Source organism: Microvirga sp. BSC39, assembly GCF_000739015.1.
Taxonomy (GTDB): domain Bacteria; phylum Pseudomonadota; class Alphaproteobacteria; order Rhizobiales; family Beijerinckiaceae; genus Microvirga.
Genome location: NZ_JPUG01000053.1, coordinates 111,738 through 169,408, shown reverse-complemented (window position 1 = coordinate 169,408; position 57,671 = coordinate 111,738). Strand labels below are relative to the sequence as shown.

The window sequence follows — 57,671 nt, the reverse complement described above, 5'->3', positions numbered from 1 at the left end:
TCGACTGAGCATCTTCAAATTCTTGGCGCAAAGACATCATTTCATCGTGAGCACGTCGAAGTGAAGCCTCGCACTCAGCTAGGCCAGCTTCAATCAACGCTGGTCCTGTCTCGGGGCTATCGCACTCTGCTTCGGCACTCTGCACTTTAGAAACGCTGGTCTCAACCGTGCCATGCCCGCTCGTGTTGTTAATCCGCATTGGATCCTGATGCCCCTTCATCCCGTGGTCAGCCTGAATGCATTATACTCTGCCTCTTGGCTGGCGCTCTGATGGTATCAATAGAGCCGTCGAGAGTTCATCCAAATCATCTCAGGCATCAATCCTGACAGACATGGCCAAAAGCCAACTATCCCTCCCTAGCCGATGGCGGATCTGGCCTCTTGACATGTAATACTTCATCTGAGCGCTTTTTATAATGGGGGCAAGGCGACGCACAAGCCTGAATATTAGCCTATCGCGCTTATCAAGTGCTTGTCCAGAGGAGGATGACTTGCTTACCCTTGTCCGTGAGTTTCCAAACGAATTCTGAGCCGAACTCGGCAATCAATTCCTAGAACTACTTACCAAGCCGTACGCGCAAGCGCTGGAAATCGTAAGGGGAGTCGTCGATCCGTCGGCACTTCTCAAGTTTTAGAAGTCCTGACCCGCAAACAACAACTGCCTTCCCATGATCGAGCGCCCAAATCTTGCCAGGCTGCCGAAATTCGAAGACTAGATCCTCTACCTCCGATGCCTCATCGATAATTACGACTTCCCCGGCGACTATCGTACGGGCGCCTGAATAAGGATATCCAACAGCATCAATCATTCGCAGGATCTGGCGAGACGGCTGATCCCAGTCAATTTCGTAGTCCGCTTCGTTGCGCCAGAGGCTGTATGTGGCCTTCGTATGGTCCTGCTCATAAGTGGCGAGAGAACCAGATAGCCACTGATCATAGATCTGCTTCGTCAGTGACACCATCAACTCGGCTTGGATCTCAAGCGCTGCCCTAACCTTAATGGGATAGCTAATCTGGGCAGAGATCTGGCCAATGATGGGCCCCTCATCAACGCCTGCTGTTGGGCTCAATGCCGAAACTCCGATCACTTCCTCCCCCTTAATGAGAGCAGCTACCGTAGGGGCGAACCCTCTATATTTAGGCAGTAGAGAGTCATGATAGACGACCGAAAATTTCGTCACTTTCTTTATGATGAATTGCCAACCGACAATTAGATTGAGATCTCCCTCGTTTAATTCTGGATGCTTGTTGACGATGAAAGAGCTTGATACGGATCTCGCCAGTGCTTCTATTTCATCAAAGCTGCCTGATTTATCATCTGATTGTCGATACGAATAGATGATAGAGGGCTTGATTCCTTGAGCTAGGAGGCCTGCGATAAACCTACCCCCCTTCAGGCCAGTTGTACAGACAACCACTCTTCTCCGGATACCATCAGTGGTGGCACTCACTCCGCAGCCCCTCGCAGGATTGTGTCAACTATGAACGTTGGCCTGCCTTTGGCTTCAATTAGAATGCGCCCGATATAGAGGCCAGTGAGCCCTAAACCAAAAAGTATCGAGCCGGCTAGGAACCAGATGGACAGGATGAGGCTCGCCCACCCCTGTGCAGTGAATTCCCCAAACAAGCTGGCGATTAGCACCAGCAGAATAAGCCCGAACGAACACACCGCCATGACCAAGCCGAGGAGCATCAATAGTTTCAGGGGTCTGTCGGAGAAGCCCACGACTACATTAAGCCCCAAACGGAAAAGCCGACGGAAATTGTAGCTTGAATTCCCTGCGAAGCGGGCTCCATGAGAAACAGGTATAGCCGTCTGCGAAAATCCTACCCATTCTATGATAGCTGGGAAGTACTTCGACTCCTCCTGCCAAGAGTTAATGGCATCGATTACTCGCCTGCGGTAGAGTCCAAAATTTGCAATTTCGGGGCTCTGGTGTGTGTTAGTTAGGAAACTGAAAGAGCTATAGAACAGCTTCGATAGAAGTTTTCGATGGAGTGGGTCCTGTCGGATTCCGCGCCTCGCTCGCACAACGTCGTATGGCCCCGACTTCGCAACCTCAAGCATTGATGGAAGTTCTTCCGGCTGATCTTGTAGGTCGCAATCCATGACGACCACCCACTCACCCTGGACCCGAAGCAGTCCTGCATTTATTGCAGCATGCTGTCCGAAGTTGCGCGTTAGCCGTATTCCGATGACATGTGAGTCCTGCTCAACAACCCGTTCAATGACTGCCCAGGAGCCACGTGGGCAGCGGTCGTCAACCAATATAACTTCGTGCGACATACCAAGTGAGCGGCACACGTTTGCCACCCTCTCGCAGAGGAGCGGCAAGCTCTCAGGAGAGCCATAGACCGGCACCACGAAAGAAATGTCCGGATCTTTGGAGATTGGCTTACTAATGCCTGCAGAAATGCTTTCGACTGAGTCCATAAAGATCAATCCTGATAAGGAAAATACAAGCTTGTTGACTTACTCGCGTCGAATCTAGCGGAAATCTTAGAGAAGTTGATCCAAATGATAGGTCACGCGCTCGATGGCATGATCCAACTGAGCGCCCATCTGTGGGAAGAGCGGCAAACGAAGCAACCTCTGGCTCAGTTGCTCTGTATTGGAGAGCTCTCCGCTTGTTCTTGCAAACTGGCGCCCCGCAGGTGCGCTATGCAGCGGCACGTAATGGAAAGGCGCATTGATCCCATCCATCTTGAGACGTGAGATCAGAGCCTGTCTGAGCTCAAGGGTAGGAAGGATGATGTGGTAAAGATGGGCGTTGTGCGTTGATTTCGGAGGGATGGACGGTCTCTGAACGCCGCGATTGTGAAAAATCTCTAGGGCATCATGATACCGGCTCCAGGATGTCATTCGATCATTCTGGATTTCATCCAACTTCTCCAACTGTCCGTAGAGGAAGGCAGCGATAAGCTCTCCGGGCAGGAATGAGGACCCAACGTCGACCCACGTATATTTATCAACTTGGCCGCGGAAGAATCTTTTTCGGTTTGTCCCCTTCTCTCGGATGATCTCCGCTCGCTCGATGAGAGCGGCGTCATTGATGGCGAGCGCTCCGCCCTCTCCTGAAATGATATTTTTCGTCTCATGGAAGCTAAACGCCGCAAGGTGCCCGAACGAACCAGCCGCCTTGCCCTTGTAGGTAGAGCCAAGCGCCTGGGCCGCATCTTCAACAACGTACAGATTGTGCCGCCTCGCGATCTCGCTAATGCGATCCATCTCGGCAGTAACTCCCGCATAATGGATCGGAAAGATTGCTTTTGTACGGGAGGTGATAGCTGCCTCAATCAGGTTTTCATCGATGTTCATCGTGTCTGGGCGAATATCGACGAAAACCGGCACTCCCCCTCTCAAAACGACGGCATTGGCCGTTGAGACGAAGGTATATGATGGCATGATCACTTCATCGCCATGCTGCAGATCAATTAGGATCGCCGCCATCTCAAGTGCAGCCGTGCAGGAATGCGTGAGGAGGACAGCTTCAGAACCGATCTTCGCCGCAAGACTTGCTTGGCATCTTTCCGTGAACTTTCCATCTCCGGCAAGCTGCCCAAGGGAGACAGCTTCACGGATGAAGTCAAGCTCCTTTCCGGCGAGAGCGGGGCGATTGAATGGCACCTTCATTTTGCGCACCTCGAACAGCTTTCTATGAATCCGGAAGGCTTTGAATATAAGACTAAAATTTGCTAGCCGAGACCTTATTCCCGCTGAGCCAAAACAATGCGGCTTCCGCCGACTGGCCACTTAACACCTGCTCGCGTCAACTGAACTTCGACCCCTAAGATCATCATCAGCGCTCGATTCAGCCAATCCGGCATCTTGAACTCCGAGAGAGGATCCGACTTCGTTCCTCTACGCTGATTCCACAGCATTTTCTGACGACTCAGAATCATCAGGGGCAGGAGGAGAGAGTTGAAAGACGTGGTGTGCAAAATTGTAAAACCAACTTCCTCAAGCTTTCTTTCGAGCTCGCCTCGCTCATACCGCCTCTGATGGAAGGCCGCATCATCGGCCGGACTCCAGAGAGCAGGATGCTGAGGCACTGCAATCATCACGCCTCCTCCGGGCCGAAGCGCAGAATGGATCTCGCGCAGGACAGCGACATCTTCAGGAATATGTTCAATAACATCAAAGGCGCCAATAACATCGAATTTACCAGTCGCTGGGATGTCACGAGCATCCATCTGTAGGAGAGTCACCTGATCCCCCAGTCGCCCCCTAGCGTAAGCAAGACCATGCGGGTGCAACTCACTACCAGTCAGCCGCATCTGCGGGAAGCGTTGTTGGAGAGCACGAAGAACGGAGCCAGTTCCACAGCCGATTTCCAAGAAATCTCGGGGACTCGGAAAATATTGGTCGAGAAGTGTCGTCAGCAGACGCGCCCGCATGACAAACCAGAAACTCGTTGTTTCGAATTTCACAAGGGTGTCGAACAACTTGGGATCGAACCCCGTCATTGTATCGATCAATTCAGGCGCAAAGCATGGGATGCCATCCTGCACAGGAACAGCATGGCCACAAGAAACACAACTCCATTCGGTGCCAAGCAAACCGCCCTCAGCGATCGAGCCTTCCTCCTGACACTTTGGGCAATTCCACATCAATATTCGCCTATTTTCTCTTGGTAACCAGCTGCGGCCCACTTTCGCTTTCCGCGAAGACCCAATACCTCTGCAACATAAAAAAGCCAACAGTTGCAACCCCCAATCCAAACAGCACCATCCAGTAGTGGGGCAGTCCGAGCGCATCAACGCCGATCCTGAGGATGATCCACTGCACAGCGAAACTTCCGAGATAACCCAGACTGTATTTTGCGAATGGAGAAACGACACTACCACTATAACGGAAGGACCAAATACGCTGCAGCGCGTATGAGACGACAAAACCCATGCCGCTTGCGACCGTCAATGCAGACGTCGGGTAAAATTCCTCAACCAGAGTTGCGTAATAATAGATCGACAGAACAAAGAAATTACCTCCTATACCAACGCATAAGTATCTCGCAACTTGGCCGAACATGGCAAACCTCTCAGGATTTTTCATTTTTGCTGTGACCAGTCGCTATAAAATCAGATTTTTAGGCATAAACATCATAAACTTGAGATACCTGTATGTTGGGATATCCCGCTCACATATCAGGAAGCAGGAAGCAAACTTTCAATCTTGAAAGCCCTGCTATCACGTTCCATTATGAAGCAAAATCAAGCAACATCTGAGGGTAGAGGCAACTAGCACCCTAAGGCATTTCGAACAATCTCTTGCCTTAATACCCGCGATGGAACCTAGCGTGAAGCACCCCGAGCTCTGAGCGAGCCCATTCGGCGCTGAGGCGGTCGCGGGGCTTTATCTGGAGGGGACGAACGGCTTCAGTCGCCCCGGTAAGCCTGACGCATCCTGATCTGCGTCCCGACGCCGCTGACGAAACACCGGGAGCCGGACCTTTCTTATGTAGAAAGCACCGCCCATGAGATTGGGGCCCTTCTATAAGGGCATTGGTCTAGACCGCATACCTCCGGAAAGCGCCATAGTGCCGCGCCTGCCGTGAGGGAAGACGTCTCCGGGCAAGTAAGCCTGACCAGAAGTCTTCGGCGCCGCTATACCGCTTTGGCCATTCCCCAGCAACCCTGTACCGGAGCTGGTCCTTATTCAGCCAAGTGTCGGTCGATGCCCCCCTCCCCGTCGTTTACAGCCGCGGCAAGCATCCGAAGCTTGGACATAATATCGGACTTATAGCCACTCACTCCTGAGGCACCCTGCTGCTTGCTCAGACCCAGGGATCACCCTACTAGGGCAGGCTGATCCTGGGGAACATTGATGCGAATCTTGGCAGTCGCGGTTACGTACAATCCGGACATTGGGTTGCTGGCCCGTGTCCTTGAATCCGTTTCCCCGCAAGTTCATAGCGTTGCCGTGGTCGATAATGGGTCGGCAAATGCGGAGGCCATCCGACAACTGGCTTCAAGGTCTCGATGCCAAGTTCTTGAGAACAGAACGAATTTGGGGATCGCCGCAGCACAGAACCAAGGCCTCGCTTTAGCCAGAACGGGCGATTTCACGCACATCCTGCTGCTCGATCAGGACACAGTTCTGGCACCCGGGATGGTAGCCGACTTGACGAAAGATCTCGGGGTTCTTGGGGGAGGACAGGCTGAGGTAGCCGCCATCGGACCGGCCTATTACGAGCTTAACAGTCAACGGCAGACGAGAGCCTACCGGGCCCATGGCCTCCGGCTGTCCAGGGTTCCCCTGGAGCGCGAGAAGCAGCCGGTGGTCAGCGATTTCGTCATTGCGTCCGGCTCTCTAATCTCCTTGACTGTCCTGGAGAAGGTTGGCGGGTTCAAGGAGGACCTCTTCATCGACCTTGTCGATGTGGAATGGTGCTTTCGAGCCCGAGCGGCCGGCTACAAAAGTTTTCTGTCACCCACAGCTGCGGTCGACCACCGTCTCGGCAGCGGGACGGTCAAGCTTGGTCGCCGCCAGATTGCCGTCCACGTTCCGATACGGAATTACTATTGGGTCAGGAATGCCCTCTGGTTGGCGCGCCAACCTTACACTTCCTTGGCTTGGCGGCTCTACTTCATCAGCCGATGCCTGGCATTTCTTGGAACCTATACGGCTCTCGCTGACAGGAAAGCTCTCCGCCTAAGGCTCATGACCCGTGGAATCCGCGATGGGTTGGCAAGCCGCCTTGGCCCAATCGGCCCATAGACCTCACAGTCAACCCACCTGCCGCTCCGCTTCCCTCAGACCCCATTCCAGAAGCCGCTCCGCGCGATCTTGCGCAGCCGCCTCCACATAGACCCGCAGCTCCGGCGCATTGCCCGAGGCCCGGAAATGCACGACTTCGCCGTTTCTGGCCATCAGGCGCACGCCGTCCTGCCCGTCGAGCGCCGCAACACCTCCTAGGGATCCCATCAGGTCCTCGCGAAAAGCCTCGTCCTGCTGCAGTCGCTTCAGGAAGGCGCCACTTCTCTCGCCTGGCACGTTCTTGAGACGATTGCTCGCCGCTGCCTTGAAGGCAAAATCGGCTCCGATGGCGGCCAGCGGCCTGCCCTGCGCCTTAGTCTGCCCGAGGGCGCACAGGATCGGCAGCATGGCGTCGCGGGTGGGGAGTGCCGCAAGGGCTCGCCCATGCCGCTCGATGCCCGAACCCAGGAGAACGCCCCCATTGGCCTCGAACCCAACGACGGCCCTGGCGCCGGCGCGTACCGCCCCGGCCATGCCCTCGATCACGTAGGGTGATCCGACCCTGGTGCGAATCACTCGTCCGAAGGCCCCAGAGGCCTCCAGGGCGGAGTTGGAGGTCACCGGCGTGACGATCACATCAGCTCCTAGAGCCTTGGCCGTGATGGCGCCGACTAGGTCACCGCGGAGGAAGGAGCCAGCCCCATCGGAAATCAGGGGGCGGTCCGCGTCCCCGTCGGTAGACACAATGGCATCGAGCGCCTGCTCGCCTGCCCACTGGCGAGCGAGGATCTCATCCTCCTCCCGCAGGGCCTCGGTATCGACTGGGATGAAGCTCGTGGCCCGCCCGAGCGGCACGGCCTTGGCCCCCAGGCTCTCGAGCATCTGGACGATCACGTCCCGAGCCACGGAGGAATGCTGATACACACCGACAGTCAGCCCAGCCAGAGCTCCTGCCCCGAAGAAATCCCGGTAGCGCTCCTGATAGGCGGCGGTCAGGTCGGTCTCGGGCTTCTCAGACCGAAACGTGCGGGCACTGTCGGGGACGGACGTGACACTCAACTTAGCATGCCAGTCGAGAATGGCAGCCTCGTCCTTTTTGTCGATCTCGCCCTCAGCCCGGTAGAACTTCAGCCCGTTGCGATCCTCCGGGATATGGCTTCCGGTCACCATGATCGCCGGGATGCCGAACCGCATGCCATGGTAGGCAAGCGCAGGCGTCGGAAGAGCCCCGCAATCGAGCGGCGAGAGGCCCGCATCCTTCAAGGCGGCGCAGCAGAGCTGGGCAATGCTGGGGCTGCTCTCCCGCAAGTCCCGCCCAACCAATACGCGGCCTCCTGAGGCCGCTGCAGAGCCATCCGCCTTCAGCATCTCGGCGAAGGCGCGGGTGTAGGCGAAGGCGGGAACACCATCGAGCTCCACCACGAGCCCTCGCAGGCCGCTTGTCCCGAACTTCAGGGAAGACGATGCCACTGTCGGAATGAAGTCCATGCCAAATGCCTCTAGGTTCTCTTGCTCATCCGCCATTTCACAGGCGAGCTTTCGCAGGAAGACAGGATTGGCATGAGTGTCGGCTTGCCAGACCTGAAGTCAACGCATCCACACGGTGGACATCCGTCCTCCTCATGGGGCATCCGTCAATTCGGATTACCACGAAAGACTTCATCGGGCAGTCACCCCGCCTCACAAGCACAAATAGAACCTAGCACAGAGCCCTCATCTCTATCGCCCGGCGATATCCTCCCATGCAGCCGTTTCCGCGGACCGCCGGATGGCATCGAGGATCCGCATGTTCATGAGCGCATCCTGCAATCCGTAGTCGAGGGCCGCCTCGCCTCTGATCGCACGGCTGAAGGCAGCGCCCTGCTGTTCATACTGGTCAATCACCGGGAACTCGATGGCTTTCGCCGAGAGGCCGCCATGGGCGCTTCCATCGTCAATGAGGATGCGGGTTGGACGGTCCGGAGGGGCATTGAAGGGGATCTCGATCTCAACCCGCCCCTTGCTCCCAAGCAGCTGAATCCGCTGGAACGGCACGGACTGGGTCGAGACGGTGAAGATCAGCTGCCGGCCCTTGCCGAAGTCAAGAAGAGCACTCGTGGTGCGATCCACGCGGGAAGTCGGATCGCGGTCCATGAGCGCAGTCGTGCGGGTCGGCTCGGCGTCGAAGAAGTAGCGCCCGGCCACAACCGCATAGCAGCCGATGTCGAGGAGCCCTCCCCCGCCGATATCGGCCCTGTTGCGGATATCGGCGGGATTGACGTTGAAATAGGAGAATATCACCTGGATGGAGCGCAGTTCTCCAATCTCGCCGCCACGAATGATCTCGCGGGCGCGCTGCCATTGCGGGTGGTAGCGGACCATGAAGGCTTCGGCGATCAGCACCTGCGATGAGGCCTGTTTCAACGCCTCCGCCTCGTCGGCCGTGATGGCGATCGGTTTCTCGCACAGCACGTGCTTGCCGGCGGCGGCTGCCGCCAGGGTCATCGGCACATGCAGGTGATTGGGCAACGGATTGTAGATTGCATCGATGTCAGGATCAGCAAGCAGCGCCCCGTAGGAGCCGTATGCTCGCTCAATCCCGAGTTCCGCAGCCATTGCGCGAGCTGCTTCCTCGTTTCTCGAAGCGACGGCGACAACTTGGCAGAGCGGACTCTTCATCATGCCGGGAACGGCCTTCGTCCGGCCGATCTTGGCTGTGCTCAAAATGCCCCAACGAACCGTCTGCATGGCTGTCTCCTCAGATTGTGTATTGGTATATGCTTTTCAGACCTTTGAGCGGCGTAAGGACTTGTAGTCCTTGTGCAGGACCGGCCCCGTCGTTTCGCGCTCCAGAAGCGTCACGGGCAATCGTATGCTCCAGTCTTCCGGCTTCATCTGGTTGTGAATCAGCTTCAGGAGAACATCGGCCCCGACACACCCCAGTTCATGCAACGGTTGCCGAAACGTGGTGAGGGTGGGCTCCGTGTAATCTGCATATTCGATCCCGTCGAAGCCGATGACGGAAACGTCCTGCGGCACACGGATTCGCTCGGTGCGAACGCGCTTGATGAAGCCGATCGCGCTCTCGTCGCAGGCGGCGAAAATGCCCGTGGGACGATCCTTCATCTGCAGAAATGCTTCAGCCGCCGCCACTCCGGTCGAGAACACAAAAGATCCCTCCCAGCGCACGAAATCCTCCTGGCTGAAACCGGCTGCGGCGATCCCCTCCTGGAAGCCCGCGAACCGCTCGACCTCAATGATGGAGCTCACCGTGCCCGAGATGTAGCCGAACTTGCGGTGCCCGAGGCGAGCCAGGTATTCCACAGCCTTCCGGGTGGCCTCACGATCCTGAACGACGACATTGGGGATGCCGTCTTCATGAATGGCAGCGCACATCGCAACGATGGGAAGGCCTGAATCCCGCATGCTGCGCGCGCCGTTCTCCGGGATGTAGCCGGTCAGCAGGAGAACGCCGTCCACCTGGCGCGACAGGGCCAGATCGACATAGCGGGCCTCCCGCTCTCTGCGATTGTCCAGATTACCGATGATGATGCCGTATCCGGACTGGGTCAGTTCGTCGTCGACCCCGCGCAGGATCTCGGCGAAGACCGGATTGGTGAGTCTCGGGGCGATCACCAGCACGTTCATGGTACGGCGCGTGCGCAGCTTCTGTGCGGTGCTGTTGGGGATATAGCCGCTGCGCCGCACCGCCTCCATCACGAGATCGTGAGTTTTCTGCCTCACCTTATCCGGGTCGGACAGGACCCGGCTGACGGTTGCTGTGGATACCCCGGCAAGTCGAGCGACGTCGGCGATGCGTATCTCCTTCACGGCCCGCCATCTTTTCCGACTCATGCAGGTTACCTCCAGGCGGCTGGCAAGATATGTTACCCTCTTTCAGGGTCGATAACTTGCCTTAACTTGTCTCTTGACTAATCTTAAAAGCACCTACAACCTATAACACAAGATGTAATCGATTACAAAAATCGATAAAACGCTTCTGGGAGGAAGCCATGAGCATGAAGACACGCGTTTCCGCGTATACCCTTTCTGTTGCCCTGATCTGGAGCTCCGGAGCACTCGCTCAGCAGAAGGCAGAGGTCCTCCATTGGTGGACGTCTGCCGGCGAGTCTGCATCCGTGAAGGTGTTCGCAGATCAGTTCACCAAGGCCGGCGGCACCTGGGTCGACAACGCCATCGCCGGCGGCGCCAATGCCCGCACGGCCGGCATCAACCGCATGGTGGGCGGCAATCCCCCGACCATGATGCAGTTCAACACCGGCAAGCAGTTCGACGAGCTCGTCAGCAACGATCTGGTGCGCGACGTCGATGCACAGGCAAAAGCGGGCAAGTGGCGGGAGATCATGCCGAAGCCGATCGTCGACGCGACGGTCCGTGAAGGAAAGTTCTTCGCTGTTCCGGTCAATATTCACGGCCAGAACTGGATGTTCTACAATACGAAGATCTTCGCCGATGCTGACCTCGAGCCCCCGAAGACCTTCCCAGAGCTGGTGGAATCCGGCGAGAAGCTGAAGGCCAAGGGCATTATTCCGATCGCTCTCGGCGGCCAGCCGAACTGGGAGCACAACCTCTTCCGTGCCGTGGTCGTCGGCCATGGCGGAGCCGACATGTTCCGCCAGCTCTATGGCACCCGCAAGCCGGACGTCCTGAAGAGCCCCAAGTTCAAGGAAACCGTGGAGCTCTTCGGCAAGATGCGCGGCCTCGTCGACCCGGGCAGCCCGGGCCGCAACTGGAACGACGCCACGGCCCTCGTGATCACCAACAAGGCGGCCATGCACTTCAACGGCGACTGGGCCAAGGGTGAGTTCCTCGCGGCGGGTCAATCCGCCGGCAAGGAGTATGGCTGCACGGTCGTCGGACAGGAGCCCAAGCTCGTGATCGGCGGTGACGTCTTCGTTCTCCCCGCCACGAAGGACAAGGCGGCGCTCGCCACACAGGACAAGCTCGTCGAGGTTCTCCTCGATCCGGCCAGCCAGCTCGAGTTCAACAAGAAGAAGGGCTCGATTCCGGTGCGCATGGATGTGGACGTATCCTCCATGGACGTCTGCGCCCAGAAGTCCCACGCCATCCTGAAGGATCCGGCCAACCAGGTGGAAAGCATGGAAATCCTGAGCCCGCCGAACTTCTCGGGTGCCATGCAGGATGCGGTTACCCAATACTGGAACAACCCGAACATGTCGGCGGATGCCTTCATCGAGAAGATCACCAGCGCCATGCGCGACGCAGGCTAAAACCATTCGGCTCGCCCCTAAGGGGCTGGGGCGAGCCGTTCATCGTTGAAGCTTGACCTCTCTCGATGGGATCTTCCGAATGGATACCATTTCGATCCGCGCTCCTAGCATGCCTTCGGGCGGCACGAAAACCCAACGGCGTGTGAAAACGCGTCTGCCGGCGGCCGTCGCCCTCCTACCCACCGCGCTTATCGTTCTCGTCGTCTATATCGGCTGCATGCTCTGGACCGTGCGGCTCTCGTTTACGAGTTCGACCCTTCTGCCCAAGCTCGATTGGGTCGGCCTCGCGCAATACAGCCGCCTCTTCGCCAACGACCGCTTTCTGACATCAGCCTCCAACATCGTCATCTTCGGCGCTCTGTTCATCTCGGGCTGCCTTGTCATCGGCTTTCTGCTTGCCGTGTTCATCGACCAGAACATCCGCGGCGAAGGTCTTTTCCGCACTGTCTTTCTCTATCCTTATTCCATGTCCTTCGTCGTCACGGGCGTTGCCTGGCAATGGTTTCTCAACCCGGGGCTCGGACTGCAGAAGCTCGTGCGGGACATGGGCTTCGAGAGCTTCACCTTCGATTGGCTCGTGAACCAGAGGATGGCGATCTACACCATCGTGGTCGCGGGCCTCTGGCACGGCGCCGGATTGACCATGGCGATCCTGCTCGCGGGCCTGCGCGGCGTCGACAAGGATCTCTGGAAGGCCGCCAAGGTCGACGGGATCCCGACGTGGCGCGTCTACACCTCCGTGGTTCTGCCCCTCCTCCGCCCCATGGTTGTGACTGCCGTCGTGCTTCTCACGACCGGCGTCGTGAAGCTCTACGACCTCGTGGTCGCGATGACCCTGGGCGGTCCCGGCATTGCCACCGAAGTGCCCGCCAAATTCGTCATGGACCACCTGTTCGAGCGCAACAACATCGGCCTCGGAACGGCTGCCGCGACGATCATGCTGATCACCGTCGTGAGCATTCTGGCTCCCTGGGTCTATATCCGCTACGTCCGTCCGCAAGGGAGGCATGCATGAGTGCCGCCGTGCCGCAAGGCCGACGTCCCCGCCACCTCACCATCGGCCGCATCGGTGTTTATGCCTTTCTGGTAACCGCAGCCCTGTTCTTCATGCTGCCGCTCTGGATCATGGTCGTGACATCGCTCAAGCCCATGGAGGAGATCCGGCTCGGCAACATTCTCGCCCTGCCCGCCGCCATGACCTTCGAGGCCTGGACCAAGGCCTGGTCCTCCGCCTGCACCGGGCTCGAATGCAACGGCATCAGCGTCGGGTTCTGGAACTCGGTGCGCATCCTGATCCCGTCCGTGATCCTTTCGATCATCGCCGGCGCCATCAACGGCTATGCGCTGTCGTTCTGGCGGGTCAAAGGCGCCAACGTCATGTTCGGCGTCCTGCTGCTCGGCGCCTTCATTCCGTATCAGGTCTTTCTCTATCCGCTGGTCCGCATCTTCTCGCTGACGGGCATCTACAACTCGCTCACCTGCATCGTGCTCGTGCACGTGATCTTCGGCCTGCCGACCATGACGCTCCTGTTCCGCAACTACTATGCGGGGCTACCCATCGAGCTGTTCAAGGCGGCGCGCATCGACGGCGGCGGCTTCTGGTCGATCTTCTTCCGGGTCATCCTGCCCATGTCGACACCGATCCTGGTGGTCGCCACCATCCTGCAGGTCACAGGCATCTGGAACGACTTCATCTTCGGCCTGACCTTCGCGGGCCGGGAGAACCTGCCCATGACCGTGCAGCTCAACAACATCGTCAATTCAACGCAGGGCGAGCGCGCCTACAACGTCGACATGGCCGCCACCATGCTCGCGGCGCTCGTTCCGCTCGTCGTCTACTTCGTGTCGGGGCGCTGGTTCGTCCGCGGCATCGCCGCCGGCGCTGTGAAGGGGTAAGCCATGTCGACCGTTTCCGTTCGTGATGTGACCGTCGCCTTTGAAGCCGTGCAGGTCTTCGACGGCTTGTCCCTCGACATCCAGGAGGGCGAGTTCATCGTGCTGCTCGGTCCCTCGGGTTGCGGCAAGTCCACCCTGCTCAACGCCATCGCTGGGCTGCTCGACGTGGCCGAGGGACAGATCTGGATCAACGGGAAGAACGTCACCTGGGAGGAGCCGAAGGACCGAGGCATCGCCATGGTGTTCCAGTCCTATGCTCTCTACCCGCGCATGAACGTCCGCGAGAACATGTCGTTCGGCCTGAAGATGGCGAAGACACCGAAGCCCGAGATCGAAAAGCGCGTCGCCAAGGCGGCCGAACTCCTGCAGATCACCCCGCTTCTCGACCGTCGGCCGGACCAGCTCTCAGGCGGTCAGCGCCAGCGCGTGGCGATCGGCCGGGCTCTGGTGCGCGATGCTGCCGTGTTCCTCTTCGACGAGCCCCTCTCCAACCTCGACGCGAAGCTGCGCAACGAGTTGCGTGTGGAGATCAAGCGGCTGCACGCGCGGCTCGGCAAGACCACGATGGTCTACGTCACGCACGACCAGATCGAGGCCATGACGCTGGCCGACCGCATCGTGGTGATGAAGGAGCAGAAGATCCAGCAGATCGGAACGCCGGACGAGATCTATCACCGCCCCGCCAACCTGTTCGTGGCCGGCTTCGTCGGCTCGCCGCAGATGAATTTCGTCAAGGGCCGCCTTGAGAATACCGGAGAGGGCCTGAGCTTCCTCGCCGGCGATCGCCGCCTTTCACTCTCCGGTTACCCGTTCATCACGGCTCCATCGTCCGGTCAGGACGTGGTGCTCGGCGTGCGCCCGGAACACCTGGAGATTTCAAGCACCGGAATCTGGCCAGGGTTCACGGTCGACATCGTCGAGCCCATGGGCGCCGACACGGTGATCTGGTGCAGCGACACGGTCGGCTCGGTTCAGGTGCGCACCTCCGGCTCCCGCCGTGCGACACCGGGCGAGAGCATGACGCTCCATGTCGATCCGACCCAGGTCTCGCTGTTCGCCGCGGAGTCCGGCGAGCGCCTTTGAACGACACCGACATTGCGGCAGGACTTGTACACGACCTGTCGCGCCCGCTTTCCTGAACCCTGAGGACCCTATGAGCGTCACGGATAGGCTATCCATCCAACTCTATACTTTGCGATCCCTTGAGGATCTGGACCTGATCCTGGATACGGTTGCCGACGCCGGCTATCGCAACGTCGAGACGGTCGGATCGCATCTCGACAAGGCTGCCGAGGTTCGCGCGAAGCTCGATGCGCGCGGCCTGAAAGCATCCTCCAGCCATGTCAGCATGGCGGCCCTGCGCGAGAAGCCCGATGCCATCGTCGAGGCCTGTCGCACCCTGGGTCTCACGCACCTCTACATGCCGGCCGTTCCGCCGGAAGAACGCGACATGGCCGCTGACGGCTGGCGTGCACTCGGCAAGGAACTCGGGCAGATTGCGGAGCGGTTTCAAGCCCAGGGCATCCGCCTCGGCTACCACAACCACCATTGGGAGCTGAAGCCGAAGGATGGCGCCAAGACGGCACTCGAACTGATCTTCGAGGCCGCAGGCTCCAGCCCCCTCGCCTGGCAGGTCGACGTGGCCTGGCTCGTGCGCGGCGAAGCGGATCCCAAGGAATGGATCAGCCGCTACCGCAGCAAGGTCACGGCCGCTCACGTGAAGGATATCGCACCTGCGGGCCAGAACGAGGACCAGGACGGCTGGGCCGATGTGGGCTCCGGCGTTCTGAACTGGCGCGACCTGTGGCGCGTGTGCCGCGAGGCCGGAGCCGAGTGGATGGTGGTCGAGCACGACAAGCCGGCCGACCCGGCTCAGACCGCCCGCGCCAGCTTCAATTTCCTGCGCTCCATCGAGGATTAACGATCATGAATTCGCTGAATGTCGGCATCGTCGGATGCGGCAACATCTCAGGCATCTATCTCCAGAACATCCCGGCCTATCGCGGCCTCACCTTGCGCGCCTGCGCGGACATGAGGCCGGAGGTCGCTCAGGCACAGGCGGGCCGTCACGGCATCGAGGCTCTTACGGTCGATCAACTCCTGGCCCGCGACGACATCGATCTCGTGGTCAATCTCACCGTGCCGGCAGCCCATTTCGGCGTCTCGCTTGCAGCGCTTAGTGCCGGCAAGCACGTGTTCTCCGAGAAGCCGCTCGCGGTGGATTTCGAACAAGGCCGCAAGCTCGTCGACGAGGCGGAGGCCCGCGGCCTTCACCTCGGCAGCGCTCCCGACACTTTCCTGGGCGCCGGCGGGCGACTTGCCCGCAAGCTCGTCGACGACGGCGCCATCGGCCGCATCCTGTCGGGAACGGCTTTCCTGATGTCCCACGGCATGGAGCACTGGCATCCGGATCCGGAGTTCTTCTTCAAGCCCGGCGGCGGCCCCATCCTCGACATGGCGCCGTATTATCTCAGCACCCTCGTCAACCTGATCGGCCCGGTGCAGCGCGTCGTCGCCATGTCGAGCATCGGTTTTCCCGAGCGCGTCGTGACGGCGGAGTCGCCCCGAAAGGGCCACAGCATCACGGTCGAGACACCGACCCACGTGACGGCGCTGCTCGAATTCGCCTCAGGCGCGCAGGTGACCTTCTGCATGAGTTGGGACGTGTGGAAGCACAGTCATCCGGCCATCGAGATCTACGGCTCTGAGGGATCGTTGCGCGTGCCGGATCCGAACTTCTTCGGCGGCCATGTGGAGGTCACCGAGCGTGGCGGAGACTGGCGCGCGGTCGACTCGAGCGAGATGCCGCTGGGCGTTCCCAACTGGCGCTCGCCCAACTGGGCGCCGGATGTGCCGAACAAGGCCAATTACCGGGCGCTCGGTCTGGCCGACCTTGCGAGCGCGGTTCTGAACGGCACGCCTCATCGCTCCAGCGGCCGCCTTGGCCTGCACGTTCTCGAGGTCATGCACAGCATTCTCGAAGGCGCGGCGACCGGTCAGCCCAGGGCGATCACCACCACGCTCGAACGTCCGGCGCCTCTGGAGGACGCGGACGCCTCGATCCTTTGGAAAGGCCTTCCTCAGACGGCAACCGCCGCCTGAGGCATCCGAAGCTTAAGGGAAGATCGGAACGATGCGAGAAGCACTGATCGTGTGGGGCGGCTGGCATGGGCACGAGCCGGAGCAATGCGCCGGGATCGTCGCCGGAATGCTGCAGGACGAAGGCTTCAGGGTGCACCTGGAGAATTCGACCAATGCCTTCGCCAGCCCTCGGCTCTCCACGATGAGCCTTATCGTTCCGATCTTCACCATGTCGAAAATCGAGAAGGACGAGGTCGCCAATCTCTCGCTGGCCGTCCGCGAGGGAACCGGCCTCGCCGGCTTCCATGGCGGCATGGGCGATGCGTTCCGCGACGCGGTCGAGTACCAATTCATGTGCGGGGGCCAGTGGGTGGCCCACCCTGGCAACATCATCGATTACCGGGTGAACATCACCCGGTCCGACGACCCGGTGATGGAGGGCATCCGCGACTTCGACTACCGGTCCGAGCAGTACTACATGCATGTGGACCCGTCGAACGAGGTTCTCGCGACCACCACCTTCTCCGGCGAGCACGCGCCTTGGATCGAAGGCGTGGTGATGCCGGTCGTCTGGAAGCGTCGGCACGGTCAGGGACGCGTGTTCTACAGCTCCCTTGGACATGTGGCGAAGGAGTTCGAGGTGCCTGAAATGCGCACGATCCTGAGACGCGGAATGATATGGGCAGCGCACACCTGAACGCTCTGCACCCGCTGCGATCAGCGTGCGTTCAGGCCTGACGCGGCCGCAACGGCAGCACGTTCGATGCGTTGCCGGCCTGTGAGATCATCAGGCGCAATTCCCGCTCCAGCTCTGAAGAACGATAGGGCTTGCTCAGAATCGGGAAGCCCTCCCCGACCGCACGCTCGACGGAGTCGCTGTAGCCGGTTGCCAGCAGGATCGGAATGGCAGGCCAGCGCTCCCGGACGATCCGGGCCAGATCCAAGCCGTCCATGCCTCCGGGCATGACGAGATCGGAGAAGATGGCGTCGAACCGCGCATCCCGCTCCAGGAACTGGAGCGCATCGGGAGCGGACGCGCAATGCTCCACCTGATGTCCCTGCTCGCGCAGCAAGGCCATGGCGGACTCAGCGACCTGTGCGTTGTCTTCGACCACCAGGATACGTGATGCCCGAACGGAGACTCCGGGAGAGGTTTCCTTTTCGGGAAGATCCTCGCTCAAATCCTTGTCCGTCCGCTTGAGCAGCAGGGTCACAGTCGTTCCGCGCCCCACTTCGCTCTTGATGTCGATCAGGCCACCCGACTGCTGAACGAAGCCGTAGACCTGGGCCAACCCCAGCCCTGTCCCGCGACCGACAGGCTTTGTCGTAAAAAACGGCTCAAAGACCTTCTGCAGGGATTCGGGCGGTATCCCTATTCCCGTATCGCTCACCTCGACGGATACGAGTTCGACTGGTCCGTCATTGTAGGAAATGGTATTCCGGACACCAACCGTGAACTTGCCGCCTTTCGGCATCGCGTCACGGGCGTTGGCCGCAAGATTGATGAGAACGGCCTGCAGCTGCGCCGGATCGACCTCGACGGGCCACAAGTCCTCGGCGAAATCAATCTCCAGCGTAATGTCCCCACGGAGGGATTGCGCCAGCATATCCCCCATCCCGCCAATCAAGTTCTTCAGGTCGACGACTTCCGGTTTCAGAGGCTGGCGTCGCGAGAAGGCGAGAAGCTGCGAGGTCAGTTTGCGCCCGTGTTCGACGGCATTGATCGCATTGTCGATCAGGCGCGGAGCACGATCGGACTTCGCGCGTCTCAACATGTCGAGATTGCCCATCACGACTGTCAGCAGGTTGTTGAAGTCGTGCGCAATGCCTCCCGTGAGCTGACCCACCGCCTCAAGGCGGTGCGCCTGGCGCAGTTGCTCCTCCATGCGGCGCTGCTCCGTGAGATCGATGGAAGTCACGAAGATCTTCGTCACCTGACCCTGTCCATCGAGCAGCGGAACGAGAACGGTCCGGCGGGTGACCTCGCCGATCGGCACCTTCCCCGTCACTTCGAAATCCATGATCGACTTCGTCACGACGCAGGTCCGATAATGCTTGGAAACATGCTTTGCCGTCTCGGGGGCGAATATCTCCTGGGGCATTCTGCCGACGAAATCGTCGTGGGCGAAGCCTAAGGATTTCAACAGCGCCGTGTTGGCATCCTCATAGACGAAGCGATCATTCGGGTAGACGCCGATGACTGCGAGATTGAATGGAGAATGCTCAAAGAGCGTGCTGTACTTGTCACGGCTCTGCCGAAGCTCGACCTCGGTTTCCTTCTCGTGCGTAATGTCGCGCAGGGATCCCAGCACCCGCAAAACCGGTTCACTCCCTTCCCGAATGGGAACGAGCGTTGTCATCCACATGCCTTTGCGCGCAGGGAACGCGTAACTCTGCTCGTAGACCATCAGGTGGCCGGATGTCAGGCACTCGCGCACACGCGCCTCAAGGATCGGCCATTGGTCTGGAGGCAGAATCTCACTCAAGGGCCGTCCGGCCATGTCGACGGAAGGTTTGCCGGTCAGGTGCTCCACCACGGGGTTGCAGGCCTCGGCTACGATGCTCCCATGTGGCGACAGCCTGAAGACGAAGATTCCATCCGCGCTAAACCTGAAGACACCGGCATAGAGCGCCTCCCGCTCGGCAAGTGCACCCTGGCTTTCGCGAAGGCTCGCGTTGACCGTTTCGAGCTCCCGCGTCCGCTCCTCGACCCGCAGCGCCAGGCTTTCCTTGACCTCTCTGAGATGGCCGAAAGCCTCGTCGCGCTCAGCTCTCTGCTGGCGCAGGACCTCTCGCGTGCTTTCGAGCGCATGGCGGAGCACGGCGGTTTCCTTGAATTCCACACCGGTCGAATGCAGGGACGTCTCAAAGCTGCCGTCCTGAAGCGCCAGCGCATCCTTTGCCAGAGCCTCGACCGGACGGGTGATGCGCCGGGTGACATGGAATGCAAGAGCGGCCGCGAGGGCAAGAAGCATGCTGCCTGCTGCCGCGAGAGCAAGAGCGAGATCGCGTGCGCCGGCATCGAACTCCGCGTTCGGAAGGGCCACGATCGTCGACCAACCTGAGGATGGGGATCGGGCCAGGGCAAGCACCATGGCCTCTCCATCGAGAGATTTGCCTTCGAACACCCCCTGCTCCAGACCGGACTGGATACGCTGCACATTTTCCGTGGTTGCAGGCTTGCCGATGAACGGCTCCGGATTACGGGACCGTGCCACCATCGTGCCGTTCCGGTCTACGATCGCGCCGACCCAAGTCGGCGGCAGGCGCTGATCGGAGAGAATGCGCCCGACGACCGCGGCCGGCATGATGACGGCAATGAATCGCGGCGAGCCGTCGTTGAGGATAACAAGCGTGTCGATGCTGACGGTCGGCTGCCTGGCGACCACTCCCGTGAAGAGGTTGCTGACTCTCACCTGTCCGGGTGCAATGCCTTTCCAGTGATCCTGCACCGGCAGTTCGGGCAGGGTTGCGCCGGGCGGCAATCGGGTGTTGACCACCTGTCGCCCCGGCTCCTCGACGACGATCCAAGCTTCCGGCAGGCGCGTCGCCCGGCGTGCGAGGGCGTCAAAAGCCACGTAATCCTTAGTTTGGAGGATGGGCGAGGCGGCCAAAGCCCATAAAAGCGCCTCCGCCTGTCCGAACTGGCGATCCAGGACCAGCGACAGCGCGCGCCCCGTCTCCAACAGGTGCTTTTGGATTTCCTGGCGATCGCGGTAGTAGCCGGTGTAGAGCGCCAAGGCGGCAGCGGCGAAAGCCGGTATCAGCAGGGCAAAGACGATAAGGAGCAGCCGCACCCTCAAGGATGGCAGGCGGGGCTTTCTTCCCGGCGGCTTGAGCCTCGGCGTCCAATCCTGCCCGTGAACCACACCCGCCCCAACAACAATATTTCAATTTGAACTTATCTTTAGGGCAATATGCCTTGTGGGTCGAGCCAGTTAAATGCCCAGCAGGCAACAAACGGAGCCGGTGCCGAGCCAATCTGCGGGACAGATCATATTTTAAACGACTGGAAAACGAGGATGGCTGGGGCGCCAGTATTCTAAGCTGAGCCGTAATAGTCCGCTAAGTCATTGAAACCGCCTGCCTTCGTGCTGCACGGGATGAGCGTGTGTAGCACCTTTTTGTGCCCCCCAAGGGCAACGCTTAGAGCTCCTCCGGCTTGGTAGAGCCTCATGTTCCATATCCGAAGGGTGTGATCTCAGCCGCTTCTGACGAGCCCGCGTTTAACCAAGGGTGATCATAAAACGGCCGCGGATGTCGTTGATGGCGTTGCGCCTCATATCCAGCCCGACAGGGAGGCAGAGACTTTGAGCGCCGGCTTCATCACCACCGCGATCATCCTGGTCGTCGGGTATGTCATCCTCTCCAAGGTTATTGGCCTTGCCATTCGCCTCGTCATTCCCGTGGTCCTGATCCTGGTTTTGGTTGGCGCCACCCTCTCGGGCCTCCTGCCGGATCACACACCGGAGCGTTATCCGGCAGATCAACCAGTGCCGTATACCCGAGCGCAGGAGCGTCCCGCCGACATTGGCGACCTCCGCCTGCGTGACCTTGCCGACATCACAGTGGGTGCTGCCCGATCCGTCCTGCAGGGGATGTTGGCCCTCCTCGATGGTAACGCCGGGCATCGGGCCAAGCCGGAACCGCGTTGGATCGACCAGCGGCAGCCCCGGCAGGGCGAGGTTCATGAGGCTCCGACCGATTTCGACGATGTCCCGCACCACGGGGGAAGACGGCAGGGCTGGTAGGTATCTTCCTGATAAGCCTCCTCTCTGACCAAACCTTGACCGGACGGCTAGAAAGGTGCGGTGGGTGGATTAGGCACCCGGTTTAAGTGGGGTCCCTTCATAGGCCGTCTCGAGGATCGCCCGGTAATCCGCCTCGCCGGCGCGACGAGGATTGGTCGCGGAGGAGTGATCCTCAGTCGCGCTTTTTGCGATCAGGGCAAAGCTGTCCCGCGGCACCCCCATCTCAGCCAGCGTTGCCGGCATGCCGAGCCGCAGGTTGAGACTGCGGACGTAATCCGCCAGATCAACGCAGTCATTGAGGCCCAACCGTTGGCGAATCGTAGCGTATTTTGCCTCGGCATGGCTCCTGTTGAACTCAAGCACGTAGAGCAGCAGCACCGCATTGAGTGTCCCATGATGCAGCGACACCTGCTTCAGACCTCCGAGAGGATGCGAGAGGGCATGGACGGCGCCCAGGCCCTTCTGAAACGTCAGACCTCCCTCAAGCGCGGCCATCATCATCTCATGCCGGGCTGTGCGATCTGACCCCTGGTCCACCGCCCGTTCGATATTGCCGACGGCACGAACCAGACCGTCGAGCGCGATGGCCTCTGCCGGTGGGTTGAAGCGTGGGCTGAGGAAGGTCTCGATGCAATGGGTGATCGCATCCATTCCGGTCGCCGCCGTCAATGCCGGGGGCAGCCCGAGCGTGAGATCCGGGTCGCAGATGGCGCGCTTCGGGATGAGATGGGGAGAGATAAATCCGAGCTTTCGGCCATCCTCCAAGGTGATCAGGGCCGCCCGGCCGACCTCGCTGCCTGTCCCGGCCGTGATTGGAATGGCGATGAGCGGGGCCACGGCCGCTGAGATCTTAGGAATTCCGCCAAGAATCGCCGCATACTGCTCCAAAGGTCCATCGTGGGTCGACAGAAGAGCCACACCCTTGGCCAGATCGATCGGGGAGCCGCCCCCGATGGCAATCAGGCCGCCGCAGCCATGGGAACGGTAGAGATCCAGCGCAGCCATCACTGCGCTCTCCGTGGGGTTCGTGGGCGTACCGGCGAAGACCGGAATGTGCTGCCCTGCAGAGAGAACACCTATCAGGCGATCGACCAAGCCGACGCGCGAGATTCCCGCATCGGTAACGATGAGGGGCATTCTGATTCCAAGCTCCCGCAAATCGTTGCCGACGTCCGACAGGGCGCCGGCTTGGAACCGAATGGTGGTCAAATAGGAGATCAAAGACATCCCTGCTCCTCCGTTCCGGTTGCGTTGGGAGCGTCCGCAGGCAACATTCTGCCGCAGCGCGCCCCTGCTTCAGGTCCAGCATCACGCGAAAGCGCCCATCAGATCAATCCACTTTGATTCGAGGTAACATCTGATGTGGAGCGACTTGAAATCCTCCCTCGCGATGTCCGAGCATCGGCGTTACGTTGCACCTGTATCTGCGGGCCGAACACCACGACCACTCCGGCAATTCTCCATGTGAGTTGCCTGACGCCCTCGGCAATGGCCAATGCCCCCTGGTAGAGTTTACTTGGCTACACCTATTCAAGCACTATGTTTCGAACCTAGCCGAGCATCTGACCAATATCCTGGAGAGAACAGCGGCATGCCGATCACTGATGCTTTTGCCCCTCGTCTGTTCAACGGCCAAACCGTTCTGATCACGGGCGGCACAAGCGGAATCGGCCTTGCCTGCGCTAGGGCCTTCCGAGACTTGGGCGCCGATGTCACGGCGACAGGAGCGAGCGAACCCGAGCGGATGCGAGCGGCGGACGACGAGACCAATGCAGGGATCTCGTTTACGGCTCTCGACGTCCGTGATGGTCGGTCAATCGACCACCTGCTCACGCAGTTCAACCGCTTGGATGTCCTAGTCAATGCCGCAGGCGTAATCCGCCGTGACATGGAGCACGAACCGGAGGTCTTTGCAGACGTCATCTCAGTCAACCTGACTGGTGCCATGCGGGTCTGCTCCGCGGCGAAAGCAAAGCTGCTCGAAACCAAGGGCTCGGTGGTCAACGTCGCGTCCATGCTCACCTTCTTCGGCGGTCCCCGGGTTCCTGCCTACAGCGCCTCGAAAGGCGGCGTCGGCCAGCTGACCAAGAGCCTCGCCGCCGCATGGGCGGCCGACGGCATCCGCGTCAATGCCGTCGCACCGGGCTGGATCGCGACGCCTCTCACGCAGGCACTCCAGGACGATCCCGAGCGCAGCCGCCCAATCCTCTCCCGCACGCCTATGGGCCGCTGGGGCACCCCGGAGGAAGTGGCTGGCGGCGCCGTCTTCCTGGCCTCGCCCGCGGCTCGGTTCGTGACGGGAGCCATCCTGGCCATCGATGGCGGTTATCTGACCATGTAAATACAGCAGAGCCCACAGGAGCAGATCGGATGTCCAGCTCAGAGACCACCTCCCCCGTTGCACCGGTAAACGACAAGTGGGTGCCCTACCGGCATCCGCAGCCGAAGGACTCCCCGCCGGAGCTCGTAGTCCCGAACGCCATTCCGACAGACGAACGGATCTGGGTTCCTGTAGAGGAGAACGTGTGGTTCCGCCCGCTGCTCCTTGCAGCTTCGCGCGGATACTGGATGAACCTTCTGCGCGTACGAAAGTCAGGCGTGCTCTCGCGCCACCGCCATCCGCAACCGGTGCATGCGTTCGTGTTGAAGGGAGAATGGCGGTATCTCGAGCATGACTGGGTTGCGACCGAGGGCTCCTATGCCTACGAGGCTCCCGGTGAGACGCATACGCTCGTCGTCGATCCGCACGTCGAGGAGATGATCACCCTGTTCCAGGTGAACGGCGCCATGATCTATGTCGATCCGGATGGCAATGCGACCGGCTTCGACGACGCCTTCACCCGCATCGAGAAGTGCCGGGCACATTATGCGAAGAACGGCCTCGGCGCCGACTACATCGATCAGTTCATTCGCTGAGATCGAGCTTATTCCCATTCATCGGAGGCGTCAGCCCTCCCGCGGAATGGCGGCCTGCCGGGAGCGCAGCGCCGCCAGCAGCACCGGCACGAACCAGACGAGCAGCGTGGCCACTCCGAGCCCGGCCGCGATGGGCCGCTCGAAGAACGCCAGGAAGCTCCCATCCGACTTGATCATGGAGGTCACGAAGTTTTCCTCAAGCATCGGGCCGAGCACAATGCCAAGGATGCAGGGAGCGACCGGAATGTCGTTCTCCTCCATCAGGAAGCCGAGCACGCCGAAAACCAGCATCACGGCCACGCCGAAGGCGGAGTTGTTGATGGCGAAGGCGCCCACGATGCAGAACATGAGGATGCACGGCATCAGGATCTCGCGCGGGATGCGCAGGATGGTCCGGGCCCCTTTGATGGCGGCCCAGCCCAGGGGCAGCATCACGAGATTGGCAAGAATGAAGATGATGAACACCGCGTAGATGTACTGCGGGTTCTCCAGGAAGATCGTCGGTCCCGGGTTCATGTTCTTCAGATAGAGCACGCCGATGACGACGGCGGTGATGCTGTCGCCCGGGATGCCGAAGACAAGCGCCGGTACCCAAGCGCCCGCCAGGGCCGCATTGTTCGCCGACGTGCTCTCGACGATGCCTTCCACGTGTCCTTTCCCGAACTTTTCGGGTGTTCGGGACAGCTTCTTGCTGACGGCATAGCTCACCCAGGCCGCGATATCAGCGCCTGCGCCCGGCAAGGCGCCGATGATCGTGCCCAGCACGTTTCCGCGCACCTGCTGGCGCCAGTACTGCACGATCATCCGGCCCCAGCCCCGGAAGAGATTGCCTACGACGGCCTGCGGCGTGGCTTGCACGCTGCGCGAGATCACGAACCGGAACACCTCGGACACGGCGAAAAGGCCGATCATCGCGGCGATAAAGTTTACACCTCCGGTGAGCTCGGTGTTTCCGAAGGTGAAACGGGGCACGCCGGCAGGATTGTTCAGCCCGATGGTCGAGACGAAGAGGCCAATAAACAGGCTGACGAAGCCTTTGACCGGCGACGCCGTGCCGATGAACACGGCGCAGGTGAGCCCGAGCAGGGCCAACCAGAAATACTCGAAGGAACTGAACTGCAGGGCGACTTCGGCGAGAGCCGGAGCGGACAGGATCAGCACGACTGTCCCAAACAATCCACCGATAACGGAGAAAAGCAGGTTTGCGCCAAGCGCGATCTCTCCTTCCCCGTTGCGGGTCATCGTGTAGGCCTCGTCGGTGTAGGCCGCCGAGGCGGGGGTTCCCGGAATGCGCAGCAGCGTACCCGGAATATCTCCGGCGAAAATCGCCATGGCGGAACAGGTCACCATGGCCCCCACCGCGGGGACGGGATCCATGAAGAAGGTCACCGGAACGAGCAGCGCAATTGCCATCGTCGCGGTCAGGCCCGGAATCGCGCCGACGACGAGCCCGAATATGGCCGCGAGCAGGATGGTCACCAGCACGGACGGCTGGAACACGAGGCCGAAAGCGGTCGTGATCGCACTCATGGCATCACCGGGTCAGGGCCCAAGGAGCCCGAGTGGCAGGGGAACCCGCAGCAGGCCGCCGAAAGTCTGCTGGATCAGCATCGTTGTAGCGATCGCAGCCGCTGCGGCGATCCACCAGCGCACTCTCATCATCATCAGAAAGATGAGGAGGACAAGGATCGAAACCGGGACGAAACCAATCGTTGACGCGGTCAGGATGTAGGTCATGACCAGACCGACGACGACTGCCAGCTTCGTCCAGGAATGGTGCGTGCGCGCCCAATCGCTCCAGACCACCGCGCCCTGCCAGTGCCGCAGTCCCGAAGCGACAAGCAGGACGCCGCACCCGCCAAGGCCCACGGCAATGAGCATGGGGAAGACAGCTGCGCCGTATTCCTGTCCCGGAATGGCCGGAAGCGTCCTCGCATAAGCGAATGTCACAATCGCAAAGGCGAGGAGCAGGATCCCGATTACCGCATCATTGACGCGCATCGGAACGACCTCTACTTGGCGAGTCCGACCTTCTTCATCACGGCTCCGAGATCCTCGTCGCTCTTCCTCCAGAATTGCAGGAACTCGTCGCCGGCCGCGAACTTCACACCAAAGCCCCGCTGGCTCATGAAGTCGTTGTACTCTTTGCTCTTGTAGATCTTGTCCAGCGCTTCGGTGAGCCGTTTCGTAACGTCCTCGGGCATGCCCTTCGGCCCGACGATGCCGCGCCAGGCGCCGATAGCCCACTTGCTGCCGGTCTCCTCCTCCAGCGTCGGAACATTCGGGAAGGCCGGGTTACGCTCGGGGTTCATGATGGCAAGGCTCTTGACGCGACCGGCATCGATGAGTGAGCGCGCCTCCGGCAGGGAGCTGGGGACGATCTCGACGCCGCCCGCAACCAGATCCTGCAGCCCGGGCGCAGCACCCTGGCTCGGCACCCACCGTACCGTGCTGGGATCAATGTTGAGACTATCGAGCATACCGGCAATACCGAGATGCCAGATGCCGCCCTGCCCCGTGCCCGAGGCTTTGAACTTGCCCGGGTTCTTTTTGATGTCCTCGACCAGATCCTTCACGGTCTTGTAGGGCGCATCAGCGCGTACCTGCACGCCGGCGGGATCGAGGTTCATCAGCGCAATCGGCGTATAGTCCTTGTAGCCGCGCTCGGTGAGCCCCTGCCAATGCAGCATCCCGATTTCCACCGTAGCCAGCCCCAAGGTATAGCCGTCCGGAGCCGCTGCCGCGATCGCCTCGTGCCCGACGACGCCGCTGCCGCCGGTCCGGTTGACGACATTGACTGGTTGACCGAGCTCCTTCTCGAGCAGCGAGCCGATGATACGGGCTGTCGCATCCGTCCCGCCTCCAGCGGCCCAGGGCACAATGATGGTGATCGGCCGTTCAGGATAAGCTGCCCAGGCGGACCCGGCAGCAGCAGCGAGCGAAAGGGCAGCAGCAGCGAATGTCTTCAGGAAATTACGGCGTAGCATTCTTTCCTCCCAATATGCCGGCTCCTTGTTCTGGTGGAGTCGGTCTTTGACTGACGTTGAGTCACAGAATGATTATTGACCAATCTGACTTGTTTTCCACCTCCTGTCGCCTGGTGTTGAACCAGATCCTGAACGTGCCGTCCTAACGGATGAGCAGGGCGCTCCCGTAGAGCCCAAGTCCGAAAACCACATGGCCTGCGATGTTGATGGCCCTGACCTGTCGGGCGTTGGGACGCTTGGATGCCGCGATGCCGGCGCCCATGCCGGGCTGCAGCAGAAACCAGCCGGCTCCCACGGTGACGAGGCCCAATGCCAATGCGGGCGCCAGGCTCGGTGCCGCAGGCCAGTCCGGGCGGGCGAGGGCCAGGAGCAAACCCGCATAGACGATGCCAACCGCATAATGGCCCAGCCAGCCAACCGCGTGCTCATGAGGAAAGGGGGGCGCGAGCGCGATATCGTCGTGAAAGACCTTGCCTTCCGCAATGTGACAGAACCAGCGCCCCACCAGTTTCCAGTTCGGCGCGGGAATACTGAAGAACCGCTGCAGGAAGAGCGCCCACATGTCGAGTAAGGCAGTTGCGCCAATTCCGATGAGAACTGTGCGATAGAAAAATTCGATCATCTGTCAGCACCTGCTCCTATCCCCTCGCGGGGCGCATCTACGGCATGTACTGCCCGCCATTCACCTCCATGATCTGGCCGGTGACATACCCACTGAGGCGGTCCGAGGCGAGGTAAAGGAAGGCGCCGACGCAATCCTCCGCAGTGCCGAGTCGATCCATGGGAATGGTGGCCTGCATTGCGGCCAACTGCTCTGGAGTCGAATAGCGTTCATGGAAGGGGGTCATGATGACGCCCGGAGAAACCGCGTTCACGCGGACGCCATCCTTGACGAGTTCCTTCGCCCAGCCCCGCGTTGCTACCGAGATGAAGCCTTTCGCCGCCGCGTAGATGACCGAGCCTGGTCCGCCGCCATGACGGGCCGCAATCGACGAGACATTGATGATGGAGCCGCTGCGCTGCGCCCGCATATGGGATGCCCCCTCTCGCACGAAGCGCACGACCTGATTGACATTCAGCGCGAGCACCGCATCGACATACTCGTCCGTATAATCCTGGACCGGCGTTCGTTTAACCAGGCCGCCGGCGTTGTTGATGAGGACATCCAGGCGGCCAAAGTGTTCAACGGTATCGGCCACAACCCGTGTGGCCGCCTCGGGCTCGGTCACATCGGCTTGGATCAGAAATGCCTCCCCGCCGGCGGCCTGAACCTCTTCGGCGACTTGCCGTGCCGGGGTCTCGCTCGCGTTGTAGTGAATCGCCACGTGTGCCTTGCTGCGCCCGAACGCAATGGCTGCCGCCGCTCCGATGCCGGTGCTCGCGCCGCTGATGAGGACGACCTTCCCAGCAAGGTCTGGAATGCTGGGATAAACCTCGGATGATGTCATTGCAGGAACTCTGGTGAGATGAGGCTTGGAAGGAAAAGAACAAGGTCAGGCCACAGGATGATCAACACGAGCACCAGGAGCATTGGCACCAACATGATGAGAACATCCTTCAGGACGTCGTAGAGACGCATCTCAGCGATCGAGCACGCGATGAGCAGGCAGAGGCCATAGGGTGGCGTGATGAGGCCGAAAGCCAGCGAGACAATCCCGATCATCGCAAACTGCACCGGATCCATACCGACCGATTGGGTGAGCGGCTGAAGGATCGTCCCCACGATGATGATGGCTGGAATCGCATCAAGAAAGCACCCGACGACGAGGAAGGTCGCCGCAACCAGGAAGCCCATGCCGATCTGGCTCAGATCCCAGGACGAGACGTTCGCAAGGATCGCCTGCGGGATTTTGTAATAAGCGAGGAGCCATCCGAAGGCGCTGGCAGTTCCAACGCAGAAGAGTGCAATCGAGGCGAAGCGACCAGTGTCGAGAAGAGCTTCGTAGAAGGCGCGAAATGTCATCTGCCGGTAGTAGAGAACACTCAGGAATGTCGCATAAAGGACAGCGATGCATGCGGATTCCGTGGCTGTGAACCAGCCGAAGACCTTGCCGCCGATGATAATGAGCGGCGTCATCAGCGCGGGGATAGAGACCACTAGGCCGCGTCCAAACTCCAGCCAGGTGGCGCGCGGATAGGTCGGATAACCGCGCATCTTCGCATAGGCATGCACGGTCGCCATCTGTGCAAAGGCGATCAGCGCGCCAGGAATGACGCCCGCAAGGAAGAGCGCGCCGATGGAGGTGGTGAGAACACCGCCCCAGATGATCATGAGAATCGACGGCGGGATAATGACGGCCAGCACTGAGGATACGGCTGTGATCGCAACGGAGAAGCTGTCGTCGTATCCCTCCTGGCGCTGTGCATCAATGAAGATTTTTGACTGACTGGCTGCATCCGCAGTGGAGGAGCCGGAGATGCCGGCGAAGAAGAAGGATAGGACGACATTGATCTGGGCAAGCCCACCCGGAAAGTGGCCGACTATCGCCCGCGAGAGCCGCAGCAGCTGCTTCGTGATGCCGCCGCCGTTCATCAGGTTCGCCGTTAGGAGGAAGAACGGCACTGCGAGCAGAATAAACGAGTTATAGGCGTTGAAGGTCTCCTGGAGGAGCGTCATCGCCGACAGGCGTGGCTCTATCAGAAGGATAGGCAAGCATGCGAGCGCAAGGGAGAACGCGACCGGCACGCGCAGGAACAAGCAGAGGAAGAAGAGGCCGAACAGGATCGTAGCAGCCTGCCCCGAGGAAAGGATGGAGCCGGTCATGCGGATTTCCCAGAGAGGATGCGGATGTCATCGTAGGCCTGCTCCCCTAGGAACAGGAGCCAGCTTAACCCGGCGATCGGCCAAGCGATATGAATGATCCAAAGCGGCAACTCGGCCAGCTCGGATATCCTGTACCAGGCGAACTCGGTGAACTCGACACCCATCCAGAGAAACACGAAGGCGATGATGCTGATTCCTGCTCGGGCGACCAGGCGCAGCGCCGCATTCGGTTTTGCCGATAGCAATGGCCACATGTCGACCTCGAAGTGCTTGCTTTCGCGCACTCCGACGATGGCGCCGATCATGATGGTCCAGACGAACAGCAGGCGAGCCATCTCCTCGGTCCAGATCCAATGCGGCAGAAAGGGGAGAAAGCGTGCGAAAACCTGCAGAGTGACAGGGACGATCAGGATCAGGATTGAAATGGCAAGAATGATGCAAAGGAACCTATGATAAAGCGCAGATACTTTGCGCCATACACCGGGCTGATCGTAACTCGCGTCAGTCATGGCTGCCTCTCCGGTTCAATCTCCGTCGATACGGGAGGGCTGCTGGACAAGTCCGGCCAGCAGCCCAGCGACGTCCTGCAGCCTCACTTGATGGCGTTGATCTTGGCCAGTATCTCCTCCGCACCGATCTCCTTAGCGTAGGCAGCAAGCACCGGATCGACTGCGGCCTTCATTGCATCACGGTCAGCAAACGGCACACGTTTCAGCTTGCCCGCGCTTTCCAGCGCCTCGAGCTTTGCGGTGTCCTCGCTTGACTCGATCTGACGCCCGTGAGCGCCAGCCTCCTTACCCGCCTTCGCGACGCAATCCTGCAACTCGGTCGGCAGTTTGCGGAAGGTCTTGCCTGAGAACACGATGGGACGGATCGTGATCGCGTGCTGCGTCATCACGAGTTGCGGTGCGACCTCGAAGAAGCGCATCTGCTCGACCCCCGCGGCCTCGTTCTCGCCTGCTTCGATGACGCCATTCTGAATGCCATTATAGACCTCGTTATAGGCGATGACGGTTGGCGCCATGCCCACGGCCTGAAATGTACGGCTCCAGATCGGAGCGCCCTGAACGCGGACTTTCAGGTTCTTCAGCCCCTCCATGTTCCCGAGCGGCTTCGTCGCAAAGATATTTCGGATACCTCCGCCGGCATACCCCACCAGCATCACGTCGGCTCGTTTTCCGATCTCGTCCGCGATGGGTTTCAGAAGGTCCTGGTCCAACACTGCGTTCCAGTGATCCAGATCGCGGAACAGGAATGGAGCGTCGATGAAAGGAGCCGCCTTTGAAAAGGTCGACATATGCGCTGGCGACACAACGGCGAAATCCACCGCTCGCCCTTGTGACATGTATTCGAAATACTGCTTCTCCAATCCCAGTTCGCTGTTCTTATGGAGCACGATGTTGAGCGGTTTGCCGTAGCAGGACTTGAGGAGCTCTCCGAATTTCGCCAGAGATTTCGTGAAGGCATGATCGTCGTTGAACTGGGATGCGCCGTGTAGCTCGATGGCTGGCTGTGCGTAGGCGCCCGAAATGCTGAGAGCAAATCCTACGCCGAGAAATCCCGCGGTAAGTATCTTTCTCATATTCCTTCCCTCCCTCATGGCCCTCTGGCGGAGCTCATGTCAATATACTGCAAGGCAACAGAATACTTTTCAATACTGGCGCGGCATGAACTTTCACATTTCGCAAAGTTAGCCTCATTGAGTACTTCGAATTTACATTGTGACGGGCTATCATACACAATGAGTCATCACTTCCCTCTGACGATGCTCGCAGAAGGTTTTTGAAGGATCTGGAGAGTCCAGATCAGTTGGCGTTGTGTCTAGTGCATACCTCCAATTCGGGCGGACTGCTCAGCCCCGCGTGCGGCCATCCAACCGCGTGAGTACGTCTGTCAGATACGGCACCAGCTTATGGCCGTGCCCCAGTCCATAGGCCAGAGTCAGAGTCTGCAGGACGGCGGGACCCACAAGCCCCACCGTCTTGGCAGCATTCGCCATGGCGATGAAGTAGCTGAGATCCTTTCGAGCATTGGCGATGGCAAACTGCAGCCGACTTGCATCGCCCTCAAGTACGTAGGGCATGATCATCTGGAACATCGCGCTGTTCGCCCCGCCTGCGGAGACCAGGTCGTACAGGGCCTTCGGATCCACTCCTGTCGCGCGGGCGGTCGCCACTGCCTCTGCGACAACGCTCGCATGGCTCATCGCCATGAAGTTGTTGATGAGCTTGATCTTATGCCCCGCGCCCAACTCCCCGACCCGAAATACGTTCTCGGCGAAGCACTTTAGAATAGGCAGGATCTCGTCGAACAGTTCCGGGTTGGCGCCGACCATAACGTTGAGCCGCCCCTCTTGCGCCTCCTTCGGCGTTCGCGCCAGCGGCGCATCGGCAAAACGCAGGCCTCTGGCATGATAATCCGCAGCGATCTTGAGCGTCGACACGGGGTTGGCCGTAGAGGTATCGATGTGAATGAACCCTTCGCGCGCACCGGCAAGCATGCCGTCGTCGCCATAGACGATACCTTCGACATCCTCCGAAGTGGGAACGCAGGTGAGGACGATTTCGGTAGCGGCCGCCAGCTCACGTGGGGTTTTCGCCTCCGTGGCTCCGCGAGCGATGAGGTCGTCCACTCGCTCACGGCTACGATTGGCCAGGATAGTAAGCGCGTGCCCCTTTTCAATGAGGTTCCTCGCCATGCCGTGGCCCATGAGTCCTATGCCGATGAAGCCTATACTTGTCATGATCGTACTCCCTAAGGGTTCCTGTCAGAAAAGAGCTTGAAGATCACCGTCGACTGCAATGGCCTGACCCGAGATCGTGCGCCCGAGCGGCGAGCACAGGAAGACGATCTGATCGGCGAGTTGCTGCGCCGTCACGTATTCCTTCAAGGATGTGTTCGCGAGCGCTCGCCGCTGCATCTCATCGAACGATAAACCAAGCTGCTGGGCCTTGGCTTCAAGCACCCGGCGCTGGCGGTCGCCGGCGACGACCCCGGGCAGGATCGCGTTCACGCGGATGCCGTCCTCGCCCAATTCGCGAGAGAGCGACTTCGTAAAGCCGATCACGGCCCACTTGGCAGCGGCGTACGGGGAGCGCAGGGGGAAACCAAACCGACCCGCGGCGGAGGACAGATTTACGATTGAGGCATTCTGGCTTTGCCTCAGGTAAGGCACTGCAAGACGCGTGCAGTTGAATTGTCCGGTGATGCAGACCTCAAGGCAGCGATCCCAGTCCTCCGGGTTGATCTCCTCAACCCGGGCCGTCGGTCCTGCGATCCCGGCATTGTTGACGAGTACATCCAACCCGCCGAGAACTCCCAGAGCCTCCTCGAAAATTCGGGCGACGTCGGCTCGTTTCGCCACATCGCCATAGGAGGAGGTCAGGTCAGAATCGGTCGTGGTCGCCTCCTGGAGAGCGGCGCGGTCCATGTCGCAGACATGCACGCGCGCGCCCTCACGGTGGAAGGTACGGGCAATCTCAAGCCCGATGCCAGCAGCGCCAGCCGTCACCAACACACGCAACCCGGCGATGTTGAGGTCCATCTTCGTCGTCTCCATCCCTGAAGCGGCTCCTCGTTACACCCGGCGCCCGCTCGTCTTGTGATGCCCAAGAGCTTGGGCGCTGGCCTAGTCCAGCAGACGTCCGGTGCTCTCGATGAAACTGGCCGCGCCTTCAATGTCGTCGATGAGTGCCTTGCGTGCGGCGGCTCCGTCACCGTCCTTCACTGCAGCGACGAGACGACGGTGATGTCCGGCTGCGCCACCCGTTCGCAACCGCTCGGGCGAGGCCTTGAGATCGAAATTCAGAACTGGTCCGATTTTCAGCCAAAGACCCTCGATGATCCCCACCAGCGTGGGCAGGCCAGTCGCCCGGTAGACGGCAAAGTGGAGATCCTTGTTGGCCCGCACGGCCCGATCCGCATGAGGATCGGAGCTTCGGGCCTCGGTAAGAAACGCCTTTTCGAACTGCCGCATGGCGGCGAGGTCGGATTCCGCGCGGCTCCTGGCCGCCTGCTCCGCCGCAAAGCCCTCGACCGCGAGCCTCACGGTCGTCAATTCCCGGAAGCGTGCGAGGTTCATCAGCGGGACGCGCACCGCACGGTTCGGCAGCACCTCCAGGGACTGGTCAGCGACAAGCCGCGAGACTGCCTCCCGCACCGGCATCATCGAGACGCCGAGGGTTTCGGCCACGCTGCGCAGGGACATCTTCTGCCCGGGGGCGAGCTCACCGCTCATCAGCAGCTCACGTAGTTCGGTATGGACGCGTTCGCCCAGGGTAACGCGCTCCAGCCGGCCGATCTGGGCGATGGCCGACGGCGTCTTGGTGGGGCGGGGGCTCGACAAGTTGCTCATTTTCCGACAGTCTAACTGTGATCACAGATCGCGGCAAGTAATGCGACAGCATCATGGGAGGAAGGAAACGGCCATGGCACACTCTGATGACTTGACTCGTCGTATGCTCCTGAAGGGAGCGGCCGGCGCCACCGCGCTCGCAGGCCTCGGGATGCCCGCGATCGTCAAGGCGCAATCCGACGTAATCCGGATCGGACACCTCACGCCGATCACGGGCTTCCTGGGACCGCTCGGAGAGTTCGCCCAGATGGGCGTGCAGCTTGCCGCTGAGGAAATCAACGCCGCCGGCGGTGTGCTGGGTCGCAAGATCGAGCTCGTGATGGAGGATTCGGTCAACCCACAGACGGCATCGGCCAAGGCCGAGCGCTTGATTGAGCGCGACAAGGTCGCCATGATCATCGGCGAAATCTCGTCCGCCTCAGCCCTGGCCATCGGTCAAGTGGCCAACCGGACCAAGACGGTTTTCATCAACACCGGCGCTAATTCCGATGCGCTTCGCGGCGAAAGCTGCAATCCGTTCATGTTCCACATCGAGGCCGCGAACTCGATGATGGTCAGGTCCGTCGGCACGTACCTGAAGAACGAGAACTTGATTAAGGGAAAGAAGTGGTACTCCCTAACCGCCGACTACGCCTTCGGGCATGACCTGTTCAAAGTGGCCAAGAAGTTCGTGTCGGAGAACGGCGGAGAGTTCATCGGCGAGGAGCTCGTCCCCACTGACGCCACCGATTTCAGCCCCTATCTGCTCAAGATCCGGCAGGCCCGGCCCGATGTCGTCGCTTCCAACCTCGCAGGCAACCAGATCACGAACTTCATCAAGCAATATGCGGAATACGGCCTCCAGTTTCCGATCACCGGCTTCGGATTCGATACGGCCGTTGCCTGGGGCGCCGGTCAGGGCAATTTCTCCGGCATCTGGCCGCTGATCTGGCACCATATGGTCGACACACCCTCGTCCCGGAAATACGTCGAGGCCTTCACCAAGAAATACGGCAAGCCACCCGAGAACCAGAGCTGGGGCGACTACAACTCCCTTAAGATCGTGGCTCAGTCGTTTGACGAGCTGAAATCCCCCGACCCGCAGAAGCTGGCCGAGCATCTGCGCAAGGGCGCGAAGTTCGACATCCTGAAGAACCGGGAAGGCTACTTCCGGCCCTACGACAACCAGATGGTACAGCAGATGTACGCCGTGCGGGCGAAGGAGCCCGGAAAGATGGCCAACCAGTGGGACATCTATGAGCCGCTAGGCTCCGTCCCGGGCCCGAACGAAGACCTCGAGGTCTTGGCCCCGCCTAAGGACGGCACGTGCAAGATCCAGGCCTGAGACGATTCACGCCTGGTCAGGCCGGGCGGTGGCAAACCGCCCTGTCTGGCGAGCACGGCATTGCGCTTGCTTGAGTCTCCCTCGCGGCAGGGGTCTTTTGGGACGGGAAAGGGGTTTTCGCTTGGCGTTCGTCTTCATCCTCGAGCAGGTGCTGAACGGCCTTCTGGTGGGTGCCTATTACCTCCTGATCGCCCTGGGGCTCTCCCTGATCTTCTCCTTGGGCGGGATCGTAAATCTCGCCCACGGCGCTTTCTATGCCGTCGGCGCCTACCTCGCCGTGACGCTAGCTCCCAGGATCGGCTTCGCGGGAGCCTTCGTGGCTTCGCCGGTCCTCGTGGCGCTGCTGGGGGTAACCGTCGAGCGCCTGTTCTTCCGGCGCTTTTATCGCTCCGACCCTATCCTCAGCCTTCTGCTCACATTTGGCCTCGCTATGATCATTGAGCAGAGCCTGCGGATGATCTTCGGGGCCGCTCCCCTACCCTTCTCGATCCCCCCGGCCCTCAGAGGGCAAGTTTTCGTCGGCGACTTTATCTATCCCCGCTACCGGCTCATCATTTTCGGCGTGGCTCTCGCGGCCGTTACCGCAACCTGGTTCCTGGTCTACCGCACGGCGTTTGGCCGCGTGGTCCGGGCGGGAGTGCAAAACCCGGATATGGTAGAAGCCCTAGGCATCTCGCTTCAGCCCTACATGACAGCCATTGCCGCCATCGGCATCGGACTCGCGGGCCTTGCTGGCGTCCTGCTGGCGCCGATCTCGGGCGTGCATCCGGCCATGGGTGCGGAGATCCTCACGGCCGCCTTCGTCGTCGTCGTGATTGGCGGGCTGGGGTCTTTCTGGGGCGTGATTGCGGCGGCAGCCCTCGTCGGCGTTGTCCGAGGCCTCACCATCTACTTCTTTCCCCCAGCGGGAGAAGCCTCGATGTACCTGCTGATGGCTCTCGTGCTGCTCGTGCGGCCCCGCGGATTGCTGGGCGAACGCATCCAGAAATTCGAGTAGATCGATGCGCAAGGACTATTGGCCACTCCTCATTGCAGTTGCTGCCCTTGCCCTACTGCCAGTCATTCTAGATCCTGTCGGATTGCCGCTCCGCTCGGCGATCGATGTGGTGGTGTTCGCCATCGCTTGCCTCGGCCTCAACGTTCTGGTTGGCTACACTGGGTTGGTGTCCTTCGGCCACGGCGTCTGGTTCGGTCTCGGCGCTTATGCGGCGGCACTGAGCCAGATCCACTGGTTCCCGGACAGCGTGCTTCTTCCAGCCCTCTTTACTATCGCTTTCATCGTAGCGGTGTCGGCACCTGTCGGAGCGCTCATCCTGCGACGGCGGGGCGTCTATTTCTCGCTGCTGACGCTGGCGCTGGCTGCAATGATCTTTGCGATTGCCTATCGCTGGACGGCATTGACCGGTGGTGAGAGCGGCCTGGGCGGCGTGGTGAGAGCAAACCTGTTCGGCTTCGATCTGAGGGACGATTGGACCTATTACTGGTTTGTTGCCGCAGCTGCATTCGCTGTATGCTTCTTTCTGCTGCGCTTTCACAGCTCGCCTGCCGGAAGCGTCCTGGTGGCGATCCGAGAGAATGAACAGCGCGCACGTTTCCTCGGTTATCCAACGAACCGCTACAAGCTTCTCGGGTTTGTGGTCTCCGCCACGGTCGTTGGGCTTGCCGGCATGCTGTCGGTCTTCAATCACCGGTTCGCCTCGGCAGAACCCCTGTCAGTGGCGTTCTCGGGAGAGTTGATCGCCATGGTCGTGATCGGGGGCATGCGCAGCTTTCTCGGGCCCGCCCTCGGCGCTCTTTTCTACATTCTGTTCCGGGAGTTCCTGTCGATCTGGACCCCGCACTGGCTGCTCTATTTCGGCATCCTCTTCGTGGGGTTCATCATCCTTTCGCCGACAGGACTGGTCGGCATCGCGCAGCGGATCATAGCACCGTTCCGCCGCCAAGTAGCGGAAGAGGCAGCCATGGCTGGGCGCAAGCTCACGGACGAGCCCCTCCCCTCGTTCCTTAAGCCCGCCGATCACGTTGACGGCATCGTGTTGGAGGCCCGAGCCATTTCCAAAAATTTCGGTGCGCTCAAGGCCGTCGAGGGCGTGAACATCGCAGTGCGCGACGGCAGTCTTCACGCCCTGATCGGCCCCAACGGCGCCGGCAAGACAACGGCCTTCAACGTGATTTCCGGCTTCTACAAGCCTGATGAAGGCGACGTACGGCTCCAGGGGCGCTCCATCGCAGGCCTGTCTCCGGAAGCGATCACACGGGCTGGCATCGGACGCTCGTTCCAGATCACCAATCTGTTTCCGGCGCTGAGCGTTGAAGAAAATGTGCGCCTCGCCGTGCAGGCACGTCATCCACAGCGCTTCAACCCGTGGACCTCCGCGCGCTCGATCAAGGGAATCGAATCCGAGACATCAGCGCTCATTCGGTATCTTGGCGTCGCAGGAATCGAGAAGGCCGAGGCCGGTGCGCTCTCGTATGGCGGGCAACGTCTTCTCGACATGGGACTGGCCCTTGCCACGAAGCCCAGGGTCCTGTTGCTCGATGAGCCACTCGCTGGCTTGGCTGCCGCGGAGCGCCAGCGCATCGGCGACATCATCAAGCGGATCTCATCTGACGTCCCAATGCTGCTCGTCGAGCACGACATCGACCGCGTGTTCCAGATCGCCGATGCCGTAACCGTGATGAACGCCGGTCAGGTGCTGGTCGACGGCACTGTCGAAGAGGCCCGCACGAGTCAGAAGGTGCAGGAAATCTATATTGGTTCGGGCACGGCCAATGTGGCTGCGAAAAGTCGGGAGAGCGCCGCCGAGGTCAGAACCGTACTTGCGGTCGAGAAGGTAAATACGTTTTATGGCAAGAGCCACGCCCTGGCGGACATCTCCTTCAACGTCCATCAGCATGAGATCGTTGCGCTTCTCGGCCGAAACGGCGCAGGCAAGTCCACACTACTTAAAACACTCATCGGCATCGCTCCACCCTCTTCGGGTTCGATCAGCCTGGACGGACGGGAAATTGCCGGCCAACCAGCCGCGACCATCGCCCGGCTCGGCATCGGCTACGTGCCGCAGGGACGCGGACTCTTTGCCGGTATGACTGTGGCCCAGAACCTGGAACTCGGGCGGCTCAAGCGCGAGACCGGCCACGGGATCCGCTGGGACCTGGACCGGATTTTCGAGTACTTTCCCCGAATCCGCGAGAGACTCGACACGCCGGCGGACTTCCTTTCTGGCGGCGAGCAGCAGATGGTAGCCGTGGCACGGGCGCTCTCGGGGGACGTGAAGGTGCTCCTCCTCGATGAGCCGTTCGAAGGCCTTGCTCCCGCCATCGTCGAACAGCTCTTCGAAAGCTTCGACAAGCTCCGGCGCGAGGTATCCATCATCATCGTCGATCATCACCTCGACCTTGCTCTTGCTCTGTCCGACCGCACGGTGGCGCTGGAGCGGGGGCGGATCATCCATTCCGGCCCATCGAAGGCTCTGCGGGATGATCTCGACCTCCGACGCAAGGTTCTATGGCTGTAACTGCCAATGGAGAGACTGGAATGCCAAGTGTAGCTATCGTTGGCGCAGGGCTGATCGGCCGATCTTGGGCGATGGTCTTTGCGCGGGCCGGTTGGGATGTGCGCATCACGGACCCTCACGCCGAGGCGTTGGAGAATGTACCCCGCCTGATCCGTGAAGGTCTCGATGAACTCGCCACTCATGGCCTTGTCGAAGATCCCACGGGTGCAGCCGGGCGCATCGTTGCAATGCCGTCGCTCGAGGATACCGTTCAGGGCGTGTCCCTTGTGCAGGAGAATGGCCCCGAAAACATTGAGATCAAGCAAGCCATTTTCGCCGGCCTAGATCGACTTGCGCCAACGGACGCGATCCTGGCATCATCGACGTCCGCCATCGTCGCATCCCAATTCACTGAAGGACTTCCGGGCCGGGGCCGCTGCCTTGTGGCGCATCCGGTCAATCCCCCTCACCTCGTCCCCATTGTCGAACTCTGTGGCGCTCCATGGACATCTCAAGAGACGATCACCCGCGCCCGTGAAGTCTATCAGAGCTTGGAACAGGTCCCGATCATCGTGAATCGCGAGATCGAAGGTTTCGTTCTCAATCGCTTGCAGGGTGCATTGCTGGCAGAGGCATTCAGACTTGTTGGGGAAGGAGTGGTGAGCCCGCACGACCTCGACAAGACCTTGAAGGACGGCCTCGGCTTGCGGTGGTCCTTCCTCGGTCCTTTCGAGACCATCGAACTAAATGCGCCGGGCGGCATCGCTGATTATTGCAATCGCTATACGGGTTTCTACCGTCGCCTCTCCGAGGACCCCGCCGAACCCCAGGTCTGGGACAGCGAGAACGTGGCGCGCATCCTTGAAGCCTGGGGTGAAGCGCCAGGACCTGATGTGCTCGCGAGGCGTACCGCATGGCGGGACAAGCGTCTGGCCGCTTTGAAGGCCCACAAGCGATCCCAATCATTTATGTGATCCCCTCACAAGGAAAAACATATGGCACGCAAGGTCATCATCACATGCGCTGTAACGGGTGCGATTCATACACCCTCCATGTCCCCTCACCTGCCCATCACACCAGACGAGATCGCACAAGCCGCAATTGGCGCGGCGGAAGCAGGCGCCGCAATCGTGCATCTCCACGCGCGCGACCCGAACAATGGCAGGCCAGATCAATCACCAGAGGCTTTTGCTCCCTTCCTTCAGGTAGTGAAGCAGCGAAGCAACTGCGTCATCAACATCACGACAGGTGGCGCACCGACTATGCTCGTGGAGGAACGCGTTCGGCCTGCGGCTCACTACAAGCCGGAGGTAGCCTCCCTCAATATGGGCTCGATGAACTTCGGACTCTATCCGATGCTCGATCGATTCAAGGAATTCAAGCATGATTGGGAGCAGCCCTATCTTGAGGGCTCACGCGACCGGATCTTCCGCAATACTTTCTCCGATATCGAGTACATCCTGACGACCTGCGCCGAGAATGGCACCCGCTTCGAAATCGAATGTTACGACATCGGCCATCTCTACACGCTCGCTCACTTCGTAGACCGTGGTCTCATCAAGACGCCTCTCTTTGTCCAAAGCGTTTTTGGTCTTCTGGGCGGCATTGGCCCGCATCCCGAGGACGTAGCGCACATGAAGCGCACGGCCGACCGGCTGTTCGGAAATGATTACCAATGGTCGGTGCTCGGTGCTGGCAAGAACCAGCTTCCCATTGCAGCCCAAGCGGCGGCCATGGGAGGCAATGTACGCGTCGGTCTGGAGGATTCGCTCTGGATCGGCCCGGGCAAACTAGCGGAATCGAATGCGCAACAGGTTAAAGCGGCGCGCCAGATCATTGAGGGACTTGGATTGGAAGTCGCCACCCCTGACGACGCGCGCAATATGCTGTCACTCAAAGGAGGCGACCGCGTCAATTTCTAACGGCCAGCCCTCGTCCGCTTTCGGCTTCATCATCATCCTTTAGGGTAAGTCCTTTCTGTCACGGTGAGTTGATCGCGGTTTGCGGCTTGCGTAAGCTCCTTATGCCAAGCTAGTCGCGGCCCGCCAGCCTTTCAGGGCCATGATGCATACCGCTTCAGATATGAGGACCTAAAAGGGAAAGGTCAGCTATGCTTAGCCGGTCCTTGGCCGTCTGCAACTGGTGCCAGTAGGGATAGAGAACGGGCAATGTGCTGACCTGATCAAGGCTTGTCCGCTCCTCAGGTGTGAGCTTCAGATCAGCGGCCCCGAGGTTGTCAGCTAGGTGCGTCTCTGTTCGCCCTCCTATGACAACAGAGGTGACGGCCGGCCGGCCGAGAAGCCAGGCGAGCGCCACCTGCGCCGCCGACACGTTCCGGTTCTCCGCTATGGACGCGAGGGTCTCGACGATGGTCCACAGACGGTTTTCGTCGCGAATAGGCGGCTCCATCCATCCCGCAAGCTGCCGGGTGCCTTCCGGCGCCGCTTGGTTGCGTCGATGTTTGCCGGAAAGAAGACCGCCTGCGAGCGGGCTCCAGACCAGAACGCCCAATCCCTGATCGAGCGCGATCGGGATCAACTCGTATTCGGCTTCCCGAGCCTCGAGCGTGTAGTGGATCTGTTGGCTGATGAAGCGCTGCCGGTATTCCCGCTCGCTGATGCCGAGGGCCTTCATGAGATGCCACCCGGAATAGTTCGAGCAGCCTATGTAACGAACCTTGCCTTGGCGCACCAGCGTATCAAGGGCCTCAAGCGTCTCCTCCAGCGGAGTCAGTCCGTCCCATTCGTGAACCTGGTACAGATCGATGACGTCGGTCTGAAGCCGCTTCAGGCTCGCCTCGCATTCACGGATGAGATGATAGCGTGACAAACCACGATCGTTAGGTCCCTCACCCATCGCGAACCTGGCTTTCGTCGCGAGCAGGACGCCACCCTTGCGACGACCTCCGAGAGCCTCACCGATGATTTCCTCTGAAGCACCGTTGGAGTAGACATTTGCCGTATCGATCAGGTTCACGCCGGCATCGAGGCACATATCGATCTGTCTGCGCGCCTCATCGGGTCCGACATTGCCGACTTTGGCAAAGTTTCCCTTGCCGCCCATCGTCATCGTCCCAAGGGTGATAGTTGACACCTTGAGGCCGGATCGGCCGAGTTGACGGTATTCCATCGGGTCCTCCAAGCCTGGGCTATGTCAGGTCGACATGATACGAATTCTTTCGGTCGGTCGTCCGGCCCACCGTTGCTCAAGGTCAATTTCAGAACTTGCCGGTGATTTTTCGAACGCATGGTACCAGCACAGCCGGGACTGTCACAGCGGGTGCGCTTCAGACCCATCACTCAGACGCTACAGATGCCGTGTAGGTGGCTGAGCAGGGCTTGTCGTCCCAGCGTGTTACGCCATGCGCTGGGACGCTCCCCTATTGCCAAGTCAACGATGATTGGGCTGTCAGGCTGCCTTGGGCGGATTGCAGATCTCCGTGACCGACTTCTTGACTGCCGTCGGATCGAAGATGCGCTCCAGCCATCCTTCGCGGAAGATCTGCGGTCGCGCCTGATCGATTGCATAAAGCGCTCCATCCGAGAACTTTCCTTCCGGAAAAGCCTCGAAGGCGATGGCGAGTTCGATGTTGAGGTGTCCCAGCATGAAATCCACGGCAGCCTGACGGGGTACGCCGCGGCGCACGGCCTCATCCGTGGCCTCGCGAAGGGCAAGGCACAAGGTGGCGCCGATGGTCTCCGAGAGCGCCGGCTCCATGATGGCGATGTGCTCGACGGTGCAGCGGTGCGAGCGCATCACTGGCTTGTAGATGGTTCGTGCAATGTCCTCACACAGGGCATAATGCTCCTCCGGACCCTGCATCAAGGCACAGACGATATGCTGCTTGGCCTTGACGCCGCCAAAGAAGTCGTTCTTCGCGGCAGGATCGGTCTCGTCGTTGAAGATTGGCGGGTGGCAGGGATGCGTCACGAAATAGGTGACATCCGTGCGGGCCGGCAGCTCACCCGCATACGGAGCCGCTGCGTCGAGCATGATGATCGCCGTGCCCGGCTTTACCGCGTCGATGAAGCTGTGGGCGATCTTGCCGATCAGGCGATCGGGAACGGCCATGATGACCACGTCCGCCTCGCCGAGAGCAACGTCGCGGTCGACGCAATCCGCACCGACAACTGTCTTGAGCCGCTGTCGGCCCTCCTCGGAGACCTCTACATGGAAAACCTCATAAGCCGAGCCCTTGAGGTTGGAGGCGAGACGCACTCCCATTTTCCCACCGGCGCCGAGCAATGCAATCTTGGTCATATTCTTGTTCCTCCATTGTGAGTGGGAGCGCCACCCCGTTTTACGGCGCTGAAGAAATCGGGAGCACCGACCTGGCCGCCCTTGAGCGTGATTTCGAGACCCTCATGAGCGGGATTCTCGGAATGAGCGCGGCAGAGGGGTGAACCTGGAGCGATCGGAGCAAGAGCAGTGAGAGCAAATATGCCGAGCGCAAGACTTGCATGGCCCGACGTGTCGCCTCCAGCAATGACGGCGCGCGTCACACGGCTCTCGCGCAATGTGGCATCCAGCAGACGGCCAAGTCCGTTACCGATCCGGTCATTGACGGTGCTGGCTGGGACATCGCTTGCCGCAATCGCACGGGTCAGATTGGCAACAGCGGGATCGTCAGGTCCTCGTGCCGTGTAAACCAGCGGATCCTTGCCTTCGCCAAGCGAACGCAACGCCTGCTCGGTTGTCCGCCCGATCTCTCGCTGCCACTCGCCAGCATCGACGGCGAGCGTTGCATCGAGCGGAAGCGCCGCAAATCCGTTTGCTTCAGCGTGTGCGATCTGCCCGGCGGTGATGGGAGAGCAGGAGCCTGACACGGCGATGATACGCTCCACGGGCCGGGCCTGGAATGCCGGCACTTCCTTCGGAAGCAAACCGCTTCGTCGCCAGTGGGCCACGAGGGCATACTCGACGCCCTGGGATCCAACGGCCAGCAACCGTTCTCCACGATGCTCCCAGACGAGACGGCCAGCTTCGGCAAGCGTCTCCTCGTCGAGAACATCCAGGGAAACGATCTCAGCCCCCTTCCCTGCTACTGCCGAGAGCCGCTCATCCGCCTGTCTCTGCTTCATGGAAACGAAGTCGACGAGGCCGCTTGCCTTATCCGTCTGTTGGGCGAGATGCCGCAACACATCCGCCTCATCCATAGGTGTCACAGGGTGGCGCGCCATGACGGGGTGCCGATCCAAGCGGTAGCCCTCCCCCGCTATGGCTGCAAAGAGATTGCCGAAAGCTTGATAGCGGGATAATGCCGGGGCGCCGACGATGAGAGGATGCCAAGCGCCGCCCAGGATCGGTGCAGCGATTTCGATGGCTTTGCCGATTGAACCAACATGGGGCGCAGAATCGAAGGTCGAGCAGATCTTGTAATGCGCGATTGGTGCTTCGAGCTTCGCGAGCTCCTGAAAGATTGGAGGCAGATGCTCCTCCATCCAGGCAGGGCTCTGCGACCGGGAGATCCCAGCTACGCCGATCGCGCGATATCCTTGAAAGGCTTCGAGCTGTGCGGGTGTTGGTACATCGAGGAACATCACCGTCGGCAAGCCTGCGAAGGTCATCACCTCCATCACCGCCGACGAGCCGGTATAGTCGTCACCATAATAGGTGAGCAGCAGGCCGTCCGGGAGGTTTTGGCCCGACCCGTTCATGCTGCATAGGCCTCCAACGCCCGGGCAAGAGCAGGGCGCTCCTTCGCATACTCTGCCAACGGCACACGCGCTGTTGCCGCCTCCCAGGCCTCGCACAAGCTTGCCACGCCTGCAGCTGGACCATCCGGGTGGGCCATGATTCCGCCGCCTGCCGCGAAGATAAGATCGGTCGTGCCAAGCGCGGCAAACGTTCCGGGCGCTTGCTTGGCTGATTGCCCGGAGGAGAAGACCGGCATGGCAATGCAGGGCTTTTCCGCGAACATCGGCGTCAGGCACGCCCGCGCGGAGGCGATGACGCTCTCATCATCCTCACAGAACTTGTTGCTGAGCCCATTGACGTGCATGTGGTCGGCGCCCGCTAGGCGCCAGATCTTCTGCCAAGCGACATAGGACCAGCCAAGCATGGGTTCTCGAGAAAGATAGCCCCAGCCATTGCGATGCGCATGGATCGGCAGTTCCGAGAAGCGCCCGAGCTCGATCATGCCTACAAGGCCAACCGAGTTGAGGCTCGCCATGATGCATGTGCCGCCGAGATCGCGGACGAGATCGTGACGACGGCGCATCTGATCGAGCTCGCCGGTGATGTTGAACGCGAACATCACTTTCTTGCCGGTACGGTCCGCATGATCGTTGATCACGCGCATGACGGCACGAGCACGTCCCTCGAATGGACAATGGGGACCATCCGATTGCAACTCATCATCCTTGATGAAGTCGATGCCTGCCTCGCATAAGATCTTTGCCAAGCCCGCCGTTTCCTCGGGTCCAAACCCGACGCTCGGTTTGACAATTGTGCCGATGATCGGCCGCCCTTCGACGCCAGCGAGCTTGCGCGTGCCGGCAATGCCGAATTTCGGACCAGAATAAGCATCGGCGAAAGTCGCCGGCAGACGTATATCGAGAAGCCGCAGCCCGGAGAACTGCTTCAGTTCGAAGAGATTGCCGGCGACAGTAGCCATGAGGTTCGGAAGAGAGGCGCCGAAATTATCGATGGGCCACGACAGGGTCACACGTGCGCGCCGGTAGGTTGCTTCCCCGCTCTTCGGGCGACCGGCGCCAGGCAGCGAGGGCTCGTTCACTTCCTCTACAACTTCCAGGCGCTCGATGCGCGCCGCCGAACGCTCCTTGAGCTCGGGCGTCTCACCCGGAATGGGAACGAAGGTGCCGCTCGATTGCTCGCCCGCCATAGCCTCGGCAGCTTGACGAGGATCGTAGGCGGTCTCGATGAGATAGTCGGCCTCGATGCGGGTCGGCTCTGTCACTACGTTCCTCCTGTGGCGTTCCCGAAGCGGTTACCGAACGTGCGGAGCCAGATGCCGACAGAAAAGAAGCGGCACTGCATCGCTGGGGGAGACGGAATGGACGAGACCCCGGGATCCCGCCTTGTTGGCTCCGTAGCGGCACAGACTTTCAGGGGGCCTCCCGATAAAGTGCCTTTTCACTCGGACGTCTCCTCCGGACGACTCCTATTCATCTTATATAGTGATTATACCAGCAGAGGAATTGCAACAACTATTTCCGGCGTTGGAGGCTTGTCGATGCAAATGGCACGGGATGCCAGTCAGGCATCAATCATGCGGCACGTTCTGTCAGTAATCTCCCAGAGACAAACCAGTTCAAATGAACGCAGGTGTCCGTGCCACGAGCCGGTTTCTCATCTTCCGGTCAGTCATCGGGTTGGGTCATGGCCAGGACGGAGTACAAGGTGTTGGCGCGGGTCAGGTGATCGGACATGGCCTTGGCGGCCGCTTCGGGATCACCGGCCGCGATGGCCTTGTAGATCCGCTCATGCTCTTCAAGGGTCAGGCGCTCGGCGCCACGGGCGGAGACGAGCTCGCGCTTGAAGCGGCTGAGCCAGTCCAGCATGCCCTGACTGATTGCCGCGATCAGGAGATTGCCGGACATGCTCGCGATCTGCCGGTGAAAAGCCATGTCGGCGGCTACGAACCGTGCCGCGTCGCCCCGAGCCTCCTGGCAGGCGATGAGCGCCTTGCGCAGCTGCTCCAGGCTGTCGCGGGTGGCCCGCTGGGTGGCAACCCGGGCCAGACCGACCTCGAAGAAGATGCGTGCCTCCTTGAGATCGTTCAGCCCGCGGGGGTTGCTCGACAGGAGCTGGAGCATCGCCCCCGTGATCTGATCGATGATGGTCTCGGGCGTGGGCAGGATCACCCGAGCCCGTTCGCCGTGGTTGATCCGGATGAGACCCATCTGCTGGAGCGTCTGCATGGCTTCGCGGATGGCTGGGCGCCCGACCCCGAACCGTGCCATCAGCTCCCGCTCCGAGGGCAGCTGCGTCCCCGGCTCATACTCCCCAGCCTCGATGGCGCCGATCAGGCGATCGAGCACTTCATGAGACAGCTTGCGTCGAACAATGGCTTCCATCTTGGGACCTGAATACCTTCAACTCTAAACCAGCGCCCAACCCAGCGGGGCGCCGCACGTTCAACAATCGGCTCCCGCTCTATCATCGAGACGCTGTACTGCAACACATATCATACCAGAACAGCGCCCTCGCCTTCTACTGCGCCCCCGCCGCGCGGGCGCCGGCCGGCCCGGCCCTGGCGATCCGCCTGAGAACCGGGCGGCCCGCCAGGGCCAGGACGCCGATGATGACGACGCCTTGCACGATGTCCTGGGTCCCCGGCGGCAGGCCCGCGATCTGCATGGTGGTGACGATGAGGACGAGCAGGATGCACCCGAAGAGGGTTCCGACCGCCGTCGAGCTGCCGCCGAAGATGAGTGAGCCGCCGAGCACGACGGCGCCCACGGATTGGAGCAGGTAAGGAGCGCCCATCTCCAGGAAGGCGCCGCCCACATAGGCGCTGAGCAGAGCCCCGTCGAGGGCCGCCAGCGTGGAGCTGATCACGAAGGCTGTCGCCGTCACCCGCCCGGTCCTCACGCCGGCCAGGCGCGCTGCCCTGGCATTCTGTCCCGTCGCCGAGAGCGCGCGCCCGTAGGCGAGCTTTCCCAGGACGAGGCTCGACAGGGCGACCGCTGCCAGCGCGATGAGGAACATCACCGGCACGCCGCCGACCTTGCCTCCGGCCACGAAAGCCAGCGCAGGGCTCGCCACGGCGCCCGCGATGGAACGGTTCGCGATCAGGGTCGCGGTCGCAAGCACGTAGCCGGTCGCCAGCGTCGCGATCATGGCCGGGATGCGGAAGAGCACGACCAGAATGGCGTTCGCCACCCCCACCGCAAGCCCGATCCCGAGAACCGCCAGTAGTCCGAGAGCAATGCGGCCGTCGCTGCCGCCGATGACGATCAGCCCGACGAAGGCGCTGAGCGCAATCACGCTCGCAATGGACAGATCGATGTTGCCCCGTCCGGTCGTGACCACGAACATCTGCCCCAAGGCCGCCAGCACGAGAAAGGAGGCCGAGGTGGCGACGCCGGACAGGGAGTGCAGGCTGACCCGGTCCGTGATGACGCTCAGGATGGCCCAGAGGATCAGAACCCCGATCAGTGACCAGACCCAGCGGTTGCGGGCGATCCAGGGTGCGAGATTGTGCATCAGGCGTCCTCCCGCCGGTCCACCGCCATGCGAAGGACGAGAATGAGAAGGAGCAGGCCTCCCTGGACGGCGGCATTGTAGTCGGTGCTGACGCCCAGCGTGCCCAGGAGAGCCCCGATCAGGGACAGGGTGAGGGAGCCGACCACGACCCCGATGGGAGAGATGACGCCGCCGAGCAGCGCACAGCCACCCATGACCACGGCTGCGATGCTCAACAGCGTGAAAGGCCCGCCCGAATTGATGTCGCTCGCCGTGTTGATGGCCGTAAGCGACAGGCCGGCAACGAGCGCGAAGGCCCCTGCAATGAGGTAGCGGATCACGGAATAGCGCAGCACCGACCACCCGCCGCGCTCGAGAGCCCCGGCATTGCTGCCGAAGCCGCGCAGCACGACGCCGAGGGGCGATCTATCGATCACGACGGCGGCGGCGCCTGCGAGAAAGATCAGAACGATGGTCGTGGGCACGCCGGGGATCTGCCAGGTGAAGAGCGGCGACAGCCATTCCGGGCTGCTTCCGCCCGGGGTCGGCTGCAGGCTGTAGCCGATGCCGACCCAGATGAAGGAGGCGCCTAGGGTCACGACGATGGACGGGATTTTGCGCGCGTGAATGATCGCCGCGATGAGCCCGTAGGAGAGCCAGGCGAGAAGAAGCGCAGCGGCGCCCACCGCGGGATTATCGACCAGGAGAGTCGCGCTGATCACGTTTGCCACCCCGGCGAAGGCCCCTGCCCCGAGGTCGATCTCGCTGCCGCCGACGATGAACATCTGGGCCAGGGCGATCAGGGTCAGCGCGACGGCCGAGCCGAGGAGCAGATCGAGGCCGAACGCCGACAGAACCATGGGGTTGACCGATGCCATCGCGCCCAGAACGGCCACGAGGCTGACGAAGGGCATGAGGCCGATCAGGCGGCGGCCGAGCGGGTTTTCCCGCAGGGTCTTCGGCGAGGCTCCAGACACCTCACGGGAGGCGGCAGCCTGCAGGAAGGAGGAGTTGACGATCGCTTCCTCGGAGATCTCCTGTCCGACAAGCTCGCGCACGATCCGCCCATTGCTGAAAACCAGCACCCGGTCGCATTCCAGGAACTCGATGTCCTCCGTCGAGTGCCAGACGACCAGGCGTCCCGCCGTGGCGACATCGGCCACGACGCCGTAGAACTCCGCCTTGGCGTTCACATCGACGCCTCGGGTCGGGTCGTCGAGGAGAACCACCTCGCCGTCTCCGGCGAGCGCGCGCGCCACCAGCGCCTTCTGCTGGTTGCCTCCACTCAATTCGAGAATGTTCGATTGAAGGCGCGACGGGTCGAGCCGCAAGCGCTCGATGGTCGGCGCCGCCGCGGCCAGCTCTGCCTTGGACGATACCGGGCTGATGTCTGGCCGGCCCGCGATGCGGCCGATCCCGATATTCTCGATAACGCTCCAGAGCGGGAACACCCCCTCCCGCTGGCGGTCCCCGGAGACGAAGCTGGCCGGGCCGAGACAGGCCACGTCCCCCGATGCACCGGCCGCGAAGAGCCGATGCAGCATGTCCCGCTGGCCGTTGCCCTCAAGGCCTGCGAGACCCACGATCTCCCCGGACCGCAGCTCGACCGGTTGCCCCAGCGGGGCAACGGCCTCTCCGGCGATGCGCGCCAGAACACGTCTTTCCCCAGAGGATTGAGCCGCGTGCCGCTGCCGCCCAGCCTTCAAGGACGCCTCCGCCTCCCCGCCCATGGCCTCGACGAGGCGCTCCACGGAGGCCGTCTCCACGGATCCCGCCCAGGCCAGGCGCCCGTTGCGGAGCGCCACGATCCGGGTGGTGACCTCGAGGATTTCCTTGAGCTTATGGCTGATGAAGATGAAGGCAACGCCCCCGGCGGCCCTCGCCTTGATGAAGGAGCGCAGCTGCCTGCTGCGCTCGGGATCGAGCGACGATGTGGGCTCGTCGAGAACCAGCAGCTTGAGGCCGGGGTCGCTGGCCGCGCGCGCGATCTCGACCATCTGCCGCTGGCCGATGGGCAGGAGGCCTACCTCCGCATCCGCATCGATGCCGTGGCCGGGAAACACGGCGTCGAGCCACTCCCGGGCAAGGGCCCGGTAGGCTTGGCGCCAGCCGGGCCGGGCGCTGCCCGCATCGGGCCGTTCCAAAAAGAAGTTCTCCGCCACGGTGAGATTGCCGCACAGCGACAGTTCCTGATGCACGATGCGGATGCCCGCAGCCTGGGCCTCGCCCGGACCGTAGGCGTGCCAGCTCCAGGCTTTTCCGCCGATGGCGAGACTCCCCTCGTCGGGGATGGTGACGCCGCTCAGAACACGCATCAGGGTGCTTTTGCCCGCACCGTTGCCGCCGACGAGGCCGACGATCTCGCCGGGCCCAACCGTCAGGCTGACGGCGTGGTTGGCCAGGGTGGGGCCATAAGCCTTCGTGATGCCGTCGAGCGCGACGACCGGCTCCGCCTTGGCAGGCGGCGCTTTCGCCCGCGACAATGGCACCACGTTCATGGCAGCTGTCATCCGCAAACCTTTAGGCTCCACGGCAGGGGTTGGATTCGATCGATGGTCAGGGGCGGATCATGCCGCCCCTGACCATGGCATCATTTCTTGATGAGGTTCTGGTCGACCCACTGCTCGCTGTAGCTCGGGCTGACGATGATGCCCGGCTTGATGTCGGCATATTCCTTCAGGTTATCCTGGGTGACCGTTGCGACCGGCATCACCAGTTCCTTCGGAACCTCCGCCCCCTTGGCGATCTTGTAGCTGAGCCAGAAGGCCGCGCCGCCGATGCCCGGGGTGGTGTTCATCGAAACCGTGGAATAGCCGTTCTTCTCGTTCTGCTTCATCCACCAGAGGATGAAGTTTGAGCTGCCGCCGCCCTCGATGATCGGCATCTTGTTGGCATAGTCGCCGCCGTATTGCTCGAAGGCCTGGGCGATGCCGATGTCGTCGCTGCCGCCCTGGGCCAGCACCGCGTCCACCTTCGGCAGGCTTGGGAGCACGTTGGCGATGGCCGCTTGCGCAACGGACGCCGTGGCCTGGCCGTAGACGGTGGCGACCACCTTCACGTCGGGATATTTCTTGAGAACCTCTTCCTGCGCCGAATGCATCAGGTTGTCCGGCGCGGAGCCTTTCACGCCGCGCACGACGATGATGTTGCCCTTGCCGTTAAGGCGCTTCATGACCTGCTCGGCCTGCTCCTTCTTGTAGCCGGTGAAGTCGAAGGTCAGCCGGTAGGCGCAGGGGGCCGAGGCCACGGAATCGAAGGAGATGACCTTGATCCCGGCCTTGCAGGCCTTGTCGATGACGCTGTTGAGGGCGGTTTCCGAGGCCGCGTTGATGGCGATGGCGTCCACCTTCTTGAGGATGAGATCGGCCAGCTGGCTCGTCTGCTGGTTCACGCTGTTGTCGCCGTTCAGGACGATGTAGTCGGCGATCTTGCCCTCCGCCTTGGCCTGCTTGGCGGCCGCCTCGAAGGATTCCACCATCTGCTGGCGCCAGGTGTTGCCGTAGTAGGAGTTGGACAGGGCGATCACGGGCTTCTCGGGCGACGCGGAGGCCGGGGCTGCCGCCAGAACGGCGGCGAGCGCCGAGCCGAGAATCCAAGTGGTCTTTGCAAGCTGCATCATTGGGTTCCTCCTTGTGGAATGATCGGCCGATTTGCTCGGTCTCTTGTCGCTGCAGCATCGGGTGCTGCGAGCTGCCTTTTCGGTAAGGAGATTAGATCATCATACCAGTTTGGCAAGCTGGAAAGATGGCAGTTCACTGACAGATCCTTGGGAGATCACTGGAAGATCCTTGTGGAACTCCAGGGAACCCAGGGGAAGCTTTGGTGGATACATGGAGGGACCTGCCGCTTCGCAGCTTCCAGGTACCTCATGCCTTCCACGTGATCCGTCGCCTCATCTGTCACTTGCGGCGCTCGGCATCCGCATAGGCGGCATGAACGAGCTCGACCACCTTGAGGTTGTCCTCACCGGACGTCTCCGCCGGGCGAGCGGCCAGATAGGACTCGACCCAGTGCCTCTGCAGAGCAACGACGCTGTCCTGAATGATGTCCAGCGGAAGCTTCGACCAGGGCCAGGCCGGGGGCGGCACGTGGCGGGTGGTGATCTCCGCTCCTCGGGTCAGGTGGAGGCGATAGTCGGCCTCCAGCGCGATGGTTCCCCCCGTTCCCTCGATGGTCACGAGGGTCTGCGGCCAGGGATCGGGCACCTGATGGGTCGCATAGCTGCAATCCACGACGCTCGTGCGCCCTCCTCCATGGTCGAGAACCATGGTGGCCACATCCTCGCCGCGGATCTTCGGGTTCACGCGCTTCGTCCAGCAGGAGACGTCGCGGGCGTCGCCCATGAAGCAGCGGGCGAGGTCCAGGAGATGGATGCCGAGATCGAGGATGATGAAGCGGCTTTCGGTGGCGAGATAAGGCTGGTTCGCGAACACGTCGTAAGGCGTGCGGAACGAGATGCGGGCGAAGAACGGCTCCCCGATGGCGCCCTCGCGCAGGAGGCCGGCCACCTCGCGCATGGGGCGCTGGAAGCGGAAGTTCTCATGCACGGTGAAGGAGATGCCAGCCCTGCGGCAAGCATCGACCATGGCGCGGGCATCCTCGAGAGTCTCGGCCATGGGCTTCTGGCAGATCACGGACAATCCGGCTCGCGCCACCTGCTCCACGATGGCGCGATGGCTCGGCGGCGTGGTGGCGACATCGACGGCATCGATGCCGCCGTCGGCCAGCATGTCGGCCATGTCCGTGTAGCCGCGCTCGACGCCGTAGCGCTGCCGAGCCGCGTCCACCCTGGCGGGGTCGCGGTCGCAGACGGCGGCGATCTCGACGCCGTCGATCACGCGCCAGGCCTCAAGCTGGTTCTGGGCAAAGAACCCCAGGCCGACGACACCGATGCGAACCTTCCTCATGCGATCTCCCATGGTCTGATGAAGCGCCGCTCCAGCCGTTCCAGCATGCGGGAGCGAAGGCCGTCGACGGCAACCGCGATGAAGATGATGCCCGCCGTGACGAGGGGGTAGATGTACGGATTGGCGTTGATGATGACGAGGCCGTTGGCGGCGGTCTGGATGAGGAGCGCTCCGAAGAGCGCGCCCTTCACGCCGCCGCGCCCGCCAAAGAGGCTCGTGCCGCCGAGCACCGCGGCCGCGATGGCCGAGAACTCGGCCTGCAGGCCGTAGCTTGCGGTGATCGCGCCGATCTGCGTGGACGAGACAAAGCCTGCCATGCCGGCAAGCGCCCCCGAGATGACGAAGCAGAAGAACACGATGCGCCTGGCAGGAAGGCCGGCTTTCGTGGCCGCATCCCTGTCCTGGCCCACTGCATAGACCTGCCGGCCGAACGGGGTCTGCTGCAGGAGCACCCAGGCGATCACGAACACCACCGCCACGGCCACGATGGCAGACGGGATGCCGAAGACGGCGGCGCGGTTGAGCGACGTGATCGCCTCGGGGAAATAGACGCTCGCGGTGTTCGACACAGACATTGCGATGCCGCGCCCGATGAACAGGGTTCCCAATGTGGCGATGAACGACGTAATCCCGAGATAGGCCACGAGCACACCGTTGACGGCCCCCAGCAAAGCGGACGCGATCAGCACGACCGCGAGGCCGACCGGCCACGGCACGCCGCCGAGATAGAGGCCGAGGATGCACCCGGTCAGATACATGATCGCGCCCACCGATAGGTCGATCTCGGCGGTGAGCAGCACGAAGGTCATGCCGATGGCGAGAATCGCTACGGGGGCCGCCTGGATGACGATGTTGGTGAAGTTCGCGAGACTTAAGAAACGGTCCGACAGGGAGCCGAACACCAGCAGGATGGCAAGGAACAGCAGGTAGGGGGCGGCCTGAAGGAGCAGGATGGTGATGCGGTTGCGGCTGTTCATGCGGTGGCCTCGCGCTTGGGTCCCACAGGCGCCATGGCGGCGGCCAGGATCGCCTCGCGGTCGAACCGGCTGCGCTCGAAGCTTCCCGTGATCTCGCCCTTGTTGATGGTGAGAATCCGGTCGGACAGGCCCATCACCTCCTCGATCTCGGAGGAGATCAGGAACACCGCCCCACCCTCCTCCACGAGCCGGTTGATGATCCGGTAGACCTCCTGCTTGGCGCCCACGTCGATGCCGCGGGTCGGCTCGTCCAGGATGAACACCTTGGGCCGACGCAGGAGCCACTTGGCGATCACCACCTTCTGCTGGTTGCCGCCCGACAGGTGCTTGGCCAGCGTGTCCTGCACCCGGTCCGTGGACAGGTGGACCATGCGGGCGAGTTCGCCCGCCGTGGTGTTCAGCGCCTTGCCGTTGATGAGTCCGGGTCCGGCCTTGAAGCGCTTGAGGAAGGTCAGGCCGATGTTGTCCACGATGGAGGCATCCATCAGCAGGCCCTCGTTGCGCCGGTCCTCCGTCAGGAAGGCGAGGCCCGCCGCCATGGAGGCCTTGGGGCTCGGCCGCATGAGCCGCGTGCCGGCCACCTCGATGGTGCCGGACTCCATCGGGTCGAGGCCGAAGATGAGGCGCGCGAGCTCGGACCGGCCCGAACCCATCAGCCCCGACAGGCCGACTACCTCGCCGGCGCGGATGTCGAAGGACACGTCGTTAGCGACGCCGCGCTGGGTGAGGTTGCGCACCCGCAGGGCCACCTCCTCCCGCGGCTTGGTGTCTCGCTCAGGGAAGATCGCATCGATGGAGCGCCCGACCATCATGGAGATGATGGCGGGCAGGCTCAACCGCTCCCGCAGGTCCGTGCCGACCACGGCACCGTCGCGCAGCACCGTCACCCGTTCGCAGACATGCATCACGTCCTCGAGCGCATGGCTGATGAAGATGATGCCCACACCCCGGCTCTTGAGCCGGTTGACGATGGCGAACAGCCGCTCGACCTCACGGCGCGTGAGGGAGGTGGTGGGCTCGTCGAGGATCAGTACCTTGGCGTCCGCATGGAGCGCCTTGGCGATCTCCACCAACTGCCGCTCGCCCTGGGCGAGATTGCCCACGAGCCGGGTCGGCGGAAGATCGAGGTCGACCTCAGCCAGAAGCTCGCGGGCGCGCCTGCGCACCCATCCGCGGTCGATGAAAGGCACGCCGCCCCGCTTCGGGAAATCAGTGATGAAGAGGTTCTCCTCAATCGACAGATTCGGAAACAGGTTCAGTTCCTGATGGATGAAGGCGATGCCCGCTCGGCCGGCCTCGCGCGGGCTCTGCGGCGCGTAGAGCAGACCGGCGATAGACATCCGGCCGCCGTCCGGCTGATGCACGCCGCCGAGGATGTTCATGCTCGTGGATTTTCCGGAGCCGTTCTCGCCCACAAGGCCGAGGGCCTCGCCGGGCCAGAGCTCGAAGCTGACGCCATGAAGGACGCGAACCCCGAAGAAGCTCTTGGTGATGCCGTCCACGGAGAGCAGGGGATGGCTGGATCGTTGAGTGGTGTGCACTTATGTCACCTCACGCCGAGATAGCGGGTGCGCAGCGTATCGAGCAGGGCGGCTGCGAGAATGACGCTGCCCTTGATGACGTAGATCACGAAAAGCGATGCGCCCAGAAGCTTCAGGGTGGTGTCGATCAGCACGAGAAACAGGACGCCGAAGACCGTCCAGATCACCTTGCCCTTGCCGCCGAAGAGGCTGGTGCCGCCGATCACCACCGCGCCGATCACATCGAGCAGGATGCGCTCGCCCAGGATGGGCGTGCCGGTCTGAAGGCGCGCGGTGTAGACGATGGAGGCGAGCGCCGCGAGCATGCCGGACAGGATAAACGCCGACATGATAGTGGTGCGCACCGGCACTCCCGAGACATAGGCCGTGCGTGGGTTCTTGCCGACCGCATAAAGCCAGCGCCCGAGGATCGTGTAGGCCAGGACGCCATGGACGATCAGGGCCGCGGCGACCGCGATGACGACCGCGATGGGAATGCCCGCGATGTCCCAGTCTCCGATGGAGATGAACATGTCCGGCAGATCATAGATGGATGTGGTGGTGGAATGAAACGTGGTGTACCAGATCGCGCTGCCGCCGAAGAAGGTGGTGGTCGCGAGCGTCACCATGAATGCCGGCATGTTGAGCCGGGTAATGGAGAGCCCGTTCAGCAATCCGATTCCGGCGCCGACCAGCAGCATCGCGGCCATTGCGGCGGGTGCCGCGAGCGGGCCCGAGAGATAGCCGTCGCTCTGCGTCATGATCGACGCGCCGACAACGCTCGCCAAGCTGATGATCGCTGTCACCGACAGATCGATCCCCGCGATGATGAGAACGATGGTCTGACCGAGGCACACGATCAGAAGCGGCATCATGTCGGACAGGATGTTCTGCCAAACCTCCACGGTCGCGATCTCCGGCACGAAGGGGATCATGACCAGGGTGTAGAGAACGCACAGGGCGAGAACGAGGTATTCCGACAGAATGAAGCGCGCCGCAGCCTTCCACCTGCTGCGGCCCGCCTCGCGCTCCGCCCTGCGAGACACGGCTTCCGAGACCAACATTCAACCTCCTAAAAGCAGGGATGGGGCGCGCTGCCTTGCGCGCCCCAAGGCCGTTCGACCCGGAGCGATCAACCCGACTTCTTCTGCTTGAGGAGGGTATAGCCCCACATCTCTTCGCGCTTTTCCATCATGTTGGCTTGGGTGATGGCAAAGCCCGGATCGAGAAGAACCTTCTCCGGCTTCTTGCCCTCCTGCATCTGAATGATCGCATCGATGGCGAGCTTGGTCTCGAAGAAGAGGTTCTGCACGCCGCAGGCGTCCATGTACTTCTGCTCCATAAGCTCATAGGCAGTCGGGAAGCCGTCGAAGCCGGTGAAGATCACATGCTTGGGATCGCCGATGGGCGCCCACTTGTCGGCGGATTTCAGCGCCTGAGTGATCTGCGGGATCAGGAAGTCCGACGAGGTGAAGAGGAAGTTGATGTCGGGGTTCGCCTGAAGCGCATTGGTGAGGCCAGCAAAAGCCTTATCGGAGTTCCACTCCGTAGGGATGCGGGCCACGACCTCGATGGTGTCGGAGAACTGGGACACCGCCTCCTGGAAGCCGTCGCGACGC

General features: G+C 61.3%; 52 protein-coding genes (2 of these 52 cut by a window edge). 17 read left to right on the top strand and 35 right to left on the bottom strand.

Going from position 1 to position 57,671, the window contains the following annotated elements:
* The 6 genes from MA07_RS08075 to MA07_RS08050 all read right to left on the bottom strand — a co-directional run.
* Positions 1 to 199, bottom strand: the start of a protein-coding gene (locus tag MA07_RS08075) for a glycosyltransferase (RefSeq protein ID WP_036349036.1). The gene continues 2,663 nt to the left of window position 1, outside the view; the window shows 199 of its 2,862 coding nt (coding positions 1-199); it begins with the start codon at positions 197 to 199; the stop codon falls past the left edge of the window.
* Between the two features lie 358 nt (positions 200 to 557).
* Positions 558 to 1,451 carry a formyltransferase family protein gene (locus MA07_RS08070; protein WP_152568774.1) on the bottom strand — a complete coding sequence of 298 codons (894 nt, stop codon included), beginning with the start codon at positions 1,449 to 1,451 and terminating at the stop codon, positions 558 to 560.
* The gene (locus tag MA07_RS08065) at positions 1,448 to 2,434 is read right to left on the bottom strand and encodes a glycosyltransferase family 2 protein (protein ID WP_052002934.1); all 987 of its coding nucleotides are present in this window, start codon (positions 2,432 to 2,434) and stop codon (positions 1,448 to 1,450) included. Before MA07_RS08065 ends, MA07_RS08070 begins: the two co-directional genes overlap by 4 nt.
* A gap of 66 nt (positions 2,435 to 2,500) precedes the next feature.
* The gene (gene rffA / locus MA07_RS08060; protein ID WP_036349031.1) at positions 2,501 to 3,634 is read right to left on the bottom strand and encodes a dTDP-4-amino-4,6-dideoxygalactose transaminase; all 1,134 of its coding nucleotides are present in this window, start codon (positions 3,632 to 3,634) and stop codon (positions 2,501 to 2,503) included.
* 74 nt (positions 3,635 to 3,708) lie between these two features.
* Positions 3,709 to 4,560, bottom strand: a complete 852-nt coding sequence (locus tag MA07_RS08055) for a methyltransferase domain-containing protein (RefSeq protein ID WP_244445188.1) — start codon at positions 4,558 to 4,560, stop codon at positions 3,709 to 3,711.
* A gap of 61 nt (positions 4,561 to 4,621) precedes the next feature.
* Entirely contained in the window at positions 4,622 to 5,029 is a 408-nt protein-coding gene (locus MA07_RS08050; protein ID WP_036349026.1) for a GtrA family protein, read from the bottom strand.
* Positions 5,030 to 5,401: 372 nt separating this feature from the next.
* On the opposite strand from MA07_RS08050, the gene MA07_RS28695 reads away from it, so the two are divergent.
* Both MA07_RS28695 and MA07_RS08045 read left to right on the top strand, forming a co-directional pair.
* Positions 5,402 to 5,497, top strand: a complete 96-nt coding sequence (locus tag MA07_RS28695; protein WP_081928842.1) for a hypothetical protein — start codon at positions 5,402 to 5,404, stop codon at positions 5,495 to 5,497.
* 327 nt (positions 5,498 to 5,824) lie between these two features.
* A complete protein-coding gene (locus MA07_RS08045; RefSeq protein ID WP_036349021.1) occupies positions 5,825 to 6,718 on the top strand; it encodes a glycosyltransferase family 2 protein in 894 nt (297 codons plus the stop codon).
* A gap of 9 nt (positions 6,719 to 6,727) precedes the next feature.
* Here MA07_RS08045 and MA07_RS08040 read toward each other — a convergent pair whose 3' ends face one another.
* The 3 genes from MA07_RS08040 to MA07_RS08030 form a co-directional block, all read right to left on the bottom strand.
* Positions 6,728 to 8,167, bottom strand: a complete 1,440-nt coding sequence (locus MA07_RS08040) for a phosphomannomutase (protein ID WP_036349151.1) — start codon at positions 8,165 to 8,167, stop codon at positions 6,728 to 6,730.
* A gap of 249 nt (positions 8,168 to 8,416) precedes the next feature.
* Positions 8,417 to 9,424: a Gfo/Idh/MocA family oxidoreductase gene (locus tag MA07_RS08035; protein WP_036349017.1), complete on the bottom strand. Its 1,008-nt coding sequence runs from the start codon at positions 9,422 to 9,424 to the stop codon at positions 8,417 to 8,419.
* Between the two features lie 36 nt (positions 9,425 to 9,460).
* Complete coding sequence (locus tag MA07_RS08030) at positions 9,461 to 10,531, bottom strand: LacI family DNA-binding transcriptional regulator (protein WP_081928831.1); 1,071 nt, start codon at positions 10,529 to 10,531, stop codon at positions 9,461 to 9,463.
* A gap of 158 nt (positions 10,532 to 10,689) precedes the next feature.
* On the opposite strand from MA07_RS08030, the gene MA07_RS08025 reads away from it, so the two are divergent.
* The 7 genes from MA07_RS08025 to MA07_RS07995 all read left to right on the top strand — a co-directional run bounded on the left by MA07_RS08025 (position 10,690) and on the right by MA07_RS07995 (position 17,602).
* Positions 10,690 to 11,928 (top strand): ABC transporter substrate-binding protein, encoded by a 1,239-nt coding sequence (locus tag MA07_RS08025; protein ID WP_052002930.1) that lies wholly within the window; start codon positions 10,690 to 10,692, stop codon positions 11,926 to 11,928.
* A gap of 109 nt (positions 11,929 to 12,037) precedes the next feature.
* Positions 12,038 to 12,943 (top strand): sugar ABC transporter permease, encoded by a 906-nt coding sequence (locus MA07_RS08020; protein WP_036349148.1) that lies wholly within the window; start codon positions 12,038 to 12,040, stop codon positions 12,941 to 12,943.
* The gene (locus tag MA07_RS08015) at positions 12,940 to 13,824 is read left to right on the top strand and encodes a carbohydrate ABC transporter permease (RefSeq protein WP_036349008.1); all 885 of its coding nucleotides are present in this window, start codon (positions 12,940 to 12,942) and stop codon (positions 13,822 to 13,824) included. Before MA07_RS08020 ends, MA07_RS08015 begins: the two co-directional genes overlap by 4 nt.
* 3 nt (positions 13,825 to 13,827) lie before the next feature.
* Positions 13,828 to 14,907 (top strand): sn-glycerol-3-phosphate ABC transporter ATP-binding protein UgpC, encoded by a 1,080-nt coding sequence (gene ugpC, locus MA07_RS08010; protein ID WP_036349005.1) that lies wholly within the window; start codon positions 13,828 to 13,830, stop codon positions 14,905 to 14,907.
* 70 nt (positions 14,908 to 14,977) lie between these two features.
* A complete protein-coding gene (locus MA07_RS08005; RefSeq protein ID WP_036349001.1) occupies positions 14,978 to 15,745 on the top strand; it encodes a sugar phosphate isomerase/epimerase in 768 nt (255 codons plus the stop codon).
* Between the two features lie 5 nt (positions 15,746 to 15,750).
* Complete coding sequence (locus MA07_RS08000) at positions 15,751 to 16,926, top strand: Gfo/Idh/MocA family oxidoreductase (protein WP_036349000.1); 1,176 nt, start codon at positions 15,751 to 15,753, stop codon at positions 16,924 to 16,926.
* A gap of 31 nt (positions 16,927 to 16,957) precedes the next feature.
* Positions 16,958 to 17,602 (top strand): ThuA domain-containing protein, encoded by a 645-nt coding sequence (locus MA07_RS07995; RefSeq protein ID WP_036348997.1) that lies wholly within the window; start codon positions 16,958 to 16,960, stop codon positions 17,600 to 17,602.
* 31 nt (positions 17,603 to 17,633) lie between these two features.
* Here the strand turns inward: MA07_RS07995 and MA07_RS27605 are convergent, their stop codons facing one another.
* Positions 17,634 to 20,702, bottom strand: a complete 3,069-nt coding sequence (locus MA07_RS27605; protein ID WP_052002929.1) for an ATP-binding protein — start codon at positions 20,700 to 20,702, stop codon at positions 17,634 to 17,636.
* Positions 20,703 to 21,215: 513 nt separating this feature from the next.
* On the opposite strand from MA07_RS27605, the gene MA07_RS29525 reads away from it, so the two are divergent.
* Entirely contained in the window at positions 21,216 to 21,656 is a 441-nt protein-coding gene (locus tag MA07_RS29525) for a hypothetical protein (protein WP_152568773.1), read from the top strand.
* 69 nt (positions 21,657 to 21,725) lie between these two features.
* On the opposite strand, the gene MA07_RS07980 is transcribed toward MA07_RS29525, so the two are convergent.
* On the bottom strand, positions 21,726 to 22,883 hold the full coding sequence (locus MA07_RS07980; protein WP_036348991.1) for an iron-containing alcohol dehydrogenase: 1,158 nt from the start codon (positions 22,881 to 22,883) through the stop codon (positions 21,726 to 21,728).
* A gap of 364 nt (positions 22,884 to 23,247) precedes the next feature.
* On the opposite strand from MA07_RS07980, the gene MA07_RS07975 reads away from it, so the two are divergent.
* Both MA07_RS07975 and MA07_RS07970 read left to right on the top strand, forming a co-directional pair.
* Positions 23,248 to 23,997, top strand: coding sequence for an SDR family oxidoreductase (locus MA07_RS07975; RefSeq protein ID WP_036348987.1), 750 nt, complete (start codon positions 23,248 to 23,250; stop codon positions 23,995 to 23,997).
* Positions 23,998 to 24,026: 29 nt separating this feature from the next.
* Entirely contained in the window at positions 24,027 to 24,572 is a 546-nt protein-coding gene (locus MA07_RS07970) for a 2,4'-dihydroxyacetophenone dioxygenase family protein (protein ID WP_036348985.1), read from the top strand.
* Between the two features lie 30 nt (positions 24,573 to 24,602).
* On the opposite strand, the gene MA07_RS07965 is transcribed toward MA07_RS07970, so the two are convergent.
* The 11 genes from MA07_RS07965 to MA07_RS07915 all read right to left on the bottom strand — a co-directional run bounded on the left by MA07_RS07965 (position 24,603) and on the right by MA07_RS07915 (position 34,668).
* Positions 24,603 to 26,102: a tripartite tricarboxylate transporter permease gene (locus MA07_RS07965; RefSeq protein WP_036348982.1), complete on the bottom strand. Its 1,500-nt coding sequence runs from the start codon at positions 26,100 to 26,102 to the stop codon at positions 24,603 to 24,605.
* A gap of 12 nt (positions 26,103 to 26,114) precedes the next feature.
* On the bottom strand, positions 26,115 to 26,573 hold the full coding sequence (locus MA07_RS07960) for a tripartite tricarboxylate transporter TctB family protein (RefSeq protein ID WP_036348978.1): 459 nt from the start codon (positions 26,571 to 26,573) through the stop codon (positions 26,115 to 26,117).
* A gap of 11 nt (positions 26,574 to 26,584) precedes the next feature.
* On the bottom strand, positions 26,585 to 27,559 hold the full coding sequence (locus tag MA07_RS07955; protein WP_036348975.1) for a tripartite tricarboxylate transporter substrate binding protein: 975 nt from the start codon (positions 27,557 to 27,559) through the stop codon (positions 26,585 to 26,587).
* Positions 27,560 to 27,701: 142 nt separating this feature from the next.
* Entirely contained in the window at positions 27,702 to 28,181 is a 480-nt protein-coding gene (locus tag MA07_RS07950; RefSeq protein WP_036348973.1) for a DUF2938 domain-containing protein, read from the bottom strand.
* 37 nt (positions 28,182 to 28,218) lie between these two features.
* The gene (locus MA07_RS07945; protein ID WP_200879337.1) at positions 28,219 to 29,007 is read right to left on the bottom strand and encodes an SDR family NAD(P)-dependent oxidoreductase; all 789 of its coding nucleotides are present in this window, start codon (positions 29,005 to 29,007) and stop codon (positions 28,219 to 28,221) included.
* Entirely contained in the window at positions 29,004 to 30,323 is a 1,320-nt protein-coding gene (locus MA07_RS07940) for a TRAP transporter large permease (protein WP_036348971.1), read from the bottom strand. The genes MA07_RS07945 and MA07_RS07940 overlap by 4 nt, the downstream gene beginning before the upstream one ends.
* Positions 30,320 to 30,832 carry a TRAP transporter small permease gene (locus MA07_RS07935; protein ID WP_036348968.1) on the bottom strand — a complete coding sequence of 171 codons (513 nt, stop codon included), beginning with the start codon at positions 30,830 to 30,832 and terminating at the stop codon, positions 30,320 to 30,322. Before MA07_RS07935 ends, MA07_RS07940 begins: the two co-directional genes overlap by 4 nt.
* 83 nt (positions 30,833 to 30,915) lie before the next feature.
* Positions 30,916 to 31,905 (bottom strand): TRAP transporter substrate-binding protein, encoded by a 990-nt coding sequence (locus tag MA07_RS07930; protein WP_036348966.1) that lies wholly within the window; start codon positions 31,903 to 31,905, stop codon positions 30,916 to 30,918.
* 270 nt (positions 31,906 to 32,175) lie between these two features.
* Positions 32,176 to 33,066: an NAD(P)-dependent oxidoreductase gene (locus MA07_RS07925; protein WP_036348963.1), complete on the bottom strand. Its 891-nt coding sequence runs from the start codon at positions 33,064 to 33,066 to the stop codon at positions 32,176 to 32,178.
* Positions 33,067 to 33,090: 24 nt separating this feature from the next.
* Positions 33,091 to 33,867 carry an SDR family oxidoreductase gene (locus tag MA07_RS07920; RefSeq protein WP_036349142.1) on the bottom strand — a complete coding sequence of 259 codons (777 nt, stop codon included), beginning with the start codon at positions 33,865 to 33,867 and terminating at the stop codon, positions 33,091 to 33,093.
* Between the two features lie 84 nt (positions 33,868 to 33,951).
* Entirely contained in the window at positions 33,952 to 34,668 is a 717-nt protein-coding gene (locus tag MA07_RS07915; RefSeq protein ID WP_244445187.1) for a GntR family transcriptional regulator, read from the bottom strand.
* 82 nt (positions 34,669 to 34,750) lie between these two features.
* Between MA07_RS07915 and MA07_RS07910 the strand changes: the two genes are divergently transcribed.
* From MA07_RS07910 to MA07_RS07890, 5 genes are all read left to right on the top strand, one after another.
* The gene (locus tag MA07_RS07910) at positions 34,751 to 36,001 is read left to right on the top strand and encodes an ABC transporter substrate-binding protein (protein WP_036348955.1); all 1,251 of its coding nucleotides are present in this window, start codon (positions 34,751 to 34,753) and stop codon (positions 35,999 to 36,001) included.
* 121 nt (positions 36,002 to 36,122) lie between these two features.
* Entirely contained in the window at positions 36,123 to 36,998 is an 876-nt protein-coding gene (locus tag MA07_RS07905; RefSeq protein ID WP_036348952.1) for a branched-chain amino acid ABC transporter permease, read from the top strand.
* Positions 36,999 to 37,002: 4 nt separating this feature from the next.
* A complete protein-coding gene (locus MA07_RS07900; RefSeq protein WP_052002928.1) occupies positions 37,003 to 39,519 on the top strand; it encodes a branched-chain amino acid ABC transporter ATP-binding protein/permease in 2,517 nt (838 codons plus the stop codon).
* A gap of 20 nt (positions 39,520 to 39,539) precedes the next feature.
* A complete protein-coding gene (locus MA07_RS07895; protein WP_036348949.1) occupies positions 39,540 to 40,472 on the top strand; it encodes a 3-hydroxyacyl-CoA dehydrogenase in 933 nt (310 codons plus the stop codon).
* Positions 40,473 to 40,493: 21 nt separating this feature from the next.
* Positions 40,494 to 41,420, top strand: a complete 927-nt coding sequence (locus MA07_RS07890) for a 3-keto-5-aminohexanoate cleavage protein (RefSeq protein WP_036348947.1) — start codon at positions 40,494 to 40,496, stop codon at positions 41,418 to 41,420.
* A gap of 154 nt (positions 41,421 to 41,574) precedes the next feature.
* Here the strand turns inward: MA07_RS07890 and MA07_RS07885 are convergent, their stop codons facing one another.
* The 13 genes from MA07_RS07885 to MA07_RS07825 all read right to left on the bottom strand — a co-directional run.
* Positions 41,575 to 42,627 carry an aldo/keto reductase gene (locus tag MA07_RS07885; RefSeq protein ID WP_036348943.1) on the bottom strand — a complete coding sequence of 351 codons (1,053 nt, stop codon included), beginning with the start codon at positions 42,625 to 42,627 and terminating at the stop codon, positions 41,575 to 41,577.
* A 279-nt stretch (positions 42,628 to 42,906) separates the two neighbouring features.
* A complete protein-coding gene (locus MA07_RS07880; protein WP_036348940.1) occupies positions 42,907 to 43,758 on the bottom strand; it encodes a phosphogluconate dehydrogenase C-terminal domain-containing protein in 852 nt (283 codons plus the stop codon).
* Positions 43,755 to 45,155 (bottom strand): four-carbon acid sugar kinase family protein, encoded by a 1,401-nt coding sequence (locus MA07_RS07875; protein ID WP_036348937.1) that lies wholly within the window; start codon positions 45,153 to 45,155, stop codon positions 43,755 to 43,757. The genes MA07_RS07880 and MA07_RS07875 overlap by 4 nt, the downstream gene beginning before the upstream one ends.
* The gene (locus tag MA07_RS07870; protein ID WP_036348935.1) at positions 45,152 to 46,417 is read right to left on the bottom strand and encodes a ribulose-bisphosphate carboxylase large subunit family protein; all 1,266 of its coding nucleotides are present in this window, start codon (positions 46,415 to 46,417) and stop codon (positions 45,152 to 45,154) included. Before MA07_RS07870 ends, MA07_RS07875 begins: the two co-directional genes overlap by 4 nt.
* Before the next feature lie 403 nt (positions 46,418 to 46,820).
* Entirely contained in the window at positions 46,821 to 47,537 is a 717-nt protein-coding gene (locus tag MA07_RS07865; RefSeq protein ID WP_036348933.1) for a transcriptional regulator NanR, read from the bottom strand.
* 136 nt (positions 47,538 to 47,673) lie between these two features.
* Complete coding sequence (locus MA07_RS07860; RefSeq protein ID WP_036348929.1) at positions 47,674 to 48,669, bottom strand: ABC transporter permease; 996 nt, start codon at positions 48,667 to 48,669, stop codon at positions 47,674 to 47,676.
* Positions 48,669 to 51,158 (bottom strand): ATP-binding cassette domain-containing protein, encoded by a 2,490-nt coding sequence (locus MA07_RS07855; protein WP_152568772.1) that lies wholly within the window; start codon positions 51,156 to 51,158, stop codon positions 48,669 to 48,671. The genes MA07_RS07860 and MA07_RS07855 overlap by 1 nt, the downstream gene beginning before the upstream one ends.
* 80 nt (positions 51,159 to 51,238) lie before the next feature.
* Positions 51,239 to 52,264, bottom strand: a complete 1,026-nt coding sequence (locus tag MA07_RS07850; RefSeq protein WP_036349136.1) for an ABC transporter substrate-binding protein — start codon at positions 52,262 to 52,264, stop codon at positions 51,239 to 51,241.
* Positions 52,265 to 52,547: 283 nt separating this feature from the next.
* The gene (locus tag MA07_RS07845; protein ID WP_036348923.1) at positions 52,548 to 53,555 is read right to left on the bottom strand and encodes a Gfo/Idh/MocA family oxidoreductase; all 1,008 of its coding nucleotides are present in this window, start codon (positions 53,553 to 53,555) and stop codon (positions 52,548 to 52,550) included.
* Complete coding sequence (locus MA07_RS07840) at positions 53,552 to 54,532, bottom strand: ABC transporter permease (RefSeq protein ID WP_036348918.1); 981 nt, start codon at positions 54,530 to 54,532, stop codon at positions 53,552 to 53,554. The genes MA07_RS07845 and MA07_RS07840 overlap by 4 nt, the downstream gene beginning before the upstream one ends.
* On the bottom strand, positions 54,529 to 56,073 hold the full coding sequence (locus tag MA07_RS07835; protein ID WP_036348913.1) for a sugar ABC transporter ATP-binding protein: 1,545 nt from the start codon (positions 56,071 to 56,073) through the stop codon (positions 54,529 to 54,531). Before MA07_RS07835 ends, MA07_RS07840 begins: the two co-directional genes overlap by 4 nt.
* Before the next feature lie 5 nt (positions 56,074 to 56,078).
* Positions 56,079 to 57,116, bottom strand: coding sequence for an ABC transporter permease (locus MA07_RS07830; RefSeq protein WP_036348909.1), 1,038 nt, complete (start codon positions 57,114 to 57,116; stop codon positions 56,079 to 56,081).
* A 68-nt stretch (positions 57,117 to 57,184) separates the two neighbouring features.
* Positions 57,185 to 57,671: the 3' portion of a sugar ABC transporter substrate-binding protein gene (locus MA07_RS07825; protein WP_052002927.1), read on the bottom strand. The gene runs 518 nt beyond the window's last position; the window shows 487 of its 1,005 coding nt (coding positions 519-1,005); its start codon lies off the right edge, out of view; the stop codon is at positions 57,185 to 57,187.

Bases quoted from the DNA above. Each gene is read 5' to 3' on its own strand.
- MA07_RS07960 (WP_036348978.1), bottom strand. From the start codon at position 26,573: ATGCGCGTCAATGATGCGGTAATCGGGATCCTGCTCCTCGCCTTTGCG.
- MA07_RS07920 (WP_036349142.1), bottom strand. From the start codon at position 33,867: ATGGACCTCAACATCGCCGGGTTGCGTGTGTTGGTGACGGCTGGCGCT.
- MA07_RS07995 (WP_036348997.1), top strand. From the start codon at position 16,958: ATGCGAGAAGCACTGATCGTGTGGGGCGGCTGGCATGGGCACGAGCCG.
- MA07_RS08005 (WP_036349001.1), top strand. From the start codon at position 14,978: ATGAGCGTCACGGATAGGCTATCCATCCAACTCTATACTTTGCGATCC.
- MA07_RS07865 (WP_036348933.1), bottom strand. From the start codon at position 47,537: ATGGAAGCCATTGTTCGACGCAAGCTGTCTCATGAAGTGCTCGATCGC.
- MA07_RS07845 (WP_036348923.1), bottom strand. From the start codon at position 53,555: ATGAGGAAGGTTCGCATCGGTGTCGTCGGCCTGGGGTTCTTTGCCCAG.
- MA07_RS07875 (WP_036348937.1), bottom strand. From the start codon at position 45,155: ATGAACGGGTCGGGCCAAAACCTCCCGGACGGCCTGCTGCTCACCTAT.
- MA07_RS07965 (WP_036348982.1), bottom strand. From the start codon at position 26,102: ATGAGTGCGATCACGACCGCTTTCGGCCTCGTGTTCCAGCCGTCCGTG.
- MA07_RS08020 (WP_036349148.1), top strand. From the start codon at position 12,038: ATGCCTTCGGGCGGCACGAAAACCCAACGGCGTGTGAAAACGCGTCTG.
- MA07_RS07970 (WP_036348985.1), top strand. From the start codon at position 24,027: ATGTCCAGCTCAGAGACCACCTCCCCCGTTGCACCGGTAAACGACAAG.
- MA07_RS07980 (WP_036348991.1), bottom strand. From the start codon at position 22,883: ATGTCTTTGATCTCCTATTTGACCACCATTCGGTTCCAAGCCGGCGCC.
- MA07_RS07855 (WP_152568772.1), bottom strand. From the start codon at position 51,158: ATGACAGCTGCCATGAACGTGGTGCCATTGTCGCGGGCGAAAGCGCCG.
- MA07_RS07930 (WP_036348966.1), bottom strand. From the start codon at position 31,905: ATGAGAAAGATACTTACCGCGGGATTTCTCGGCGTAGGATTTGCTCTC.
- MA07_RS07945 (WP_200879337.1), bottom strand. From the start codon at position 29,007: ATGACATCATCCGAGGTTTATCCCAGCATTCCAGACCTTGCTGGGAAG.
- MA07_RS07840 (WP_036348918.1), bottom strand. From the start codon at position 54,532: ATGAACAGCCGCAACCGCATCACCATCCTGCTCCTTCAGGCCGCCCCC.
- MA07_RS08015 (WP_036349008.1), top strand. From the start codon at position 12,940: ATGAGTGCCGCCGTGCCGCAAGGCCGACGTCCCCGCCACCTCACCATC.
- MA07_RS08000 (WP_036349000.1), top strand. From the start codon at position 15,751: ATGAATTCGCTGAATGTCGGCATCGTCGGATGCGGCAACATCTCAGGC.
- MA07_RS08045 (WP_036349021.1), top strand. From the start codon at position 5,825: ATGCGAATCTTGGCAGTCGCGGTTACGTACAATCCGGACATTGGGTTG.
- MA07_RS07975 (WP_036348987.1), top strand. From the start codon at position 23,248: ATGCCGATCACTGATGCTTTTGCCCCTCGTCTGTTCAACGGCCAAACC.
- MA07_RS08030 (WP_081928831.1), bottom strand. From the start codon at position 10,531: ATGAGTCGGAAAAGATGGCGGGCCGTGAAGGAGATACGCATCGCCGAC.
- MA07_RS08035 (WP_036349017.1), bottom strand. From the start codon at position 9,424: ATGCAGACGGTTCGTTGGGGCATTTTGAGCACAGCCAAGATCGGCCGG.
- MA07_RS08065 (WP_052002934.1), bottom strand. From the start codon at position 2,434: ATGGACTCAGTCGAAAGCATTTCTGCAGGCATTAGTAAGCCAATCTCC.
- MA07_RS07885 (WP_036348943.1), bottom strand. From the start codon at position 42,627: ATGGAATACCGTCAACTCGGCCGATCCGGCCTCAAGGTGTCAACTATC.
- MA07_RS07830 (WP_036348909.1), bottom strand. From the start codon at position 57,116: ATGTTGGTCTCGGAAGCCGTGTCTCGCAGGGCGGAGCGCGAGGCGGGC.
- MA07_RS07925 (WP_036348963.1), bottom strand. From the start codon at position 33,066: ATGACAAGTATAGGCTTCATCGGCATAGGACTCATGGGCCACGGCATG.
- rffA (WP_036349031.1), bottom strand. From the start codon at position 3,634: ATGAAGGTGCCATTCAATCGCCCCGCTCTCGCCGGAAAGGAGCTTGAC.
- MA07_RS07890 (WP_036348947.1), top strand. From the start codon at position 40,494: ATGGCACGCAAGGTCATCATCACATGCGCTGTAACGGGTGCGATTCAT.
- MA07_RS07850 (WP_036349136.1), bottom strand. From the start codon at position 52,264: ATGCAGCTTGCAAAGACCACTTGGATTCTCGGCTCGGCGCTCGCCGCC.
- MA07_RS07900 (WP_052002928.1), top strand. From the start codon at position 37,003: ATGCGCAAGGACTATTGGCCACTCCTCATTGCAGTTGCTGCCCTTGCC.
- MA07_RS07910 (WP_036348955.1), top strand. From the start codon at position 34,751: ATGGCACACTCTGATGACTTGACTCGTCGTATGCTCCTGAAGGGAGCG.
- MA07_RS08025 (WP_052002930.1), top strand. From the start codon at position 10,690: ATGAGCATGAAGACACGCGTTTCCGCGTATACCCTTTCTGTTGCCCTG.
- MA07_RS08050 (WP_036349026.1), bottom strand. From the start codon at position 5,029: ATGTTCGGCCAAGTTGCGAGATACTTATGCGTTGGTATAGGAGGTAAT.
- MA07_RS07955 (WP_036348975.1), bottom strand. From the start codon at position 27,559: ATGCTACGCCGTAATTTCCTGAAGACATTCGCTGCTGCTGCCCTTTCG.
- MA07_RS07940 (WP_036348971.1), bottom strand. From the start codon at position 30,323: ATGACCGGCTCCATCCTTTCCTCGGGGCAGGCTGCTACGATCCTGTTC.
- MA07_RS07880 (WP_036348940.1), bottom strand. From the start codon at position 43,758: ATGACCAAGATTGCATTGCTCGGCGCCGGTGGGAAAATGGGAGTGCGT.
- ugpC (WP_036349005.1), top strand. From the start codon at position 13,828: ATGTCGACCGTTTCCGTTCGTGATGTGACCGTCGCCTTTGAAGCCGTG.
- MA07_RS07895 (WP_036348949.1), top strand. From the start codon at position 39,540: ATGCCAAGTGTAGCTATCGTTGGCGCAGGGCTGATCGGCCGATCTTGG.
- MA07_RS07950 (WP_036348973.1), bottom strand. From the start codon at position 28,181: ATGATCGAATTTTTCTATCGCACAGTTCTCATCGGAATTGGCGCAACT.
- MA07_RS07860 (WP_036348929.1), bottom strand. From the start codon at position 48,669: ATGCACAATCTCGCACCCTGGATCGCCCGCAACCGCTGGGTCTGGTCA.
- MA07_RS07935 (WP_036348968.1), bottom strand. From the start codon at position 30,832: ATGACTGACGCGAGTTACGATCAGCCCGGTGTATGGCGCAAAGTATCT.